Annotated in this window: 38 protein-coding genes and 2 pseudogenes (1 of these 40 running past the window's edge); 13 read left to right on the top strand and 27 right to left on the bottom strand. The window is 69.5% G+C overall.

All coding sequences use genetic code 11. The annotated features are described in order from the left end of the window. Both NRB56_RS35520 and NRB56_RS35515 read right to left on the bottom strand, forming a co-directional pair. Positions 1 to 899 carry the 5' portion of an aspartate-semialdehyde dehydrogenase gene (locus NRB56_RS35520; protein WP_153348751.1) on the bottom strand. The gene continues 136 nt to the left of window position 1, outside the view, so 899 of the gene's 1,035 nt are visible here — the first part of the coding sequence; it begins with the start codon at positions 897 to 899; its stop codon lies off the left edge, out of view. A 92-nt stretch (positions 900 to 991) separates the two neighbouring features. Then, positions 992 to 2,257 (bottom strand): aspartate kinase, encoded by a 1,266-nt coding sequence (locus NRB56_RS35515; RefSeq protein WP_319944004.1) that lies wholly within the window; start codon positions 2,255 to 2,257, stop codon positions 992 to 994. Between the two features lie 186 nt (positions 2,258 to 2,443). On the opposite strand from NRB56_RS35515, the gene NRB56_RS35510 reads away from it, so the two are divergent. The 3 genes from NRB56_RS35510 to NRB56_RS35500 all read left to right on the top strand — a co-directional run bounded on the left by NRB56_RS35510 (position 2,444) and on the right by NRB56_RS35500 (position 4,544). Continuing rightward, positions 2,444 to 2,629 (top strand): DUF1918 domain-containing protein, encoded by a 186-nt coding sequence (locus NRB56_RS35510; protein ID WP_153348750.1) that lies wholly within the window; start codon positions 2,444 to 2,446, stop codon positions 2,627 to 2,629. Between the two features lie 208 nt (positions 2,630 to 2,837). After that, positions 2,838 to 3,296 (top strand): SRPBCC family protein, encoded by a 459-nt coding sequence (locus NRB56_RS35505; RefSeq protein ID WP_153348749.1) that lies wholly within the window; start codon positions 2,838 to 2,840, stop codon positions 3,294 to 3,296. Positions 3,297 to 3,338: 42 nt separating this feature from the next. Then, positions 3,339 to 4,544, top strand: coding sequence for a low temperature requirement protein A (locus NRB56_RS35500; RefSeq protein WP_153348748.1), 1,206 nt, complete (start codon positions 3,339 to 3,341; stop codon positions 4,542 to 4,544). Positions 4,545 to 4,554: 10 nt separating this feature from the next. On the opposite strand, the gene NRB56_RS35495 is transcribed toward NRB56_RS35500, so the two are convergent. The 7 genes from NRB56_RS35495 to NRB56_RS35465 all read right to left on the bottom strand — a co-directional run bounded on the left by NRB56_RS35495 (position 4,555) and on the right by NRB56_RS35465 (position 13,215). Then, positions 4,555 to 5,361, bottom strand: a complete 807-nt coding sequence (locus NRB56_RS35495; protein WP_153348747.1) for an ion transporter — start codon at positions 5,359 to 5,361, stop codon at positions 4,555 to 4,557. A gap of 124 nt (positions 5,362 to 5,485) precedes the next feature. After that, on the bottom strand, positions 5,486 to 6,967 hold the full coding sequence (locus tag NRB56_RS35490) for a GMC oxidoreductase (protein WP_456320184.1): 1,482 nt from the start codon (positions 6,965 to 6,967) through the stop codon (positions 5,486 to 5,488). 684 nt (positions 6,968 to 7,651) lie between these two features. Further along, on the bottom strand, positions 7,652 to 8,362 hold the full coding sequence (locus tag NRB56_RS35485) for a type 1 glutamine amidotransferase (protein ID WP_153348745.1): 711 nt from the start codon (positions 8,360 to 8,362) through the stop codon (positions 7,652 to 7,654). Continuing rightward, a complete protein-coding gene (locus tag NRB56_RS35480; RefSeq protein ID WP_319944003.1) occupies positions 8,359 to 9,600 on the bottom strand; it encodes a Mur ligase family protein in 1,242 nt (413 codons plus the stop codon). Before NRB56_RS35480 ends, NRB56_RS35485 begins: the two co-directional genes overlap by 4 nt. Before the next feature lie 136 nt (positions 9,601 to 9,736). Then, positions 9,737 to 10,360, bottom strand: coding sequence for a pyridoxamine 5'-phosphate oxidase family protein (locus NRB56_RS35475; RefSeq protein WP_153348744.1), 624 nt, complete (start codon positions 10,358 to 10,360; stop codon positions 9,737 to 9,739). A gap of 60 nt (positions 10,361 to 10,420) precedes the next feature. Then, entirely contained in the window at positions 10,421 to 12,049 is a 1,629-nt protein-coding gene (locus NRB56_RS35470; RefSeq protein WP_319944002.1) for a hydroxysqualene dehydroxylase, read from the bottom strand. Between the two features lie 215 nt (positions 12,050 to 12,264). Beyond that, complete coding sequence (locus NRB56_RS35465; RefSeq protein ID WP_319944001.1) at positions 12,265 to 13,215, bottom strand: EamA family transporter; 951 nt, start codon at positions 13,213 to 13,215, stop codon at positions 12,265 to 12,267. A gap of 74 nt (positions 13,216 to 13,289) precedes the next feature. Here NRB56_RS35465 and NRB56_RS35460 point away from each other — a divergent pair, with 74 nt between their 5' ends. Next, positions 13,290 to 14,234: a LysR family transcriptional regulator gene (locus NRB56_RS35460; protein ID WP_153348742.1), complete on the top strand. Its 945-nt coding sequence runs from the start codon at positions 13,290 to 13,292 to the stop codon at positions 14,232 to 14,234. Positions 14,235 to 14,446: 212 nt separating this feature from the next. On the opposite strand, the gene NRB56_RS35455 is transcribed toward NRB56_RS35460, so the two are convergent. Both NRB56_RS35455 and leuA read right to left on the bottom strand, forming a co-directional pair. After that, positions 14,447 to 16,297 carry a MinD/ParA family ATP-binding protein gene (locus tag NRB56_RS35455; protein ID WP_319944000.1) on the bottom strand — a complete coding sequence of 617 codons (1,851 nt, stop codon included), beginning with the start codon at positions 16,295 to 16,297 and terminating at the stop codon, positions 14,447 to 14,449. A gap of 175 nt (positions 16,298 to 16,472) precedes the next feature. Continuing rightward, the gene (gene leuA, locus NRB56_RS35450; RefSeq protein ID WP_153348741.1) at positions 16,473 to 18,275 is read right to left on the bottom strand and encodes a 2-isopropylmalate synthase; all 1,803 of its coding nucleotides are present in this window, start codon (positions 18,273 to 18,275) and stop codon (positions 16,473 to 16,475) included. Between the two features lie 178 nt (positions 18,276 to 18,453). On the opposite strand from leuA, the gene NRB56_RS35445 reads away from it, so the two are divergent. Together NRB56_RS35445 and NRB56_RS35440 are read left to right on the top strand one after the other, a co-directional pair. Continuing rightward, the gene (locus NRB56_RS35445) at positions 18,454 to 19,224 is read left to right on the top strand and encodes a sulfite exporter TauE/SafE family protein (RefSeq protein WP_153348740.1); all 771 of its coding nucleotides are present in this window, start codon (positions 18,454 to 18,456) and stop codon (positions 19,222 to 19,224) included. A 73-nt stretch (positions 19,225 to 19,297) separates the two neighbouring features. After that, positions 19,298 to 20,416, top strand: coding sequence for a DUF5685 family protein (locus tag NRB56_RS35440; protein ID WP_153348739.1), 1,119 nt, complete (start codon positions 19,298 to 19,300; stop codon positions 20,414 to 20,416). Between the two features lie 36 nt (positions 20,417 to 20,452). Here the strand turns inward: NRB56_RS35440 and NRB56_RS35435 are convergent, their stop codons facing one another. The 5 genes and pseudogenes from NRB56_RS35435 to NRB56_RS35420 form a co-directional block, all read right to left on the bottom strand. Further along, on the bottom strand, positions 20,453 to 21,586 hold the full coding sequence (locus tag NRB56_RS35435) for a zinc-binding metallopeptidase family protein (RefSeq protein WP_153348738.1): 1,134 nt from the start codon (positions 21,584 to 21,586) through the stop codon (positions 20,453 to 20,455). A gap of 7 nt (positions 21,587 to 21,593) precedes the next feature. Further along, positions 21,594 to 22,499 (bottom strand): transglutaminase family protein, encoded by a 906-nt coding sequence (locus NRB56_RS35430; protein WP_153348737.1) that lies wholly within the window; start codon positions 22,497 to 22,499, stop codon positions 21,594 to 21,596. A 1-nt stretch (position 22,500) separates the two neighbouring features. Further along, positions 22,501 to 23,736 carry an alpha-E domain-containing protein gene (locus NRB56_RS40600; protein WP_456320185.1) on the bottom strand — a complete coding sequence of 412 codons (1,236 nt, stop codon included), beginning with the start codon at positions 23,734 to 23,736 and terminating at the stop codon, positions 22,501 to 22,503. 336 nt (positions 23,737 to 24,072) lie between these two features. Further along, positions 24,073 to 25,929, bottom strand: a pseudogene (locus NRB56_RS39525) (circularly permuted type 2 ATP-grasp protein); the annotation flags it as partial. A 78-nt stretch (positions 25,930 to 26,007) separates the two neighbouring features. Then, positions 26,008 to 29,505: a transglutaminase family protein gene (locus tag NRB56_RS35420; protein WP_153348735.1), complete on the bottom strand. Its 3,498-nt coding sequence runs from the start codon at positions 29,503 to 29,505 to the stop codon at positions 26,008 to 26,010. Positions 29,506 to 29,565: 60 nt separating this feature from the next. Here NRB56_RS35420 and NRB56_RS35415 point away from each other — a divergent pair, with 60 nt between their 5' ends. Next, complete coding sequence (locus tag NRB56_RS35415; RefSeq protein ID WP_319943999.1) at positions 29,566 to 30,210, top strand: hypothetical protein; 645 nt, start codon at positions 29,566 to 29,568, stop codon at positions 30,208 to 30,210. Here the strand turns inward: NRB56_RS35415 and recR are convergent, their stop codons facing one another. From recR to NRB56_RS35390, 5 genes are all read right to left on the bottom strand, one after another. Further along, positions 30,211 to 30,819 carry a recombination mediator RecR gene (gene recR / locus NRB56_RS35410; protein WP_030516496.1) on the bottom strand — a complete coding sequence of 203 codons (609 nt, stop codon included), beginning with the start codon at positions 30,817 to 30,819 and terminating at the stop codon, positions 30,211 to 30,213. A gap of 13 nt (positions 30,820 to 30,832) precedes the next feature. Then, positions 30,833 to 31,186 carry a YbaB/EbfC family nucleoid-associated protein gene (locus NRB56_RS35405; protein ID WP_319943998.1) on the bottom strand — a complete coding sequence of 118 codons (354 nt, stop codon included), beginning with the start codon at positions 31,184 to 31,186 and terminating at the stop codon, positions 30,833 to 30,835. Between the two features lie 113 nt (positions 31,187 to 31,299). Beyond that, positions 31,300 to 32,439, bottom strand: a complete 1,140-nt coding sequence (locus tag NRB56_RS35400) for an acyl-CoA dehydrogenase family protein (protein WP_153348734.1) — start codon at positions 32,437 to 32,439, stop codon at positions 31,300 to 31,302. Then, a complete protein-coding gene (locus NRB56_RS35395) occupies positions 32,436 to 33,626 on the bottom strand; it encodes an acyl-CoA dehydrogenase family protein (protein WP_153348733.1) in 1,191 nt (396 codons plus the stop codon). Before NRB56_RS35395 ends, NRB56_RS35400 begins: the two co-directional genes overlap by 4 nt. 169 nt (positions 33,627 to 33,795) lie before the next feature. Further along, positions 33,796 to 34,233, bottom strand: a complete 438-nt coding sequence (locus NRB56_RS35390) for an SRPBCC family protein (RefSeq protein ID WP_319943997.1) — start codon at positions 34,231 to 34,233, stop codon at positions 33,796 to 33,798. A gap of 321 nt (positions 34,234 to 34,554) precedes the next feature. Between NRB56_RS35390 and NRB56_RS35385 the strand changes: the two genes are divergently transcribed. Then, entirely contained in the window at positions 34,555 to 36,012 is a 1,458-nt protein-coding gene (locus NRB56_RS35385) for an FAD-binding oxidoreductase (RefSeq protein ID WP_319944015.1), read from the top strand. Beyond that, complete coding sequence (locus tag NRB56_RS35380; RefSeq protein ID WP_319943996.1) at positions 36,009 to 37,325, top strand: class I SAM-dependent methyltransferase; 1,317 nt, start codon at positions 36,009 to 36,011, stop codon at positions 37,323 to 37,325. The genes NRB56_RS35385 and NRB56_RS35380 overlap by 4 nt, the downstream gene beginning before the upstream one ends. Before the next feature lie 467 nt (positions 37,326 to 37,792). On the opposite strand, the gene NRB56_RS35375 is transcribed toward NRB56_RS35380, so the two are convergent. The 4 genes and pseudogenes from NRB56_RS35375 to NRB56_RS35360 form a co-directional block, all read right to left on the bottom strand. Further along, complete coding sequence (locus NRB56_RS35375; RefSeq protein ID WP_153348732.1) at positions 37,793 to 41,353, bottom strand: serine/threonine-protein kinase; 3,561 nt, start codon at positions 41,351 to 41,353, stop codon at positions 37,793 to 37,795. 130 nt (positions 41,354 to 41,483) lie between these two features. Further along, positions 41,484 to 43,628 (bottom strand): 3-hydroxyacyl-CoA dehydrogenase NAD-binding domain-containing protein, encoded by a 2,145-nt coding sequence (locus tag NRB56_RS35370; RefSeq protein WP_153348731.1) that lies wholly within the window; start codon positions 43,626 to 43,628, stop codon positions 41,484 to 41,486. Positions 43,629 to 43,673: 45 nt separating this feature from the next. After that, positions 43,674 to 44,885, bottom strand: a complete 1,212-nt coding sequence (locus tag NRB56_RS35365) for an acetyl-CoA C-acetyltransferase (protein WP_153348730.1) — start codon at positions 44,883 to 44,885, stop codon at positions 43,674 to 43,676. Between the two features lie 2,042 nt (positions 44,886 to 46,927). Further along, positions 46,928 to 48,514 (bottom strand): annotated as a pseudogene (locus tag NRB56_RS35360) (DNA polymerase III subunit gamma and tau); the annotation flags it as partial. A gap of 495 nt (positions 48,515 to 49,009) precedes the next feature. Between NRB56_RS35360 and NRB56_RS35355 the strand changes: the two are divergent. From NRB56_RS35355 to NRB56_RS35345, 3 genes are all read left to right on the top strand, one after another. Beyond that, positions 49,010 to 49,834, top strand: coding sequence for a hypothetical protein (locus tag NRB56_RS35355; protein WP_227838607.1), 825 nt, complete (start codon positions 49,010 to 49,012; stop codon positions 49,832 to 49,834). A gap of 82 nt (positions 49,835 to 49,916) precedes the next feature. Next, the gene (locus NRB56_RS35350; protein WP_319943995.1) at positions 49,917 to 51,233 is read left to right on the top strand and encodes an ammonium transporter; all 1,317 of its coding nucleotides are present in this window, start codon (positions 49,917 to 49,919) and stop codon (positions 51,231 to 51,233) included. Between the two features lie 72 nt (positions 51,234 to 51,305). Continuing rightward, positions 51,306 to 53,579, top strand: coding sequence for an MMPL family transporter (locus tag NRB56_RS35345; protein ID WP_153348728.1), 2,274 nt, complete (start codon positions 51,306 to 51,308; stop codon positions 53,577 to 53,579). A 4-nt stretch (positions 53,580 to 53,583) separates the two neighbouring features. Here NRB56_RS35345 and NRB56_RS35340 read toward each other — a convergent pair whose 3' ends face one another. Beyond that, positions 53,584 to 54,732, bottom strand: a complete 1,149-nt coding sequence (locus NRB56_RS35340) for a neutral zinc metallopeptidase (protein ID WP_227838606.1) — start codon at positions 54,730 to 54,732, stop codon at positions 53,584 to 53,586. Between the two features lie 7 nt (positions 54,733 to 54,739). Next, on the bottom strand, positions 54,740 to 55,690 hold the full coding sequence (locus NRB56_RS35335; RefSeq protein ID WP_194291114.1) for a neutral zinc metallopeptidase: 951 nt from the start codon (positions 55,688 to 55,690) through the stop codon (positions 54,740 to 54,742). A 344-nt stretch (positions 55,691 to 56,034) separates the two neighbouring features. Here NRB56_RS35335 and NRB56_RS35330 point away from each other — a divergent pair, with 344 nt between their 5' ends. After that, positions 56,035 to 57,585 (top strand): DUF2207 family protein, encoded by a 1,551-nt coding sequence (locus NRB56_RS35330; protein ID WP_153348727.1) that lies wholly within the window; start codon positions 56,035 to 56,037, stop codon positions 57,583 to 57,585. Positions 57,586 to 57,671: the final 86 nt, after the last annotated feature.

Below are 57,671 nucleotides of genomic sequence, written 5' to 3'. Positions count from 1 at the left end.
AGGGACTCATCGATGCCGGCGGCGGCCAGGGGGGTCGGCACATCGGTGAGCCGGACGCCGGCGGCGCCGGCCAGGATCTCCCGCGCGCGCTCGACCGACAGCGGCTCGGCGAATTCGGCGTTGATCGACAGCGAGTGGCCGGTGAAGACCGGTACGCGCACACAGGTGCCGCTCACCAGCAAGTCGGGGAGGCCGAGGATCTTGCGACTCTCGTGGCGCAGCTTCTGGTCCTCGTCGGTCTCGCCGGAGCCGTCGTCCACCAGCGAACCGGCCAGCGGCAGCACGTTGAAGGCGATCGGAGCGACGTACTTCTTCGGCGCCGGGAACACGGCGGCGGACCCGTCGTGGGTCAGCTTCTCCATATCGGGGGCCACCGCGCGGATCTGGCCGGCCAACTCCTCGACGCCGGCCAGCCCGCTGCCCGAGACCGCCTGGTAGCTGGAGACGATCAGGCGGCGCAGGCCCGCGGCGTCGTGCAGCGGCTTCAGCACCGGCATGGCGGCCATGGTGGTGCAGTTGGGGTTCGCGATGATGCCCTTGGGCAGGTTGCGCGCCTGCTCCGGATTCACCTCGGAGACGATCAACGGGACCTCGGGGTCCTTGCGCCAGGCCGAGGAGTTGTCGATGACGGTCACCCCGGCGGCGGCGAACCGCGGCGCCTGCACCCGCGACATGGTGGCGCCGGCCGAGAACAGCGCGACGTCCAGTCCGCTCGGGTCGGCGGTCGCGGCGTCCTCCACCACGATCTCGCCGTCGCGCCACGGCAGCGTCGAGCCGGCCGAGCGCGCGGACGCGAAGAACCGCACCTCGTCGGCGGGAAAATCGCGCTCCTGCAACAACTTCCGCATGACGGCGCCGACCTGCCCGGTCGCGCCGACCACACCCACCCGTACGCCCATGTCAGCGTCCTTTCGACATGCTCGGGAGCGCTCCGTGGTTACGCTCCGCCGCCGCCTCCGCGCTTGACCCGATCATGCTTGACCCGATCATGTCAGCGCCCCGTCCCGGCGTGAATGACCGCCACCTCGTCGCCGCCCAGATCGAAGGCCCGGTGCAGCACCTGCACGGCCTCGTCCAGATCGGTGTCCCTGACCAGTACCGAGATCCGGATCTCCGAGGTGGAGATCAGGTCGATGTTGACGCCGGCGGTGGCCAGCGCCTCGCAGAAGGTCGCGGTGACACCGGGATGGCTCTTCATCCCCGCGCCGACCAGTGACACCTTGCCGATGTGATCGTCGTAGAGCACCTGGGTGAAGCCGATCTCGCCCTGCTGCTTGGTGAGCATCTCCACCGCGCGCGGGCCCTCGGTCTTCGGCAGCGTGAAGGTGATGTCGGTCTTGCCCGTCTCCACCTTGGAGATGTTCTGCAGCACCATGTCGATGTTGATCTCGGCGTCGGCGATGGCCCGGAACACCTTGGCGGCGTAGCCCGGCTCGTCCGGCAGCGCCACGACGGTCACCTTGGCCTCGCTGCGGTCGTGCGCGACGCCGGTGAGGATTGCTTTCTCCAAGGGGATGTCCTCCATCGATCCGTAAACGTAGGTGCCGCTCTTGTCGGTGTACGAGGACCGCACGTGCACGGGCACGTTGTAGCGGCGGGCGTACTCCACGCAGCGCAGCATGAGCACCTTCGAACCGCAGGCGGCCATCTCCAGCATCTCCTCGAAGGAGACCTGGTCGAGCTTCTGCGCGTCGGGGACGATGCGCGGGTCGGCGGTGAAGACGCCGTCGACATCGGTGTAGATCTCGCACACGTCGGCCTCCAGGGCCGCCGCCAGCGCCACCGCCGTGGTGTCGGAACCGCCGCGACCGAGCGTGGTCACGTCCTTGCTGTCCTGGGAGACGCCCTGGAAGCCCGCGACCAGCACGACCTGACCCTCATCGAGGGCCTGCCGCAGCCGCGACGGGGTGACGTCGATGATCCGCGCGTTACCGTGCGCGCCGGTGGTGATGACGCCGGCTTGCGACCCGGTGAACGAGCGGGCCTCCGCGCCGAGCGAGTGGATCGCCATGGCCACCAGGGCGTTCGAGATGCGCTCCCCGGAGGTGAGCAGCATGTCCAGCTCCCGGGCGGGCGGTGCGGGGGAGACCTGCTGGGCGAGATCGAGCAGTTCGTCGGTGGTGTCGCCCATCGCGGAGCACACCACGACCACCTCGTGACCCTGCTTCTTCGTCTCCACGATCCGCTCAGCGACACGACGGATGCGCTCGGCGGACTCGAGCGAGGATCCTCCGTACTTCTGAACGACGAGAGCCACGGCCGGTCCTCCAAGATCGAGATCGTACTGCTGCCAGCAACCAAGAGTACCGGCCGCTGTCCAGCGTTTATCCGGCAACCTCTGTGGCCTGGAGCACTGCCCCGGTCCGAATGGCACTCCGCGGACCGGGCTGCCAGCACTCGCACCCCCTTGTGACGCACATCACCATCGGCCGATAATACGACCATGCAGGCACGCGTGGGTGACAGGTTGCTCGTCCACGGACGAGCGGTGGGCATGCCGGATCATGCCGGGCGGATCGTCGAGGTCCGCGGTACCGACGGCGCTCCCCCGTACATCGTGCGGTTCGACGACGGGCACGAGAGCTTGGTGTTCCCCGGACCGGACTCGGTGGTCCGGCACAGCGGCTGAGCGCCGCTCCTCGTCCTGGGCACGAATTCGGCGGCGGCGCCCCGGATTTGCCGTGCCGTCGTGATGTCCCCGTGATGACCTCGTGATTGGCCGTGTTTCACACGCATCGGACCGTTCGGCGTTGTGCCATAACAGACCACATGGTTGACGCGAAGTCCGGCGGTGGAGACAATCGGGTCCTGAGCAGTCCGGGGGCTGGAGGGTACGCATGCGCACGAAGACCAACCACCGATTCGTGATCGACGTCGATCCCGCAGTGGTGACGGAGGCATTGCTCGCGGTCGAACGCAGCCCGGAATGGTCACCGATGCACCGGGACGTCCGGGTGGCCACGCACGACGAATACGAACGTCCCCACCGCGTCTATGCGACGGTCAGTCCGACCGGTACGTCCGATCGCCAGGTTCTGGAATACACCTACGACGGCGACCGTATCTGCTGGCGGGTGATCGAAAGTGGCGCCGGCGGTGGCGGACTCGGCTGGTTCGATGTGACGGAAACCGAGGAGGGTACCGAGATCTGGTATCACTCCGAGGTATACCTGCCAATTCCGGTACCCGGAATTCTGATGAAACGCAGCATATCTCGCCTCCACGAGGAGGCGGTGCACAATCTCGCGGAGTTCATCGAGAAATTCCGCTTCGAACAGAGCTACGACGTGCGCTGAGTCCGGCGCGGAGCGGTGGCCGCGCCGTGCCACGATGTCCCCATGACCGATGCCCTGCCGACGCGGTTGCGGCCCACCGCCGAGGACGCCTCGGTGACCCAGCTCGAACTGTTCTTCGATCTGGTGATGGTGTTCGCGTTCACGCAGGTGACCGACCTCGCCGCACACGAGTCCAGCGTGCTGAACCTGTTGCGCGCCTTCCTGGTTCTGGCCGTGATGTGGTGGGTGTGGATCAGCTACGCCTGGCTCGGCAACGTGGTGCAGGCCGACGAGGGCCTGGCCCGGGTGGCCATGTTCGCGGCCACGGGCGCCGGGCTGATCATCGCGCTCACCATCCCCGAGGCGTTCCACAGCCAGCCCGGCGGCTGGCACGGACCGCTGGTGTTCGCGGTGGGTTACCTCGTCGTCCGGCTGATCCATCTCGGCATGTTCTGGCTGGCGAGCAGCCACGACCGCCAGTTGCGCGCGCAGGTGGTGCGCTGGGCGGCCGGGTCGATCACGATCGGCACCAGCCTGCTGATCGTCGCGGGAACCACCACGGGGACGGCGCAGGTCTGGTTGTGGATCGTGGCCGTCGCCGGTGACATGTTGTGGACGTTGTTCGCGGGCAACGGCTGGCGACTGAACTCCGCCGGGCACTTCGCCGAACGGCACGGGCTGGTGGTGATCATCGCCCTCGGTGAGTCGATCGTCTCGATCGGCGTGGGCGTCGCGGGACTGTCGATCTCCGGCCCGATCGTGGTGGGCGCCCTGCTCGGGCTGGCCGTCTCCGGCCTGCTGTGGTGGGCGTACTTCGATGTGGCCGCGAAGGTCGTCGAGCGCGTACTGAAACGGGAGCGCGGCGAGCGGCGGGCGCAGATCGCGCGGAACTGCTACACCTACTGGCACTTTCCGATGGTGGCCGGGATCGCCGGGCTGGCGCTGGGCCTGAAGAAGTTGCTGCACCAACTGGGCGGCACCGAGGGGCACACCATCCACGAGGCGCTGCCGGCCGTCCCGCTGTACGCGCTGTACGGCGGGGTGGCGGTCTACCTGCTCGGGCTGGTCGGGTTCCGGCACTACGCCACCCGGGTGGTGCTGTGGCCGCGGGTGCTGGCGGCCGGGGTGCTGATCGCGCTGCTGCCGGCGGCGGTCGGTATGCCCGCGATCGCCGCGCTCGGACTGCTGTGCGCGGTGCTGGCGGGTCTGATCGCCTGGGAGACCGTGCGTTACGCGCAGCCGCGCGACGCCGTCCGGCACGCGGAGTGAACCGCGCCGGTCACGGCCGCCGGGCGGCCCGGTGATCCTCGGACTCCTCGACCCGCACCCCGTCCATTACGGACCGCCGCATCTGCTGCACGTTCTCCCGCAGCACGTCGCCGATCAACTCGTCGACGCGGGGATCCGCGAGGGCCTGCATCAGGATTCGGAAGCTGGTGTCGGTGATCGCGCGGATGATGTCCTCGTGGAAGGGCAGGTACTTCACCCGGCCGACCTGTGGATCGTTGCGAATCAATTCGAGGACCAGGCCGTCGAGTTCGGCGCGGTTCTCCTCCAGCGCGGAGGCGAGGTTGCGGGTGTACTGACCGGTGCGCATCACCTCGGCGACCTCCTCCAGCACCGCGATGGTGACCGGCCGCTTGACCGTGTCGACGATGGCGCCGAAGAACCGATTCAGCACCACCATCGCGACCCGGTCGCCGAACACCTGCTCGGCGGCGCGGGCCAGGCGCAGGCCGAGCGCGAACAGTCGCAGCAGCCGGAACGCGCGGACGTAGACGTTCGTCACCGGCACCATGCCGACCACGTCGTACCAGTGCCCCAGCAGGTACGCCAGGGTCCAGCCCGCGAATCGCCACCGCCACAGGAACTCCAGGGCGAAGACGCCGCACAGCGCGTAGTCGGCGTCGGTCACCAGGCGGGCGGTCCGCGGCGCGACCGGCTGGAAGTGGATCCACCCGAGCCCCGTCACGGCGGCCGCGGCGAGCAGCACCATCACCAGATCCACCCAGAACTCCGGGTCCAGCCGCACCTGGCGGACCGCCATCGCTGCCGGTGTTCCGGTGGGCGCGCTCAACTGCGACACGACGATGCCTTCCTCGAACTGTTGCGCCGACAGTAGTGCCCGGCGACGCGCCTGGACAGGGCCCGCGGCCGGTCGGGCCCTGTGACCTGCGGCCGGACTCAGTGACCTGCGGTCACGACAGGACTCAGTGACCTGCGGCCACGATGGCCGCGATATTGCGTTCGGCCAGCGCGGTGATCGTCAGCGACGGGTTCACGGTGCCGGTGCTGCCCGGGATCGCCGCGCCGTCCATCACGTACAGCCCCGGATGTCCGAGGACCCGGCCGTTGCCGTCGGTGACCTGCCCCAGCACGGCGCCGCCGAGCGGATGCGCGGTGAACACGGCGTTGGCGTCGTAGCCCAGCGGCTGGTAGTCCAGTACGGCGCCCGCGCGCTCGGCGATGTGATGGTCGACGTGACGGCAGGCGTCGGCGACCGCGGCCTGCGCACTCTTGGGCCAGTTCAGCGTCGCCGCGTTGCGGGCGCGGTCGAAGGTGAAGCGCGCCCGGGTCGAGTCGAGCACCATGCCGAGTGAGGCCAGCGCGCCCGTCTCCACCGGAATGCCGGGGATGTACCAGCTTTCGAGGCTCAAGGGTGGACCGGATTCGTCGGCGATCCGGCTCGCGCTGGGCACCCCCTGCCCGAGCCCGGACAGCGTGCTCTCGCCACGCGCCAGCACGACGTCACCGTTGGTGCCCCAGCCGTCGCCCACGTGCTCGTTGAGATTCGGCAGGGTTCCGGTGGCCTGCGCCCGCACCAGCAACTCGGAGGTGCCGAGGGAGCCCGCGCCGAGGAACAACCGGTCACAGGTGAGCGTGCGAGTGCCGAGCACGGCGCCGGTCGGGTCGAGTTTGGTGACGGTGACGACGAAACGGCCGCCCGGTTCCTGCGCGATGGTGTCGACCCGGTGACCCGGGTACACCGCCGAGCGTCCGGTGTCCTGCGCGTACCGCAGATAATTCTGGTTGAGGTCGAATTTGGCGCCGTTGGAATTACCCAGATTACTCCGCGCCACCGTCGCGGAAGTCCTTGTGGTGCCACCTAATTCGGCGCGCAGGACATCCCAGTCGAAAATGGAGTCGTTGGGCACGGAACGATATCCGGCCTTGCGCACCTGATCGTCCCAGACCCGCGAGTGGGTGAACGGACCCGAGGCGTAGATATCCGCCGGCATCGGACTCAATCGCAACATCTGCCGCACCCGCGGATACCAGACGCTGTCCATTTCACCGTAATCGACTGTGCCCCGGAATATCTCGTCGAAGAATCGCCGCTCGGGCGCGATCATCGCGCCGGTGAAAACGACCGATCCACCGCCGACCGCGGCGCCGCGCCACACGTCGACACCCGGCAATTCCGTGATATCCAGCACGCCGCCGAAATCGGCGAATTGCATGGGCACCTTGGTAACTCCGGTGAACGAGGTGCGATGCCAGAAGCCGCGACCGTCGGGCAGATCGTCACCGGTGAAGATCTCCCGCCAGGGATCGTTGGGCCACCGCGAACCCCGCTCCAGCACCGTGTTGGTCACCCCCGCCTCGGCCAGCCGCAGCGCCGTGACGGCCGCCCCGAAGCCGGAGCCGACCACGATCGCCTCCGAATGCTCCGGCGGATCCGCCAAAGGCACAAAGATTTCCGGGACCCACGTGCGAAACAGGCTGACCCAGTTGGGATCCGCGCTCGCGACACCGGCGCCACCCCACCCCGCGGCGGCACCGGAGAACGCCGCAGCGGCGGCTGCTCGCAGAAAATCACGTCTGCGCAATCGGCCCCTCCCTCATCGCGTGGCCGCGCGCGAGACTACCGGGTCCGGCCGCCGGTCTCAACAGAATCGGCGATCACCTCCGGCGGCCACGGTGCTGTCATCGACCCAGGTAGGGGCTTCGAGCAGGGCCGACCTCGCCGATATGTGTCATCTCACAATCCGCCTGTGAGTGCCCGCGCCGCGGGTTGCGCCACAGCGCGAGCCCCGTACGGACGGCCACGCACCGCGATCGCCCACCGCCGGCGGACGTGCTGCCCATCCGCCCACCGGAACAGGCCGTCCGCCGCGCGGTACGAGCTTCCGCTGCCCACCGGACGCCGGTCACGCCGATGCCGACGGGGGATGCCGGAGCGTCCGGCAGCAGCGGCAACGCCGCTTTCGCGGCCACCACGAGCGCAATGCCCGTGCGCCAGAGGAACTTCGGGTAGCGACCCGAATCGTGAAAGGTACCCGGCTCGACCGCGCGGGTTCGACCACGCGGGCCGGTCGCACCCGTGCCCCGGGCGTCGCCGACGGCCACTGTCGCGGCCGGGGCTTCGCCAGGACTCAGGCGCGCAGGCGCTCGCGGCGGAGCCGGTCGACCTCGGGCAGGTCCAGGGCCGGCAGGGTGTCGACGCCGAGGGCGCGGGCCAGGAGGTGGTCCGCCAGTTCGGGATTGCGGGCCAGCACGGGGCCGTGCATGTAGGTGCCGTACACCGAGCCCTGTACGACGCCCTCGAGGCCGTCGCCCACGCCGTTGCCGACGCCGCGGGTCACCCTGGCCAGGCCACGGGCGTCGCCGCCGAGTTTCGTTCCGCCACGGTGGTTCTCGAAGCCGGTGAGCGGCTGCGAGAGTCCGGGCAGCAGCGGGGTGGTGGCGACCTCGCCGATCGCCCGGACCTTCTGCGGGGAGGTGGTGACGTCGAACAGGCCCACGCCGTCGACCCGCTCGCCGCCGGAGGTCTCGTACCAGTGGCCGAGCACCTGGATGGCGGCGCAGATCGCCAGTACCGGAACACCTTTCGCGGCGGCCTCCTGCAGACCGGGGTAACGCTGCAGATGGCGGGTGGCCAGCCGCTGGGCCGAATCCTCGGCTCCCCCCAGGGTGTACAGGTCCAGCGACGCGGGAACCGGGTCGTTCAGCGAGATCTCGACGATCTCGGCGTCGTGGCCGCGCATCCGCAGTCGCTGCCGCAGCACCAGGGCGTTGCCGCCGTCGCCGTAGGTACCCATCACATCGGGCAGGACCAGCCCGATCCGGACCGTGGACTCGCTCATGCGGTCACGACCCCTTCCAGATCGCGGTTCAGATCCCGGAACGCCGTGTAGTTGGCCAGCACCTCGACCCGGCCGGGGGGACAGGAGGCTATGGCGTGCAACGGATCCGGCACCGTGGTGTGTTCCACCCCGGCATAGGTGAGGCGCACCGCCAGATCGGTGGCGCGTTCCCCGGCGGCCACCACCTGGGTGCCCTCGAAATGTTCGAACCGCACGTCCCACAACCAGGACAGATCCTCGCCGTCGGGCACCTGGCCGTTCACCGCGATCACCAGTCCCGTTGCGGCCGAGTCGATCATCGACAGCGCCTCCTGCCAACCGGCCGGATTCTTGGCCAGCAACAGGCGGGCGTTGTGCACACCGACCTGCACGGTGCGGTAACGGCCGGCGATCTCGCGCACGGTGGCCGCGGCGTCCACCGCGGTGGCCGCCGGCACGCCGAGCGCCACCGCGGCGGCCACCGCCTGGGCGGCGTTGCCGCGGTTGGCGCGGCCCGGAAGGGCAAGGTGCAGCGGCAGTTTCACGCCGTCCGGCCCGTACAGATGTTCCTCGTCGACCCACCAGTCCGGCTCGGGCCGATGGAAATCCGCGCCGGTGCTGCGCCAGTGCTCGCCCTCCCAGACGATCGGCTCACCGGAACGCGGGCAACTGGTGGCGTCCACCGACCAGCCGCTGCCGGCCGACACCCAGACCACGTTCGGATGGTCGTAGGCGATGGAGGTGACCAGCACGTCGTCACAGTTGGCGATCAGCACGGCGTCGGGATGCCGGGCCATGCCGGCGCGCAGTTTCCGCTCGATCATGTTGATCTCGCCGACCCGGTCCAGCTGGTCGCGGCTCAGGTTCAGCAGCACCACGGCCGCGGGGTTCAGCGCGTCGGCGACGTGCGGCAGGTGCAGTTCGTCGACCTCGATGGCGGCCAGCGGCGCGGCGCGGCGGGCGTCGAGGGCGGCGACGATCCCGGCGTCCATGTTGGCGCCGTCGGCCTGGGAGGCGACGGGGCCGAGCGTGCCGAGCGCGGCGGCGGTCATCCGGGTGGTGGTCGACTTGCCGTTGGTGCCCGTGATCAGCACCGTGCGCCGGCCGCGGCCGAGCTGCGTCATGATCGACGGATCGATCAGCAGCGCGATCAGGCCGCCGATCATCGAACCCTTGCCCCGGCCCGCGCGTTGCGAGGCCCAGGACGCGGTCGCCGCCGCCTGCAGCGCCAGCCGTCCGCGTACCGAGATGTCTGCCACCACGCGAGTGTATTGGCAGCCGCGGCCGCACGCCGTACTCAGGGGCCGCCGGTGTGGCACGGGCCGGGCCCGCCGGGTACGGGCGATCACGAGCCGGCGGCGGCCGGATGATCGGCTGCCGCGTCGCCGGCGGCGATCACCCTCGGTAGAGCAATTTCTCGTAATTCTCCGGCGCGTAGTGCCGTTCGAGTTCCGCCAGCGATTCGGTGATTCCGGCCTGCACCTCCTTGGCCAGGCCCGCGGGGCCGGGCAGGGTGTCCTCCGGCCAGCGCGACGGCTGCCACAGGCTGCTGCGCAGGAACGCCTTGGCGCAGTGGAAGAAGATGGTCTCGATCTCGACCTCGACGGCCAGGATCGGCCGGTGGCCCTTGACCACCATGTCGTCGAAGTAGGGCGCGTCCCGCAGCAGCCGGGCGCGGCCGTTGATCCGCAGGGTCTCGTTGCGGCCCGGGATGAGGAAGATCACACCCACGTGCGGGTTCGACAGAATGTTCAGATAGCCGTCGGCGCGCCGGTTACCGGGTCGTTCCGGGATGGCGATCGTGTGGTCGTCGAGCACGTGCACGAAGCCGGCCGGATCGCCCTTCGGCGAGGCGTCGCAGTTGCCCTCGGCGTCGCTCGTGGCCAGCACGATGAACGGCGACGTGGCGATCCACTGCCGGTCGCGTGGATGCAGCGCGGGTCGTTCCTTGGCGGCGGCTCGCGGCATCACCGGCCCGAGCAGTTCGCGTAGTTCCGCCGGGCCGGTGATTTCGCTCATGTATCGATTGAACTGCCGATCCGGCGCCGATACCAGCGATTTGTGGGGGATCCCACCGGTCTACACCGGAACGTCGAACATGTTCGGCTGCCCGGCGGCGTAGCGCGCGGTGTCCAGCTGCCGCATCGGTTCCAGTTCCACGGCCCGGTACAGCGAGAACACCCGGCAGCGTTCGGCATTCGAGCCGGCCACGTCCAGCAGTGCATTCACTGCGGTGCGGGCCGCTTCGCAGGCGCCCTCCATGGTCGCCAGATCGACCCCGGTGCGCACGTAATCGCCTGCCAGGAAGAGGTTTTCCAGCGCACCGTGGGTCACCGGCCGGGCCGCCCAGGATCCGACGGTATTGATCAGCAGCGGATCGGCATTGGCGCTGTTGCCCGCCGCGTCCCAGGAGATACCCGAATCCAGGAACCACGAGTGCAGATCGTCGTCGCGCAGTTCGGCGTGACCCTTCAGATGGGCCTGCAACTGGGCCCATACCTCCCGCGAGATCTCTTGTGCCGTGCACTGTTTCGCCGTTTTTCCGGACAGGATGCCGGGCGTGTTCCAGTTCGAGATGTCCACCGACAGACAGTCCAGCACGCTGCCGTCACCGCGGCCGGGCAGCGGTGTCCGCGGCCAGAACTGGTTCTGCGCAATGGAAGTGAGCGACCACGGCGAGTCGATGTAGGCGGTGTGGCCCCGCGCGATCGCGGCCGGACGGCGCAGATAGAACTGGATGCCGGTCATCCAGTCCACGGTCAGCCGGTCCATGGCCGCCAGTTCCGGCCGCACCGCCAGGATTTCCGGCGTCCACAGGTGGCGCGCGACCTCCACCGGCACGGCCAGCACGTAATGATCGGCGTCGACGGACCGGCCGTCGGCGAGCCGGGCCCCGCTGATCCGGTGGCCGTCGACATCGAGCCCGCGCACCTCGGCGGTCTCGAAACGCACGCCGAGATCGCGCAATCGCGCCACCCAAGGGTCGATCCAGGCCTCCGAGGTCGGACCGTTCAGGACCCGGTCCAGCGGGCCGTCGTTGCCGATCTCCAGCGGATTGCCGAGGAACTGTTCCCCCATCGCGCCGATGGTGCGGGTGCTCGCCAGGTCGTCCTTGGCCGCCACCAGCAGCGTGGTCAGCGTGCGCGACAACAACACTCGGAATTCGGTCGAGCGGCCGCGGGCGCCGACGAAGTCGCGCCAGGCCAGGTTCTCCCACTCACCGAACCGGCGGGCGTCGCAGCTGGTGTTGAAGACCAGCAGGCGGTTGGCGAAATAGGCCGCGTCGGACATCGGTATCCGCATCGAGGTCGAGATGACCGAGCCGACGGTCTGCCGGAAATCGTCGACGGTGGCCCACGGCTTTCCGGCCCGGCCCATCGGGACGATGGTGTCCTCGCTGCCCGTCCGCGCGAACCGCGCCTCCGGGGCGGCGACCAGATTGTCCCAGACCCCGTTGGCGTTGCCGGGGAACGGGATTCGCCGCATGGTGTCCGGAATGTGCCGATAGAAACCGGGAAAGAACCGGAAGCCGTGCTCTCCCGGTAGATCCGGGCGGCCGTCGCGGCCGCTGCCGGGCACCGCGATGCTGCGCGCCTTGCCGCCGAGGGCCCGCCGCTCGTAGAGCGTGACCTCGAAACCGCGCTCCGCCAATTCGTGCGCGGCGGTCAGACCGGCGACACCACCACCGAAGACCGCGACCCGCTGCACCGGATCCGCCGCCGCCCGTATCGGACGAGCCGCGACCGCACCCGTTGTCGAAATTCCTGCCGCTACCGCCCCGCGCAATAACGCCCGCCGCGAGACGGTCCCAAGCTGTCGTGCCATACCGGGACCTCCCACAATCGCGCCTACTTTATGCGCACGATCCCGACTCGGAGTCAATTGGGGGTGTTACTTCCGGGCCGCCACACCGAAATTGCTCCTTATTTGCTGATGAGAAGGTCGGGATTATCCGATGCTTCCGGGATGACCAGTCGGTTCCGACCGATTTCCGGCCGCCGCCGCGCGACCGTCACGGTGAAGGCGCCGCCGATCACGATCACCCCTCCGACCAGCGACAACACGGTCGGCCGCTCGCCCAGCGCCGCCCACGCGGCAGCGATGCCGACCACCGGCACCAGCAGGGACAACGGCGCCACCGCGGCCGCCGGATATCGGCTCATCAGATCCGTCCACAGGCCCGATCCGACCGCGGTCGCCAGCACGGCGGTGAAGCCGAGCGCCGCCAGACCCGGCCACCCGGAGGCGTCGAACGAACCCGTCAGCGCGTGCCACCCGGTGGCCGGCCCCTCGGCCACCATCGACAGCGCGAACATCGGCAGCGGCGGCACCACCGACATCCACAGGGTCAGATGCAGCGGGTCGACCCGCTCGGACCCCGACACCGCGAGGCGGGAGCCGATATTGCCGAATGCCCAGCCCAATCCGCCTGCGAGGGTGAGCAATACCGGAATCACGCTGGTGTGCTGTGCACGGTCCCAGCCGATCACGACCATCCCCAGCACCGCCACGAGCAATCCGAGCACCTGACCGCCGCGCAACCGCTCGCCGAGGAACAGTGCGCCGAGCACCACCGTGAACGGCGCCGAGGACTGCAACACCAGCGAAGCCAGCCCGGTCGGCATGCCCGCCCGCATCGCGGTGAACAGGAATCCGAACTGCGCGACCCCGAATCCCGTGCCGTACAACAACAGCCAGCGCAAGGGCACCCGCGGCCGCGGCACCAGCAACACGACCGGAACCGCCAGCACCGCGAATCGCAGGCCGGCGAAGAAGTAGGGCGGGAAGTGTTCGAGCCCGACATGCAGGGACAGGAAATTCAGGCCCCAGAGCAGGACGACGGTCAGGCCGAGCAGACGATCGCGGTTGGTCACGTTCCGAGCATCCCCGGGGCAACAGCTAAGAACAATCGAATATAAATGTATGATTCATGTAGTAAAACTGATGAATGACCGCGCCCGATGCCGCCTTCCTCTCCGTCGAACGCCTGCGCGTCCTACGCGAACTGGCCGACCGCGGCACCGTGGCCGCGGTCGCGGAGGCCCTGTCGATGACCCCGTCCGCGGTCTCGCAACAGCTGAAGGTGCTCGCCCGGGAAGCCGGGGTGGCGCTTCTCGAACCCGACGGCCGCCGGGTCCGGCTCACCGACGCGGGCCACGCCCTGGTACTCCGCGCCGACGAGGTGCTGGCGGCGATGGACCGGGCGGCCGCCGAGATGGCGCTGTATCGCGGCTCGGCCCGCGGCCGGGTGCGGGTCGCCCTGTTCTCGTCGGGCGCATCGTTGCTCCTGCCCGCGGTCTTGGCCGAACTCGCCGGCAGCGGGGTCGAGATGATCGCCAGCGACGAGGATCTACCGCCGACTGCCGTACCCCAGCTGCTCGCCGACTACGACGTGGTCCTGACCCACCGCGACGAACGCGCCGCCCCGCAGGCGGGCCCACGGGTGAGTTCCCGGGTGCTGATGCGCGAACCGATCGATGTGGTCATGTCCCGCACCCACCGGCTGGCCCGCCAGGGCGCGGTGGTCCCCGCCGAACTCGCCGACGAGACCTGGCTGAGCGTCCGCGGCGGCTTCCCGGTCGACGACGTACTCCGCTCGATCGCCACCGTGACCGGCGTGCAACCTCGAATCGCCCAGCGACTCAACGATTTCGGCGTCATCGAAGCTCTGGTCGCGACCGGCTACGGAGTCGCCCTCATGCCCCGCTTCGCGGTCCGCCACCCCGATCTGGCGGTCCTGCGCCTGGCCGGTGTCCGCGCCGCCCGTCTCTACGACCTGGCGACCCGGCCGCATGCCGAGCGCAGGCCCGCGATCGCGACGGTCCTGACGGCCTTCCAGCGCGCCGCCGCCACAGCGGCGGACACCGGCCGACCGATCCGGCCCGGTCCGTAGCGAGCGACGGGCGATCACCGGCATACCGGGCCCGCAACGCACGGCCGGGCCAGGACTTCGCCTTGCCTGCTTCGCCGGGCAGCGTGCCACAGGGCTGGTCCGCCTCGGCTCAGCCACTCGACACCGCTACTCACCCAATGGGCCGCGTGCGCCGCAATGCTGTTCGGAGCCGGATCGGTCCGGCCCCGGACAAGGCGGGGCCGGACGGCGCCTCATTGACCGTACTGGCCCGGATATCCGTTGCCGGGGCCGGAATACGAGTTCGACGAGCCCGGGTAGCCGCTGCCGTACTGCGGGCCCGGGTTGCCGGAGAACGGCGGTGGGGGCAGCTGGAAGCCGAATTCGTCGGCGACCATGGCCGCCAGCTCCAGCAGGGCGCGGCGGGTGGGCTTGCCGACCAGTTCGAGGTCGATCTCCGAACCCTCCGCCAGGTGGTCGTCGAAGGGCACCACCTGCACCGCGCGGGTGCGATCGAGGAACAGCTTGCGCAGCTGGTCCAGGTCGACGGTGGAGGCGCCGCGCCGAGAAGCGTTGACCACCACCACGGTTCGCTCGACGAGCTTGCCGTACCCGTGATGCTCCAGCCAGTCCAGCGTCGCCGAGGCGCTGCGCGCGCCGTCGATGGCCGGCGAGGTGACCAGGACCAGCGAACTGGCCAGATCCAGTACACCCTTCATCGCCGAATGCATGAGGCCGGTACCGCAATCGGTGAGGATGATGTTGTAGAACTGCTGCAGGATCGCGATGGCGCGGCGGTAGTCCTCCTCGCTGAACGCCTCCGAGACTGCCGGATCCTGTTCGCTGGCAAGCACTTCCAGGCGGCTCGGCGACTGCGAGGTGTGCGCCCGCACATCCGAGTAGCGGCCGATGTGCTTGTCTTCCAACAGGTTTCGCACAGTGGACCGGGTCTGCCGGGGCACCCGGTGCGCCAGCGTGCCCAGGTCGGGGTTGGCGTCGATGGCGATCACCCGGTCACCGCGCAGCGAGGCGAAGGTGGAACCGAGACCCACGGTGGTGGTGGTCTTCCCGACGCCGCCTTTGAGCGACAGGATCGCGATCCGATAGTCGCCGCGCACCGGCTGGTTCACCCGGTCGACCAGTTCGCGCTGCGCCAGTTCCGCGGTGGAGTCACCGGGATTGATGGTGCCGCCGGACATCCGGTGCACGGCTCGTCGCCAGCCACCGCGCGGAGCACGGCGGCTGCGCTTGAGCAGGTTCAGATCGTTGACCGATTGCCCGGAGCCGGAGTGCGGGAACTGCTGCTGGGGCGGCAGCCCCTGGTGCTGCGGCACCGGCGGCTGACCGGGCGCGCCCGCCCAGCCCGGCGGGGGCTGCGGCGGTTGATAGATCGGCTGCGGCGGCAACGGTGGCGGCGCCCAGCTGGTGATCGCTTCGCCGGGCTGCTCGTGACCACCGGTGATGTGCTCGGGCCCGCGGGCGGGCTCCTCCGGAAAGACCCGGCGCACCAACCCGTCCGGGCCGATCTCCTGACGCACCTCGCCGTACGGGGTCTCCTGCCGGACCTCGCCGTAACCCGCCATCGGCACCTCGCCGTTGGGCGGCGGGCCGGGATAATTTCCCGGCGGTGGGAAGTTCGGATCGTACGGCGCCATGCCCGGCGGGCCGGGTTGCGGTGCCTGGGGCCAGCTCTCGGGCCCCGGCGGGGGCCAGGCGCCCTCGGGAGCGTAGGCGCCGGGCGGCAGGAAACCCCCGTACCCCGGCGGCGGTCCCATCGGCGGCGGCGCGAATCCGGGCGGACCCGGCGGCGGGTAACCGGGCTGCCCCGGCGGGACGAACGGCGGGACCTGCTCGTAACCCGGCGGCGGACCCGGCTGAAAAGCGTTCTGCTCGAACGGATCCGGCACCGGCGGGAAGAGCCCGGCGGCAACCTGTTCGGATTCGCCGACCTCCTCGGACCCCGGGACGCCTTCGTGGTCGGCGCCCGATTCGTCGGCGGGATCGGCGACGTGGGCCGATGTAGGCGAATCATCGCCGCCCGCTGCGCTTTCCGCGGGATGGTTGTGGAGCCAGGGCGGTGCGGTCGAGTTGTCGTCAGTCGTCACGTTTCCCCCATCTGCCCGGGTTCATCTTCGAGCAGAGAGCTCGGCGCTGTTGCTGTCTCACGCTAGCACGGTGCCCGGAGGGCGGCGGCTCGGCCGATCGGGCCGACCAGGCCCGAGCCCGGAGTTGTCCACAGGTGGAAAACTCCGGCCTCGGGAACCGAATCGAACCAGGTGATCAGCGGTCGCGGGCAGCCCGGTTGACGGCCGAGACCACCGCGCGCAGCGAGGCGGTCGTGATGGAGGTGGCGATGCCCACACCCCAGGTGACCTTCTCGCCGATGGCGCATTCCACGTAGGCGGCGGCCTGGGCGTCGTCGCCCGAGGACATCGCGTGCTCCGAATAGTCCAGCACCCGTACGTCGTAACCGATGGTGCCCAGCGCGTCCACGAAGGCCGCGAGCGGGCCGTTGCCCTCACCCGCGATCTCCTGTTCGACCCCGTCGACCTTCACCACGGCGTCGATATGGTCGGTGCCGCCGTCGGTTTCGGACGCGGTCATCCGCTGGCGCATCCGCTCCAGCGGCAGCAGCGGGTTCAGGTACTCGTCGGCGAAGACGTCCCACATCTCCTTGGGAGTGACCTCGCCGCCCTCCCCGTCGGTGATCTGCTGGATCGCCTGGGAGAACTCGATCTGCAGCCGCCGCGGCAGGGCCAGGCCGTGGTCCGTCTTCATGATGTAGGCGACGCCGCCCTTGCCGGACTGCGAGTTGACCCGGATCACGGCCTCGTAGGTGCGGCCCACATCCTTCGGATCGATCGGCAGGTAGGGCACCTCCCACACGATGTCGTCGACGTCGGCGCCGGCATCGTCGGCGGCCGTCTTCATCGCGTCCAGGCCCTTGTTGATGGCGTCCTGATGGCTGCCGGAGAAGGCGGTGTACACCAGGTCGCCGCCGTACGGGTGACGCTCGTGCACGGGCAGCTGGTTGCAGTACTCCACCGTGCGCCGGATCTCGTCGATATTGGAGAAGTCGATCTGCGGATCCACCCCCCGCGAGAACAGGTTCATCCCCAGGGTGACCAGGCACACGTTGCCGGTGCGCTCACCGTTGCCGAACAGGCAGCCCTCGATGCGGTCGGCGCCGGCCATGTAGCCCAGCTCGGCGGCGGCGACGGCGGTGCCACGGTCGTTGTGCGGATGCAGCGACAGCACGATCGAATCGCGGCGGGCCAGGTTGCGGTGCATCCACTCGATCGAGTCGGCGTACACGTTCGGGGTCGCCATCTCGACCGTGGCCGGCAGGTTGATGATCATCGGCCGGTCCGGGGTCGGCGCGATGATCTCCGTCACCGCGTCGCACACGTCCTTGGCGTACTCCAGTTCGGTGCCGGTGTAGGACTCCGGGCTGTACTCGTAGCGCCAGTCGGTGTCGGGATAGTTCTTCTCGACCGCCAGGCACAACGTCGCCGCGTCGGTGGCGATCTTCTTCACGGCCTCGCGGTCCGCGCGGAACACCACCTTGCGCTGCAGGATCGAGGTCGAGTTGTAGAAGTGCACGATCACGTTCGGCGCGCCCGCGCAGGCCTCGAAGGTCCGCTCGATCAGCTCCTGGCGGCACTGGGTCAGCACCTGGATGGTGACGTCGGCGGGCACGGCGCCGTCCTCGATGATCTCGCGGACGAAGTCGAAATCGGTCTGGCTGGCGGACGGGAAACCGACCTCGATCTCCTTGTAGCCCATCCGCACCAGCAGGTCGAACATGCGGCGCTTGCGGGCGGGGCTCATCGGATCGATCAGGGCCTGGTTACCGTCGCGCAGATCGACCGCGCACCAACCGGGCGCTCGGTCGATGACCCGGTCCGGCCAGGTGCGATCGGGCAGGATGACGGGGGCTACTTCCTCGGCGAACGGCCGGTACCGGAACACCGGCATCGACGAGTTCTTCTGCTGGTTCCAGGCGGGCTGGTCGCCCGGGGCGGGCTTGGCCGGAGTGGAGATCGACCGCGTTCCGGAAACGAAGGCATCAGCGGGTGACATGCGAATTTCTCCGTGGTGTGGGTGATGTGTCCCAGAAGGATGTGGGTAGACCGGCACAGCTGAACCCCGCGACGGGAGCCGGTCCGTATCAGAACCCGTCGCGGCGGCCGAGGAGGAGTGCCCGCTGCATGATGATCGGTAGTTTACAGCCCCGCAATCTCGCAGCGGAAGGGAGCCCATGTCTCCGCTGGACCAACTCGCCGTCCTCGCCGCCGGTGTCGCCGCGGGCGGCATCAACGCCGTCGTAGGGTCCGGAACCCTCATCACCTTCCCGGTGTTGCTGGCCCTCGGCTATCCCCCGGTCACCGCCAACGTGTCGAACACTGTCGGACTGGTGCCCGGCAACCTCTCGGGGGTGCTCGGCTATCGGCGCGAGCTCGCCGGGCAACGCGCCCGGGTGCTGCGGCTGGGGACCGGCACCGTCCTCGGCGCGCTGATCGGCGCGATCCTGCTGCTGAAGCTGCCGCCGGGCGCGTTCAAGGCGATCGTGCCGGCGCTGATCATCCTGGCGCTGGTCCTGGTGGTCGTGCAGCCGCGGCTGTCGCGCTGGGTCAAGGACCGCCGCGCGGCGAACGGCCGGGAAGCGGAGACCGGCGGGCACGGCGTGTTGCTGTGGCTCGCCGTGGTGGGCACCGGCGTGTACGGCGGCTATTTCGGCGCGGCCCAAGGAGTGCTGCTGATGGGCCTGCTCGGCGTGGTCGTGCACGAGGATCTGCAGCGGCTCAACGCGGTGAAGAATGTGCTGGCACTGCTCGCGAACACGGTGTCCGCGGCGATCTTCATCGTGGTCGCCGACGTGTCCTGGGCGGCCGCGGGCCTGATCGCGGTCGGCTCGGTCATCGGCGGGCAACTCGGCGCTCGCCTGGGCAGGCGACTGCCGCCGGCCGTGCTGCGCGCGGTGATCGTCGTGGTCGGCATCGTGGCAGTCACCCGGCTGCTGATCACCTGACCATCATCGGCACTCAGCCGATTCCCAGCGGGATTCGCACCACGGGAGGGTGTTTCGCGGCTACCGTCGAATCATGTTCGGCATCATCCGACCCTGCCGCCATCGGCTGGGCGAGGAGTTGAGCGCGGCCTGGATGGCCCAACTGTGCGGGCTGTGCCTCGCACTGCGGGACGATCACGGGCACGCCGCGCGGATCGCGACCAATTACGACGGATTACTGATTTCGGCACTGGTGGAGGCGCAATCGGCCGGCGGCGCCGCCCGTCGAGCCGCGGGTCCGTGCCCCCTACGCGGAATGCGCGGCGCCGATGTCGCGGTCGGCGACAGCGTCCGGCTCGCCGCGACCGTCTCGCTGGTGCTGGCCGCCGCCAAGGTCCGCGACCACGCCGACGACGGCGACGGTCTCGCCGGCACCGCCGGTATCCGGCCCGCGGCCCGGCGGATCGCGCGGCGCTGGGCCCGGCAGGGCGCCGGGACCGGCGCCGACCTGGGCTTCGACACCGGCGTGCTGCTGACCGCCGTCGAACGGCAGACCGAGATCGAGGCCGCGGCCGGACCGGGCACCCCGCTGCTGACGGTCACCGAGCCGACCGAGACGGCCACCGCCGCGGCCTTCGGCCACGCCGCGATCCTGGCCGGCCGGCCCGCCAATGCCGAACCGCTGGCCGAGGTGGGCCGGATGTTCGGGCGGATCGCGCATCTGGTCGACGCGGTCGAGGACCTCGGCGACGACCTCGCGCACGGCAAGTGGAATCCCTTGCCCGCCACCGCGACAAGCGTCGACGAGGCCCGCCGGTTGTGCGACGATGCCCTGCTCGGCATCGAATTGGCCTTGGCCGACGCGGAATTCACCGACGACCGGCTGGTGCGGACCATGCTCACCCGTGAGCTGAAGCGCTCGGTGCGCCGCACCTTCGGCCACGGCCACAACGGCAGCTGCCGCACCGAGAACCGGATCGAAAGTCGTTGGCGGCGAAGGGGTTATCCGCCGCCACCGGGCTACGGATACGAGCCCGGCTACCCGCCGCAGGGTTACTACGGCAGGCCGCCCCGGCGCCGCAGCTCCTGTATCCCGTTCTGCGAGGGCATGATCTGCTGCGAATGCTGCAACTGCGGCGAGGACTGCTGCTGCGCCTGCGAGGGCTGCGCCTGCGGCGAGGCCTGCTGTGGCGAAAGCTGCTGCGACTGCTGACGTTTCATGCAGCGATCCCGGACTATCGCCGGAACCTCATGCGGTAGTCCGGCGACGCCACCGCAACCGGCGCGAGCGCGGGGACACCGGAACCGGTGCGTCGACCGGTGCGTCGACCGGCAGGATGTCGGGTTCGGCGGGTCGCTGCGCACACAGGTCGTGGATGAAGCGCATCTTCTCCAGCACCGGTTCGGCGAGGACGAACGGGTACAGGTCGTGGTGGCCCATCGAGCGGTTGATCATGTTCAGCGACCAGGACAGTGGCAGCCACAGCTCGATGATCCGGTCGAAACCGGCCCGGCCCAGTTGCGGGCGATCCAGTGCCGCGCCGGCGGGGGCGAAACCGTAGGCCGCCGCCGTGTCGAGCGTGTCCCGGATGTGCAGGTAGTGCGCGAAGGTCTCGGCCCAGTCCTCGGCGGCGTGCATGGTGGCGTAGGACGAGACGTAGTTGTGGGTCCAGCCCGCCGGGGCGCCCTCGCTGTAGTGCCGGTCCAGGGCTTGCTGATAGTCGGCGGACGGGTCGCCGAACAGTTCCCGGAACCGGTCCGTCGCCGCGTCGTCCACGAGCACGGAGAAGTAGTAGTGGCCGATCTCGTGCCGGAAATGGCCCAGCAGGGTGCGATACGGCTCGGCCATCTCGACGCGCAGCCGCTCCCGGTGCACATCGTGCGCCTCGGCCAGATCGACGGTGATGACCCCGTTCATGTGCCCGGTGACCACCGGGTCCGCCGCGCTGGACAGCAGATCGAAGGCGAGCCCGCGCTCCGGATCGGCCTGCCGGTCCGTGATCGGCAGGCCCAGTTCGGCCAGTTCGAGCACCAGTCGGCGCTTGGCGGCCTCGGCGTCGGCATACGCGGCCAGTCCGTCGCTGTCCTTGTCGGCCGGGCGGGTGCGAGTGAGGCGGCACGATTCACACAGCACCCCGTCGTCGCCGGGGGCGGCCGCGACCAGCCAGTTGCAGTTGGCCTTGTGCAGGTTGGCGCACAGCCGGTACTTGTCGGCGGGCACCACGCCACCGCTCGCGGCCTCGGCGGCGACCACGTCCGGCCCGCCGATCACCACCAGCGCCCGCTCGCCGAGGCTGAATCCGAGGGGGCTGTGGCAGCCCAGGCACAACGAGTTCTCGAAGGTGAGTTTCCAGCCGCAATGGGGGCAGGTGAAGGCGCGCATGCCGGGGCTATACCCCGAGCGGGGCCACATCCACACCGACGGCGATTGTGCTCTCGCGCGCGTCGGTGTAGATGATGCCGCGCAACGGCGGCACGTCGGCGTAGTCACGGCCCCAGGACAGCGTCACGTAGCGATCGTCCGCGAAAGTGTCGTTGGTCGGGTCGAATCCGATCCATTGCCCCTCGCCGTCCGGCGTCTGCGGGTCCGGGGCCCACACCGCCGCCCACGCGTGGGTCGCGTCGGCGCCGACCAGACGTTCCTGGCCCGGCGGTGGATCGGTGGCCAGATAACCGGAGACATAACGCGCGGCCAGGCCGTGCGAGCGCAGGCAGGCCGCGGCGATCCGCGCGAAGTCCTGGCAGACCCCGCGCCGCGCCGCGAACACATCGGCCACCCGGGTGCTGACGGTCGTGGAACCCGATCGGTAGGCGAAATCCCGATGGATGCGCGAGGTCAGTTCCGCGACCGCCGCCAGCAGCGGCCGGCCCGGGGTGAACGATTCGGCGGCATACGCGGTCACCTCGGCGGTGATCTCCGGCGGTTGCAGATCCAGCGCGAACTCGACCGCCAGCGGCGCGGCGCCGCCACCGGGACGGGCGCGCTCCCAAGGCAATTCGGCCACCGGAAGCACCGGCCGCCGCACCTCGACCACCGACTCCCCGACCACCTCGAGCCGCCGATGCGCCGCGGTGACATGGAAATACAGCGTGACGTTGCCGTACACGTCCGCGCCGACCGAGCGATCCGAGGGGACCGGGTCGATGTCGACGTCGTGCGACAGCACCCGCTGGCCCGCGAATTCGCGCGGTTGCAGATAGGCCCGGCCGTAGGAACTGGTGACGTCGTCGGAATAGGTGTACGTGGTGCGATGCCACACTCGGTAACATCGGCCGCCGGAGTCGTTGCCGCTCATCTCATTCCACCACTCGTGTATTGCCCCACAGCGGCTGGATGTCGCCGGGCCCGGCCAGCCGACTGGTCTCGAAGGCCTCCGACAGCGTACGCAGCCGCAGATGGACACCCTCGATCAATTCGGCGAACACCGTGCGCCGGCCCGCCGCGTCGGCGACCTCCAGATCGGCGGGGTCCAGCCGACTCAGCATCCGCTGCGCCTCGGCGAGCAACCGCTGCGGCCGGGAGGATCCGGACGCGCCCGGCAACGCCTGGAGGTCCGCCTCCAGCCGCTCCAGTTGATGCGCCAGCGAGCGCGGATTGGCGGCATCGAACAGCAGCAGGCTCGCCACCGCCGCGACCCGGATCGAATCCCGGTGCCGGCGACGGTAACTCACCACCGACTCGGTCGCCCGCAGCACCGCCTCGGTGACGATCCGCTGCACCGCGTCCGGATAGGTCTGGGTGAACGCCGCCGCCAGCAGAGCGGTCAGCGCGATGCCGCGTTCGATCCGCTTCCCGATATCGGCCACGTACCAACCGGTGTCGCGCACCATGGACTCCGCGTCCATACCGGACAGCGCCAGCAGCGCCGCGAGCACCGCCGCGTGCAACTCCGCCAGCGCCGCCTCCTGGTCGCGGGCGCCGGCGCGGTACTGCGCCATCGCCCGATCCATGGCGCTCGACACCATCCAGGTATCGGCCGACAACTGATCACGCACCGCCCGCGCATCGGCTCCGAAATGCTCGATCGCGTAGGCCAGCGAACCAGGCAACTCCCGGTCCGCGCTCACCCGGACCAGGTAGCCGTGGCCCGTCGGAGACGCGCCGACCACCGGCGGCAGCCATGCCGGAACATCCTTGGCCACAATGGGATTCGACCGATCACGGTCGCTCGGTGAGTCGTTGCCGGACGATCGGCGCGACTCCTCGCCGCGTTCCGGCGCACCGGCGGGTCCACCCGTACCGCGACGGCCGAGCCCCCCGGAGCCGGCCGCCGACGTGTCACCGGGCACCACCGACTCGTCCGGAAAGCCGGAGGCTTCCGGTCGCTCGGGGGCTTGCGCGTTCGGCGGCGAGGCGTTCGGGAGCGGCGGACCGTCGAGGGACGGAGCGGTGGGCTCCTGCGGTCCGACGGGCTCCCGGTATCCGCCGGGAAGCGAATCATGCTGTACCGCAGCGGGCTCGGATGCCCGGGGTGGGCGGGGCGGGGTGGGCGGGGTCGGATCCGGGCCGGGCGGCGCGTCCGCGCCTTGCAGGCCGGCCTGCTCGGCGGTGACGGGGTGCGCCGGCGCGATCCGATCCGACCAGGCGATCGGGTCGGCCGTGACCGCGTCCGCGCCGACCGGACCGACGGGAACGTCGGACTCCGGCGAATGCCGCTGTGCGGCAGGCGCTTCCGGCGAGCGCCGGGCGGGGCGGCCGAACGTCTCCGGCCCGGCGGCGGTGCGCCAGTGCTCCGCGGCGCGGGACTGTTGTTGTGGTGGTGGGAGTTCTAGTTGTTCCGCGGAGCGCAGGAGGGGTTCGTCCGCCGTGGGGCGCCGCGAGCCGGGACCGGACGCGGGGCCGGTGGGAGCCGGATCCGGTTGTGGCAGTGCGGCGATCGCGAGGGGCGCCGGGGTGCCGGTGACCCGGGACAACGCCGCCATCAGCACGGGTACCGCGTCGGCGCCGTCCAGCCAGGGGCGGTAGCGGAAGTCCTGGTATTGCCGGTGGATCGCGATCAGCAGGCGGACCGTGGCCTGAGCGCGCTCCGCGTAACGACCCATCCAGAACAGGTTCTCCAGTACGCGCGGCGAGCTGATCGCCTCCAACACCGGTGCGGCCGAATGCACTCGCTCCTCGTGCACCGGCTCGGCGGCAACGGCCGCGGTGGCCGCGACCGGGGCCGCGCGCACCCACACGTCCTTGGCCGCCACCTCGAGCACCGATCGCCGGGGCTGCGTGCGCTGATGCAACTGCCCCAGACCGCCGGGCATGACGCGATATCCGCTGCGGCCGGCCATCGAGAACAACCGCACGCCGACCGGGGCCGCGGTGAGGCCACCGTCGGCGATCGCGGGGGCGACCGAGAACTCCGGCGGCTCCTGCCCCACCCACTGCCAGCCCTGCGCCTCGATCCGGGCCGCCAGCTCCGCGCGCTGCGCCGCCGACAATGCCGGACCGACATGCGTGGCGCCGTCGACGGCGGAACGAATGATCAAGCGGCCCACATGCTTCAGCAGATGGTCGCGTTCGGCGTCGACGCCGCCCCAGTAGGCCGGCGCCCCGGGCAACAGCAGTTCCTCCCCGAACAGTTCCCGCGCAAGCCGCGGCAGCAACACCGCCAGCGCGGGACTCTCCAGCAGCCCGCTACCCAGCGTGTTGACGATCGTCACCGCGCCGCGGCGCAGCACCTCCACCAGTCCGACCACGCCGAGCCGCGAATCCGGCCGCAGATCCAGCGGATCCGCGAATTCGGCGTCCACGCGGCGCAACACCACGTCGACCCGATGCAGCGTGCCCAGCGACCGCATCCACAACATGCCGTCGCGAACCACCAGGTCCTCGCTCTCCACCAGCGGAAAGCCGAGCACCGAGGCCAGATACGCTTGGTCGAAAGCGGTTTCGGAGTGCGCGCCGGGACTCAGCACCACCACCGTGGGATCGTCGGCGGCGGCCGGCGCGGCCTCGATGAGGAGCAACCGCATCGCCCGTGCGAACGGTGTGAGCGGCCGCGGGCTCGAATGCTCGAACGCCTCGGGCACGGCCGCGGACACCACCCGCCGGTCGGCCAGCACATACCCGGCCCCGGACGGCGCCTGTGCCCAATCGGTCAGCACCCGGAACTCGCCGTCACCCCAGCGGCTGATGTCGCTCGCGTGCAGGAACAACTGATGCCGGCCGGGCAGCGTGATCCCGTGTGCCGCACGGAGATAACCGGTGCTGCCGAAAACGATCTCCGGCGGCAGCACACCGTCGGTCAGCAGCCGCCGCGGCCCGTACACATCGGCCAGCACCGCGTCCAGCACCCGCGACCGCTGCGCCAGACCGGCTTCCAGCCCGGCCCAGTCGTCGGCGGACACCAGCAGCGGAATCGGATCCAGCCGCCACGGCACCGGCGCCGCCGGGCCGAGCGCACCCGTCCCGGACGCGGCGGTCGCAGCCGACTCGCGCCCGAACGTCGCATCCGGCGCGACATCCGAGGCCGGTCCGGACCACTGTTCACCGGCGCCGACCTCGGTGTAGGTGATCCCGTCGTCCTCGACGAGCCGGCGCACCCGCCGGTCCAGCCGGGCCAGACCCTCGGGGCCCTGATCGATGAAGTCGGCGGACAGTTCCGACCAGATCGGCCGGATCCGGCCGTCGGCGTCGACGAGTTCGTCGTAGTAGCGGTCGACCGGTTCGCCGCAGGCGTCGTAGGAGGCGGTCTCGACGGCGGCCGCCCGGTAACGGGCGAATTCGGCTACCACCGCGCGCGTCGCGTCACGACTCCGGATGTCCGGCTCCTGCCCTGCCATCGCGGCGGCCCTCACTTCTCGCAGGCATGTCTATCGGCCGCCGGTCACGCCCCACACGGTTCGTGCACGGCGCAGATCGAGAATGCCCGGCGCCCCGACATCGACCGACTGTACCGCTATTTTCGCACGCAGATCGGCCGGGTCGCGACGTCCCGGCGTATGTCCGATCGGTTCGAACCGCCGATTGCGCCGCGATTGCGCCGTGACGGCGTTCACCGGCGGGGTCTCGTAGGAGAGACCGCCCGGATGCGCGACGTGGTAGGTGCAGCCGCCCAGCGATACACCGGTTTCCGCCTCGACCAGATCGAAGACCAGCGGGACGTCGACGGTGATCGACGGGTGCAGCGCGTTGGGTGGCTGCCACGCGCGGTACCGGATGCCGGCCACCTGCACGTCGGCCTTGTCCGTGGAGAGCAGCGGCACGGGAAATCCGTTGCAGGTCAACAGGTATCGATCACGATCGGCGCCGGCGAGCCGGACCTGCAACCGTTCCACCGAGGAGTCCACGTAGCGCGCGGTGCCGGTGGCGACGGTCTGCTCGCCGAGGGTGTGCCACGGCTCGATGGCCGAACGCAGTTCCAGTTCGGCGTTCCCGAGCGCCACCGTGCCGATCCGCGGAAACCGGAACTCCGCGAACGGGTCCAGCCAGCTGAGCTCGAATTCGATGCCGTGCGAACGTAGATCGGCCACCACCTCGGCGATGTCGGCCAGCACGAAGTGCGGCAGCAAATAGCGGCCGTGCAGGTTGGCGCCGTGCCGCACCAGCGGCGCGGTGTACGGTTCGGACCAGCACCGCAGCACCAAGGCCCGGACCAGCAGCGACTGCACCATCGCCATCCGGTCGTGCGGGGGCATCTCGAAGCCGCGCAGTTCCAGCAGGCCCAGGCGGCCGCGCGCGGAGTCGGGACTGTACAGCTTGTCGATGCAGAATTCCGCGCGGTGGGTGTTGCCGGTCAGATCGGTGAGCAGGTGCCGCAGTGCGCGATCCACTTCCCACGGAGCGGAAGACACTGTGTCCGAATTGGTTCCGTTGTCCGGCTGCTTGCGGGCGGCGAGCCGGGCGATCTCGGCGAAGGCGATCTCCAGTTCGTAGAGCGCCTCCGGGCGGCCCTCGTCCACCCGTGGGGCCTGCGAGGTGGGCCCGATGAAACGGCCGGAGAACAGGTACGACATCGACGGATGCCGTTGCCAGAGGCGCAACATCGAGACCAGCAGGTCGGGGCGGCGCAGCAGCGGCGAACGATCCGGGGTGGCCCCGCCGAGCGTGAGGTGATTGCCGCCGCCGGTACCGGAATGGGTGCCGTCGATATCGAAACTCTCGGTGCTCAGCCGCGCCAGCCGGGCCTGCTCGTAGAGCGTCTCCAGTAGCCGGGCCTGCTCGGCGAAGGAGGCGGTGGGCTGCACGTTCACCTCGATCACGCCCGGATCCGGAGTGACCGAGAAGGTGCGCAAGCGCGGATCCGGTGGCGGCGCATAGCCTTCCAGCACCACCGGCTGCCTCAGCGCGACGGCCGCGGCCTCGATCCGGCCGACCAGATCGAGGAAGTCCTCGAAACTCGTCATCGGGGGCAGGAATACGAACAGCCGGCCGTCGCGCACCTCGGCGACCAGCGCGGTCGTCGGTACCCAGTCGGCGGCCTCGACGACGGCCTCCGGTTCGGTGCGCGGCAATCCGAGCGGGCCCGGCACGATCGGATCCCGCTCCCACTGCGGCGGCGGCGGATACCAGGAAACCGCGTCCAGCGGCAGGCGCAGGCCCGCCGGGGAATCGCCGTCCGCCAGCACGATCCGGCCGCGCCGGAACTGCCAGTCGGCACTGGCCCAGCCGGCGCCGTCGGCGCGGCGGTGCAACGGCAGCACGTACGAGGTGGCCGCGGTGACCGTCTCGTCCAGCCGTGCCAGCAACTCGCGCCGGGCCTCCGGCGAATCCTGTTCCGGGGCGAGATCTTCCGTGGGTTCGCCGACCGGCGCCCGCAGTACCGCCGACAGCCGCGACAGCGGATCCTCGTAGGCGGGCCGGACCTGTGCTTCCGGCAGTCCGAGCGCCGCGGCGACCTCGGCGATCAGCCGGCGTGCGGCCTCCGGCTTCGCCTGCCACACATGCCCGTTCGTTTCGGCACCGCGCGCCGCCGATCCCCCGGCGCCGTTCGAGCCCGCCGGCGGGCCGGTGGTCGGCTCCACCGCGGAATTCGCCTGCGGGGCAACCGCGGCGCCCGTCTCGTGATCGACGCGCCGCAGGTCCGGAGTCGTCCACGGATCCGCGAGCAGATCCTGGCGGGTCCAGACCGGCTCGCCGTCGGAGCGCCAGGCGACCGCGATCTCCCAGCGCGGCAACGGTTCTCCCGGATACCACTTGCCCTGCCGATACTGCACGAGCCCGGTCGGCGCGTAGATCCGGCGCATCCGGCTTGCCAGATCGACCGCCCGCAGCCGCTTCTCGGGCCCGTCGGCCGCGGTGGTCCACTGTTCGCTGGTCTGGTCGTCGACCGAGACGAAGGTCGGCTCGCCACCGATGGTCAGGCCGATACCGGCGGACCGCTCGTCCACCGACGCGCCCAACTCGGTGATACGCCGCCACTCGGTGTCGGTGTACGGCAACGTGACTCGCGGGTCCTCGTGGATCCGCCGGACCGTGTTGGTGAATTCGAGGGTGGCCTCGCAGCGGTCCGTGGCGCCGGTGATCGGCGCCGACGAACTGGGTTGCGGGGTGGCCGCCAGCGGGATGTGGCCCTCGCCGGCGAACAGGCCGGAGGTGGGGTCCATACCGACCCAGCCCGCGCCGGGCAGGAACACCTCGGTCCAGGCGTGCAGATCGGTGAAGTCCGCCGGCGGGCCCGAGGGTCCGTCCAGTGAGGGCGCGTCCTGGGACAGCTGCACGAGATAACCGGACACGAACCGCGCCGCCAGCCCCAGCTCGCGCAGAATCGACACCAGCAGCCAGGCCGAGTCGCGGCAGGACCCCAGCGCCGCCCGCAGCGTGAAATCCGGGGTCTGCACACCGGGTTCCATCCGGACGGTGTAGTCGACGTCGTCGCGCAAAGCCCGGTTCAGTTCGACCAGGAAGTCGATCGAGCGCGGCCGGTCCGCGGCCAGTGGCAGCGCGTGCCGGCGCACCCACTCGCGCACCAGCGGTCCGGGGCCGGACGCCGCGTCCGGATCCTCGTCGACCGGCCGGAGATACGCCTCCAGGTCGGCGGCCTGGTCCGGCGAATAGGTGAACGGGAAGTGTTCGGCGTCCTCTTCTACGAAGAAGTCGAACGGATTGATCACATCCAGGTCGGCGACCAAGCCGACGGTGATCTCCAGCTCCCGCGCGGGCTCCGGAAAGACAAGGCGCGCAAGGAAATTCCCGAACGCGTCCTGCTGCCAGTTGACGAAATGCCCCGCCGGGGCGACTCGCAGCGAATATGCCTCGATGGTCGTCCGGGTATGCGGCGCGGGCCGCAGCCGGACGACGTGCGGATGTATCCGCACGAGACGGTCGAAGGAATAGCGGGTGCTGTGCTCGAGGGAAACCTTGATCCCCATACCCAAGTTCACCACACCTGGCACGAACGTGCCGGACTAGCGACCGCGTAGCCTGACCGGGTGAGCTACGACCACGTCCTGCTGCCCTCCGGCGCCGCCGTGACACCCGCCGAGGTCGACGCGTACCTGTCCGCTCAGCAGGGGCGGCCCGAGGCCGAGCCGATCGCCGCGATCGCGGCCGAGCTGAACCGCCGCAACGCGGAACTGCCCGAGGCGGACGCCTTCCTCGCCGACGCCCCCGCCGGTGGCGCGGACACCGGCACGACGCTGTTCGTGTCGAGCGGATACGACGCCATCGGATATCTGCGCGCGCTGCTGTTCGAGCTGGCCACGCCGCGCGACTACGCCGTCTACGATCCGCAGCTGACCTGGCTGATCGACCCGGCCGGACACGTCCCGGTGACGGTCACCCACGGCGGCGCGGGCGATTTCCCGTACCTGACCCGCGCGCTGATCGATCTGTGGGTTCCGACCCTCTCGGATCCGAATCCCTACCTGATCGTCGAACGCGAACCGCAGCACTACATCCAGACGTTGCGCGAGGAATCCGGGCGCTACACCCTGGAACTCCGCGACGGCTCACCCGAACGGCACTTCGGCACCCAGCTCGACGATGCGCAGCAGGTCGCGGATCTCATCTGGGAGTGGACGACCGGCGACCGCTCCGGGCTCGACGCGCTGGAGTGGCGGCCGGTCGACCTCTGATCAGAGGGTGCGGCGGCCGGACAGCGCCCGGCCGAGGGTGAGCTCGTCGGCGAACTCCAGATCGCCGCCCATCGGCAGCCCGGAAGCCAGGCGCGTGACCGACAGACCCGGGAAGTCGCGCAACATGCGCACCAGATAGGTGGCCGTCGCCTCGCCCTCGGTATTGGGATCGGTGGCGATGATCACCTCGGTGACATCGACCCCGTCCTCCTGATTCCCGATGCGCGCCAGCAGTTCCCGGATCCGCAATTGATCCGGCCCCACCCCGGACAGCGGATCGAGCGCACCGCCGAGCACGTGATAACGGCCACGGAACTCGCGAGTGCGCTCGATGGCCTGCACATCCTTGGGCTCCTCGACCACACAGATCATGGTGCGGTCGCGGCGCGGGTCGGCACAGATGCGGCACAGTTCGCCGTCGGACACCGTGCCGCACACCGCGCAGAACCGCACGCCGTCGCGCACCTTCTGCAGGGCGGACTGCAGCCGGTCGATCTCCGGCGGCTCGACCGACAGCAGATGAAAAGCGATGCGCTGCGCGCTCTTCGGACCGACGCCGGGCAGTTTGCCCAACTCGTCGATCAGATCCTGAACCGGCCCCTCGTACACCCCGCGCCCTGGCTCAGCCCGGGAAGCCGGGCAGCTGGCCACCGCCGGGGAAGCCGGGCAGCTGGCCGCCGCCCGGGTTGCCGGCCAGCGGGCCCAGCTTCGCCACGGCCATCTCGTGCGCGTTGGCCATCGCGTTGTTGATCGCGCCGGCCACGAGGTCCTGCAGCGTCTCCACGTCCTCCGGATCGACGACCTTCGGATCGATCAGCAACTGCTGTACCTCACCGGTCGCCTTGACGCGGACCTTGACCAGGCCGTTGCCGGCCTCGCCCTCCACCTCGGTGGCCGCGATCTCGGCCTGTGCGGTCATCACCGCCTGTGCCTGTGCCAGCAATGCCTGCATATCGATCTGTCCACCGGGCTGCACCGAACCATGTCCTCTCTGGCGGGAATCGGGTGCCCCCAGCCTAGTCACGGCCGGGAGCGGCCGTGCAGCCAGCCGGTATCCGGGACCTGCTCGGCCGTAAGCGCCTCCAGCGCTCAACCCGGGAGTGCCTCCGGCACTGTGGTCAGGCCGGCCGTGCGCAGCGCGCGGCGCCGGGCGGCGGGGACGCCGCCGTAGCTCTCCCGGATCGCGGTCAGCCGGGCCGCGAGGTGGGCGACATCCGTCTCGAAGGTCATGCCGATGCCGCCGTGCAACTGGATCATCTCCTCCGCGGCGGTGCGGGCCATGGTGCCGGCGTAGACGAACGCGTCATCGGCGGCCGCCGGATCGACCGCCCCGGTGGTGGCGACGGTGAAGGCCCACAGCACGAACGAACGAGCGAGCTCCACCTCGGCGTACAGGTCGGCGCAGCGGAAATCCAACGCCTGGAAGGTGTCCAGGCTCACCCCGAACTGCCTGCGGTTGGTTAGATAGCCGACCACCTGCGCCAGCCCGGCCTCGGCCAGGCCGATCGCCTCGGCCGCCACGGCCAGCCGCGCCCGCGAATAGGCCGCGCGCAGCGCGGTGACCGACTCCTCGCCGGTGCTGCCCAGCCGCCGCGCGGGCGTACCGGTGAACCGCACCTCGCTCGCGTGCGTCCAATCCGGGCCGCGCCCGTCGATGCGGACGATGCCGGGCGCGTCGGTGTCGACCGCGTACACGCCGGTCCGGCCGTCGGCATCGACCGCGGTGACCAGCAGCAGGGCAGCCTGCGCGGCCCGGGGCACCGGCGATTTCACGCCCGCCAGGACGATGGCGCCGTCGGCGTTCTCGGCGGCGGTCACCGACGGGGTGGCGTGCCAGACCCGGCGCGGCTCGGCGTGCGCGACGGCGAAGATCTCCTGCCCACCGGCCAGCCGCCGGAGCAGCCCGGCGCGCGAGTCGCCGGTGTCGAGGTCGGCGATCAGCCAGGACGGCAGGTACACACCATCGAGCAGCGGCTCCACGGCGGCGTGCTTGCCCAGCGCTTCCATCGCCACGTAGACCTCGCCGAGACCCGCGCCCATGCCGTCGAACTCCTCGGGGATGGTCAGGCCGGTGAGTCCCATCTCGGTCAGCGCGGACCACACCTCGTCGCTGTAGCCGCGGTCCGATCGCACCGACTTGCCCCGGAAGCCCGGCTGATAGGAGCGGGCCAGCAGGCCGTCGACGGCCTCGAACAACATCCGCTGGTCGTCGTCGGGCTCGATGTTCATCGCGTCCCCTTCAGTCCGAGGATGTTCAGGGCGATCACGCGGCGCTGAATCTCGTTGGTACCACCGAAAATCGAGACCTTGCGCAGGTTCAGATATTGCAGCGCGGCCAGATTCGCGAAATCGGTGGTGCTCAGGTCGGGGCCGTCGTGCTCGCCGACCAGGCCCGCGTCCGAACCCGCGACCTCCATCCGCAGCGAGCTGAGTTCCTGCAGCACCCGGGTGCCCTCGAGTTTCAGCAGCGACGACACCAGCGACGGCTGCCCGTTCGCCGAGGCGCCGGTGACCCGCATCTGGGTGGCCTCCAGCGCCAGCAGGCGCAATTTGATGTCGTACAGCCGGGCCCGGAATTCCGGATCCTGGGACAACGGCTCGCCGCCGATGTCCACCTGATCGGCCATTTCGGCGACGGCCTCGAAATAGGTCTGACTGGTGCCGATGCGGGCGATACTGTTCCGCTCGTTACCCAGCAGGAATTTCGCGTAGGTCCAGCCCTGATTCTCCTCGCCGACCAGATTCTCCGCGGGTATCCGGACACCGTCGAAGAAGAATTCGTTGACCTCCGGTTCGCCGTCGATCAGGACGATCGGCCGCCGTTCCAGGCCGGCGGTGTTCATATCCAGCAGGAAGAAGGAGATGCCCATCTGCCGTTTCGGCGCCTGCGGATCGGTGCGGGCCAGCAGGAACATCCAGTCGCCGTACTGGCCCAGCGTCGTCCAGGTCTTGCTGCCGTCGATGATCCATTCGTCGCCCTCACGGCGCGCGGTGGTCTTCAGCGAGGCCAGGTCGGACCCGGCCTCCGGCTCGGAGAAGCCCTGCGACCACCAGATGTCCAGATTGGCGGTGGGCGCCAGGAAGCGTTCCTGCTGTTCGGGGCTGCCGAATTCGCACAGCACCGGCCCGACCATGCTGGCGTTGAAGGCCAGCGGCTGGGGGACGGAGGCCCGTTGCAGTTCCGAGGCGTAGAGGAACCGCTGGACCTCGGACCAGTCCTGCCCGCCGAATCGCACCGGCCATTCCGGCACCGCCAACCCGTGGCTGTTGAGGATCCGCATCGAGGTGACCAGGTCGTCCCGGGTGGTCCGCCCGTCGAGCGAGCGCTGCCGGACATCGGCGGGCACCTCGTTGCGGAAGACGTCTCGTAATCCGTCGCGGAACTTCTTCTCGTCGGCAGTGAGTTCGAGGTCCATCGGTCCTCCGTACCGAATACGCACAGACGAAGACTGAATATCGGAGCATCGGGCCCCGACGTCTCGACTGTACGCTGAAGCAGCCCGCGCAAGCCTTTCCGGTTATCGGACGGCAACTCGTCGCCGCCGACGATTCGGAATCAGTGCGGGTTCGTCACGGAAAGGAAATCTAGCCCGCCAGTTCCCGCTTCAAATTCTCCAGGACCTCCGCCTGGATCTTCTTCAGGCCCAGCGGCGCGAAGATGCCCTCGAAGAATCCGGGCACCCCGTCGGCGCCCTTCCAACTGGTACGCACGGTCACCAGCGAACCGGCGCCGGACGGCGTCACGGTCCAGGTGGTGACCATCGTGGAATTCGAATCGCGTTCGGTGACCATCGAATCCGACACCGACACCACGGCATGCACGTTGCGGGAACGCTTCTGCGTGGCCTGCAGGGTCCATTCCGCCACGGTGCCCGCGCCGATACCGCCCTCCAGCACCTTGTAGTCCCGGTAGTGCGCGGAGAGGATGCGGGGCCGCACGGTCTCGTAGTCGGCGATCACCTCCAGCGCGCGCTGCGGATCTGCCGGAACGACGATCGAACTGGAGGCGCTGACCTGTCCCACGAAGTGCTCCTTGATCGAGTTGGCGGTGCGGGGGGCGCACCATGCCTGCCGCCGGGCTATGCTACGCCGCCGTACCGGTGGACAAGGGCACCGGCGTCACCGGAATCACCATGCGGGCAACCTCCGTGCACCGCTGCCCGCGCGGATGTCGGTGCACTGTCGTATTGTGCCGGGAAACAGGTCGCCACCAGGTGGTTCGCCGGTTCGGGTCAATAGCGCCGAAATCTCAACACAATGCAACATGTGCGTGAAGAATTCCACTTCGAGGGACCCTCGCGGTGGCCGGTCACAGGGGTGCGAGATAGCGTCAGGAGCGTGGCAGTGAGTCTGTTGGGCAAGGCCGGACGCGCGTCGGCCGAGTTGGAAAGCGGTTTCGCCGCACACCGGGCCGGAGTCGATCGCCTGTTGGCGAGCTACGCCGCGATCCCGCGCGACGCCAATGTGCGACTGGCGAAGAAGACCTCCAACCTGTTCCGCGCCCGGGCCCGCAGCAACGCTCCCGGGCTGGACGTCTCCGGGCTGAACCGGGTGATCGAGGTCGATCCGGTCGCCAAGACCGCCGACGTGGCCGGCATGACCACCTACGAGGATCTGGTCGCCGCCACGTTGCCGTACGGGCTGAGCCCGCTGGTCGTGCCGCAACTGAAGACCATCACGCTCGGCGGCGCGGTCACCGGGCTGGGCATCGAGTCCACCTCGTTCCGCAACGGCCTGCCGCACGAGTCCGTGCTGGAGATGGACGTGCTGACCGGCTCCGGCGAGATCGTCACCACCTCGCCCACCGAGAACGCGGACCTGTTCCGCGGCTTCCCCAATTCCTACGGCACGCTCGGCTACTCCACCCGGCTGAAGATCGAACTGGAATCGGTGCAGCCCTATGTGGCGCTGCGGCACGTGCGGTTCCACGATCTCGGCGAGCTGGAGACGGTGATGGCGCAGATCATCGCCGACCGCGCGTACGCCGGGGAGCGAGTGGACTACCTCGACGGCGCCGTGTTCACCGCCGACGAGAGCTATCTGATCCTCGGCCGGCAGACCGACGAGCCCGGCCCGGTCAGCGACTACACGGGGATGGACATCTACTACCAGTCCATCCAGCACGATTCGGCGCAGCCCAAGCGCGACCGGCTCACCATCCACGACTACCTGTGGCGCTGGGACACCGACTGGTTCTGGTGTTCGCGGGCCTTCGGCACCCAGAATCCGTCGATCCGCCGGTTCTGGCCGAAGCAGTACCGGCGCTCCAGCTTCTACTGGAAGCTGATCGCGCTGGACCACAAGTACGACATCGGCGACCGGCTCGAGGCCCGCAAGGGCAACCCGCCGCGGGAGCGTGTGGTGCAGGACATCGAGGTGCCCATCGAGCGCACCGCCGAATTCCTGCGGTGGTTCCTCGCCGAAATCCCGATCGAACCAATTTGGTTGTGCCCCTTGCGATTGCGGGACGACACAGTGATTTCGGACGAGCGCCTGCAACAATCGGGCGCTTCGCGCCAGTGGCCGCTGTACCCGCTGGAACCCGGCCGCACCTACGTCAACATCGGCTTCTGGTCGGCGGTCCCGACCACGCCGGGACAGGGCGAGGGCGCGGCCAACCGCGCGATCGAGCGCAAAGTCACCGAGCTGGACGGGCACAAGTCCCTGTACTCGGATTCCTTCTACGAACGGGACGAGTTCGCCCAGCTGTACGGCGGTGACGTCTACACCCGGCTGAAGAAGGACTACGACCCCGATCAACGATTGCTGGATTTGTATTCGAAGGCGGTGCAACGCAAGTGACAACGTTCAGGGAACGTTCGGACGTATTCGCGGAGCTGGGAACGAAACTCAGCATCGCCGAGATCTTCGAGACCCTGCTCGAAGGCGAGGTGCCGATCCGCTTCACCGCGTACGACGGCTCCAGCACGGGCGCCACGGACTCGGAGTTCGGGCTCGAGATCAAGAACGCGCGCGGGATGAACTACATCGCCACCGCGCCGGGCGATCTCGGCATGGCCCGCGCCTACATCGCGGGTGATCTGGCCTCCGAGGGGGTGCACCCCGGCGACCCGTATCCGATCCTGAAGGCCATGGGCGACATGAAGTTCCGGCGGCCCTCGCCGCTGGCGCTGGTCACCATCGCGCGCTCGCTGGGCTGGGACGCGCTCAAGCCGATCGCCCCGCCGCCGCAGGAGACCCTGCCGCGGTGGCGCCGGATCGCACTGGAGGGCCTGCGGCACTCCAAGACTCGCGACGCCGAGGCGATCCACCACCACTACGACGTCTCGAACACCTTCTACGAGTACGTACTCGGACCGTCGATGACGTACACCTGCGCGGTGTACCAGGACGAGAGCCAGACCCTGGAGCAGGCGCAGGAGAACAAGTACCGCCTGGTGTTCGAGAAGCTGAACCTGAAGCCGGGCGACCGGTTGCTCGACATCGGCTGCGGCTGGGGCGGCATGGTGCGCTACGCGGCCAAGCGCGGCGTGAAGGTCATCGGCGCGACGCTGTCGCGCGAGCAGGCCGAGTGGGCGCAGGCGCGCATCGCCGAGGAGGGTCTGCAGGACCTGGCCGAGGTGCGGCACTCGGACTACCGGGACATCCAGGAGAGCGGCTTCGACGCGGTGTCGTCGATCGGCCTCACCGAGCACATCGGGGTGCAGAACTACCCGTCGTACTTCGGCTTCATCCAGTCGAAGCTGCGTGACGGCGGCCTGTTCCTGAACCACTGCATCACCCGGCCCGACAACACCCGCACCACCAAGGCGGGCGACTTCATCGACCGGTACGTCTTCCCGGACGGCGAGCTGATCGGCTCGGGGCGGATCATCTCGGAGATCCAGAACCTGGGGCTCGAGGTCGTGCACGAGGAGAATCTGCGTCCGCATTACGCGCTGACCCTGCACGAATGGTGCAAGAATCTGGTCGCGAATTGGGATGCGTGCGTCGAAGAGGTCGGCGAGGGCACCGCGAAGGTGTGGGGTCTGTACATGGCCGGCTGCCGGCTGGGATTCCAGCGGAATGTGGTGCAGCTGCACCAGGTGCTGGGAATGAAGCTGGGCGAGAACGAGGAATGGACCGTGCCGCTGCGGCCCTGGTGGAATGCGTGAGCACGAATAGTGGCTCGCGCCGCTGATCTGTGTGTAGAATTCTTCTCGTCACTCAGGTGATGCCGGGGGGTGGAGCGTCCGGCTAGACGCTCCACCCGGGTGAGTCGCTTAGTCCACCAACCGGCGGACCATGCGGAAGAAGACCTCGGCCATGCTGGCCATGCCGATTACGAGCACTGCTGTGTACAGTGCTTCGGCTGCCCGGCTGGCCGGGGTCACCCTCTTACGGTGCTTTCCCATAAACCCACCCACCTCCTTCCTGGGCGCGATGTACGGACCATATGTCCATCGCCCCTCGGAAGGAGGTATCTCGATCATATAACAGATCCGAGCATAAATTTACCGTCGCCGCATTGCCGCACCCTTTCTCCGAAATCGAATAGAGAATTTTCGAATATTCGATTTTTCGCTGTTCTCTCCGGGTCGGTTCGAAATAGATTCCGATAGCGAACCGCGAATATTCCAAATCAGAAGACTTCGTCCAGGAATCGGTGCACGATCTCCGGGTCGTCGCCGTCCTCCGCACCGAACAGGACCTGGCTGCGCAGGGTGGGTAGCAACGAGAGCACACCCGGGCCGGCATCGAGCAACGGACGGGTCCAGCCCAGGTCGGCACAGCGCCGCACCGCGGGTGTGAGGACCGCGATCGCCTCACCGGTCCAGCCCGCGGCTGCCAGGCATTCGGCCAGCAGCAACCCGGAATCCAGTTCGGCTCGGGGACGCCGGTGCTCGCCGATGCGGCCGTGCAGGGCCCGGGCCCGCTTCACCGCGGTGTCGTCGGTGCCGAGCGGGGCGGCCGCACCGGAGGTCTCCAGGCCGCGATAGTGGCGGGCCAGCAGGGCGCGGATGGTGGCGATCTCCTCCGCCTCGGCCAGCAGCACGGCCGCACCGGTGGCGTGCCGCCACGGACGCATCCCCGATTGCAGGATCGCACTGTCGGTGAGCGCGTCGCCGCCGATGCCCAGGCGCAACCGCTCGGCGCGCAGGTGGGCCGCCAGCCGCGGGAGGCGACGCTCGGCCGCGGTGCGCAGGCCCTCGTCCAGCCGCGCGGCCGCGGCCGCGGTATCGCCGCGCACCGCCTGCACCCGCGCCCCGATGACGAAGGCCGTGATGGCGAAATCCACCGGGCCCACCCGGGCCACCGGCTCGTCACCGCAATCGAGCAGTCGCTCGGCGGTGTCCAGATCGCCACGCCGATAGAACGATTCGCCGAGCAGGGCGGCCGCGATCCACATCGCCTGCGAGCGCGGACCCGACCGTTCCCGCGCGATCTCGCAGGCTTGTTCGAAACACGCTGTGGCGGTGTCGATCTCGAGTTGCTCGTAGGCGGCGGTACCGGCGATCAGGAGGCCGAACACCTGACCCAGCGGCGCCTTCGACCGAGCGTGATACGGCTCGGCCCACTCCTGCAGCCGACGGGCGCCGTCGAAATCGAATTCGCACCGGCGCACGTACGAGGCCACATTCGCGGCGGCCGAGACCGTCCAGGCGGGCAGGTCGTCGGCGTGCGCCAGGCAGTCCGAAACTCGTTCCAGCACACCGGCGGTCCGGTCCCGGGCGATCTCGTCGGCCGCGGTGAGCACGCTGGTCTGGCTGCGCCACCGCAGCGTGTCGGCGGCACCGGCGGGCGGGCCCAGCAGGGTGGACAGCCGGCCCAGCGCGGTACGAGCCGTCCCGGACTGTTGCAGCCCGATGTTGGCCCGGGCCAGCACCAGCAACAGCTCGGTGCGCGAGGCCACCTGGTGCATCGGCAGTTTCGCCACCGAACCCAGCAGCGTCGCCAGTTGCGACCTCTCGATCAGATCCATGCCGTGCTGTTCCAGCAGATCCAAAGCCAGTGCCGAATCCGACGCCGCCAGTGCGTGATCCACCGACCGGCGTAACTGCCGGTGGTCTGCGTACCATCGAGCGGCCTTGCGGTGCAACGATTTCAGTTGCTCCGGCTGGTCGCGCTCCAGCCGTTCCCGCAGCTGCTCGGCCCACAGCGGCTGGACCCGGAACCAGCCGGGTGCGCGCTCGATTCGGCCGACGAACAGTTCGCGCCGCTCCGCCTCCTCGAGCAGCCGCTCGGCGTCCGGCTCGCCGCTCAACGCCGTCGCCAGCGACCCGCACACCCGCTCCGCCACCGCGACCGCGGCCAGGAAGTCCAGCATGTGCGGCTCCAGGCCGTCGAGCAGGTGCTCGGCGAGATACTCGTGGATCGCTTCGCCCGGCAGGTCGTCCGGCAGCGTTCCGTCGCGCAGCGACAAGCCTACCGGCCGGATCGCCGCGGGCCAGCCGCCGGTGGTGTCCTGGATCCGCTGGATCTGATCATCGCTGAGCGCGAAACCGTTGTGCTCCCGCAGCATTCGCGCGGTCTCCGGCAGGGCGAACCGCAACAGATCCGGGCCGATCTCGGTCAGCTCGTCGCGCACCCGCAACCGGCTCGCCGGCAACCCGGACCGCTCGCGAGTGACGACGACGAACCGCAGACGCGGAGAACCGTTGTCCAGCAATGCCGCCAGTACCCGATGCGCACCCAGGTCGGTGACCCGGTGCCAGTCGTCGATCACCACGATTACCGGCCGGTCACCGGCCGATGTCTCCTCGACGAGCGCGGCGATCGCGTACGGCACGGCCTCACTCGCGCGCTCCTCCAGCATCTGTTCCAGGCCCGCGCCGACGTCCGGGCACACCTGCCGGATCGCCGCCACCAGATGAGCCAGGAACCATACTTCCTGGTCGTCGTCGCGCTCGATGCCCAGCCAGGCGACGTCGGCGCCCCGACCGGCCAGCTCCGCCGCCCACTGCGCGGCGACGGTGCTCTTACCGAAACCCGCCGGACCGTGGACAACGGTCAATCGCCGGTCGCCGGCGGCCCGCAACGCCTCGAGCAGTTCCGGCCGCGGCATCGGCGCACGCGTCGTGGTGTCGGAGACGAAGGTGCCGGGGGACGTGGGCGGTACGCTCGGCGTCCGGTCCGCGGCCGGTGGTTGCAGCGGGGCGGGACGCCGTGGCCCGGTCACCAGGGCGCCGGCATCACGAACCGAATAGCGGTGGGTGGCGGCATCTTCCGCGGTGTTCTCCGTCACCGTCGCGGATTCCGGTGCCAGCAGAGCCATTTCGTCGGGGACCTGCCCGTGCCGGCGTTGCACCGACCGCAACAGCTCACCCAGTTCGAACGCCGACGGTGGTCGCCGCGCCGGATCGTGGGCCATGGCCTGCTCGACGATGTCCGCCACATCGGCGGGGATGTCGAGCCGGCGCAGATCCGGCAGCGGATCGGACGCGATGCGCAGGAATTGCGCGATCACCCGCTCCCCCGACTGCCGCTCGTAGGCGGCGTGGCCGGTGATCAGCGCGAACAGCGTCGAGCCCAGGCCGTACACGTCGGAGCGCTCGGTCGGTTCCTCCCCGGCGAGGATCTCGGGGGCGGTGAACGCGGGCGATCCGGTGATCAGTTCGGCGGAGGTCCGGAAACCGCCGGGGATGCGCGCGATACCGAAATCCGTCAGCTGAGGTTCGCCGTAGCGGGACAGCAGCACGTTCGCGGGTTTCACGTCGCGGTGCAGGACCTGAACACGATGGGCGCTCTCGATCGCACCCGCCAGCCGTACCCCCACCCGGACGGAATCGGCCCAGTCCAGCGGGCCGTTCTCCCGGACCAGCCGCTCCAGCGACCCGTGCACCGCGTACGGCATCACGATGAAGGGCAGCCCGCCGGGGGTGACTCCCACCTGCAGGATGTCGACGATGTTGGGATGGCCGGACAGCCGGCCCATGGCCTGTTCCTCGCGGACGAACCGCTCCCGGGCGTCGTCGTCTATCTCGGTGGACAGCACCTTGACCGCCACGACCCGGTCCAAGGCGCGCTGGACGCAGCGATACACCACGCCGAAACCGCCGCGGCCGATCTCCTCGGGATCGTGCAAACCCATCTCCGCCAGGTCCTCGGCCGCCGCGAAGGGCCGATAGCGCCGGGTTCGCGCAGCGAAGGAACGCCGCGATCCGGGTATGTCATCGCCGGACTTGCTCGTCTGCGGGTCCATATGTCACCACCTCGAGCCGACGGCACTCACTTCCAACGTAGCGCGGCAGACAGCGCGACGGCCCGGATCGCGGAGAATTTCCGCCATCCGGGCCGTCGGAGTTCCCGTCACCTCGGGAATTCGGTGTCCGTTACTTGCGCAACGAGGCCGGCGCCTGGAAACGCTCGCCGTACTTGGCCGCCAGGTCGTCGGCGCGGGCCACGAAGGCTTCCTGCCCACCCGGGTAACCGACGATGAACTGGTGCACACCACCGGTCCAGGCCGGGTAGCCGATGCCGAAGATCGAGCCGATGTTGGCGTCGGCCGTCGAGGTCAGCACGCCCTCATCGAAGCACTTCTGCGTCTCGATGGCCTCGGCGAACAGCATCCGATCGATCAGATCCTGGAACGGCGCGACCTCTTCGGTGGTGGTCTTGAAGTGATCGCGCAGGCCCGGCCACAGGCCCTGACGCTTGCCGCTCTCGTCGTACTCGTAGAAGCCGGCCTTCTCGAGCCGGCCCGGACGGCCCTCGGCGACCAGGTAGTCGATGACGTCCTGGGCCGGGTGCCGCGCCGGCAGGGTGATCTCGCCGCGCTCGGCCGCCTCGGCGGTCTCCTTGGCGATCTTCTGCATGAGCTTCAGGTTCAGCTCGTCCGACAGCTGCAGCGGCGCCGCGGGGTAGCCCGCCTGCAGACCGGCCTGCTCGATGGTCTGCGGCTCGATGCCCTCCTTCAGCATGGCGATCGCCTCGTTGACGAAGGTGCCGATCACGCGCGAGGTGAAGAAGCCGCGGCTGTCGTTGACGACGATCGGGGTCTTCTTGATGGCGAGGGTGTAGTCGTACACCCGGGCCAGCGCCTCGTCGGAGGTCTTCTCGCCCTTGATGATCTCCACCAGCGGCATCTTGTCGACCGGCGAGAAGAAATGGATGCCGATGAAGTCCTCGGTCCGCTTCACGCCGCCGGCGAGCTCGGTGATCGGCAGGGTCGAGGTGTTGGAGCCCAGCAGCGCGTCCGGGGTCACGATGTCCTCGATCTCCTGGAACACCTTGTGCTTGAGCTCGGTGTTCTCGAAGACCGCCTCGATCACGAAGTCGACGCCCGCCAGATCCGCCGGATCGGCGGTCGGGTGGATGCGGTCCAGGACCGCCTTCGACTTCTCCTCGGTGCTGCGGCCCTTGGCGACCGCCTTCTCCTCGAGCTTCACCGAGTAGTTCTTGCCGCGGTCGGCGGCCTCCTGGCTGACGTCCTTCAGCACGACCTCGTAGCCGGCCTTGGCGCTGACGTACGCGATGCCCGCGCCCATCATGCCCGCGCCGAGCACGCCGACCTTCTTGATCTCACGCTTCGGCACATCCTTCGGGCGGGAGCCGCCGTTCTTGATGTGCTGCAGGTCGAAGAAGAACGCCTGGATCATGTTCTTCGCGACCGGGCCGGTGAGCAGGTGCACGAAGTAGCGCGACTCGATGGTCGACGCGTTGTCGAAGTCGACCTGGGCGCCCTCGATCGCGGCGGCCATGATCGCCTTCGGCGCCGGCATGTTGGTGCCCTTGAGCTGCTTGCGCAGGTTGGCCGGGAAGGCCGGCAGGTTGGCGGCCAGCGCGGGCGAGGACGGGGAGCCGCCGGGGATCTTGAAGCCCTTCTTGTCCCAGGGCTGCACGGACGCCTCGGGGTTGGCCTTGATCCACGCCTTCGCGGCGGGGACCAATTCGTCTACGCTGCCGACCAATTCGTCGACCAGGCCCAGTTCCTTGGCCTTGGCCGGCTTGTTCTGCGGACCCTGCAGCAGGACCTGCAGGAGCGCGGGCTGGATGCCGAGCAGGCGCACGGTGCGGGTCACCCCGCCGCCGGCGGGCAGCAGGCCCAGCGTCGCCTCGGGCAGGCCGATGACCGAACCCGGCACGTCGGCCGCGATGCGGTGATGGGTGGCCAGCGCGATCTCCAGGCCGCCGCCGAGCGCCGCGCCGTTGATCGCCGCGACGACCGGCTTGCCCAGGGTCTCCAGCTTGCGCAGATCGCTCTTGATGCCCTCGACCTCGGCGAAGATCGCCGCGGCGTCCGCCGGGGTGGTCTGCATCATGTTCTTCAGGTCACCGCCGGCGAAGAAGGTCTTCTTCGCGGAGGTGATGACGACGCCGGTGATGTCGTCCTTCTCGGCCACCAGCCGCGCCACCGTGGCCGCCATCGAGCTCTTGTAGAGCTCGTTCATCGTGTTGGCGCCCTGGTTCGGGTCGTCGAGCGTGAGCACGACGATGCCGTCGGCGTCCTTCTCCCACGCGATCATGTTGTCGGTCATAAGGTGTTGTCTCCCAGGAAGTTCGAAGGCAGCTACGGAAGGTCGTCAGACCCGCTCGATGATCGTGGCCACACCCATGCCGCCACCGATGCACAGCGTCACGAGGGCGTAGCGGCCGTTGCGGCGCTCCAGCTCGTCGATCATGGTGCCGGTGATCATGGCGCCGGTGGCGCCGAGCGGGTGGCCCATGGCGATGGCGCCGCCGTTGACGTTCAGCTTCTCGTTCGGGATGTGCAGATCGCGCTGGAACTTCAGCACCACGGAGGCGAAGGCCTCGTTGATCTCGAACAGGTCGATGTCGTCGACGGTCAGACCCGCCTTGGCGAGCACCTTCTGGCTGGCCGGCGTCGGGCCGGTGAGCATGATCGTCGGGTCGGCGCCGCTGGTGGCGGTCGCGACGACGCGGGCGCGCGCGGTCAGGCCCGAGGCCTGCCCGGCCTCTTCGCTGCCGACCAGCACCAACGCGGCACCGTCGACGATGCCGGAGCTGTTGCCGCCGGTGTGCACGTGGTCGATCTTCTCCACGTAGTGGTAGCGCTGCAGCGCGACGGCGTCGAACCCGCCGAAGTCACCCACGACGCTGAACGCCGGGTTCAGCTTGCCCAGGTCGGCCGCGGTGGTGCCGGGACGCATGTGCTCGTCGTTGTCCAGCACGGTCAGGCCGTTGAGATCGGTGACCGGGACGACCGACTTCGCGAAGTAGCCGCCGCTCCAGGCCGCCGCCGCGCGATCCTGGGACTGCACCGCGTACGCGTCGACGTCATCGCGGGAGAAGCCCTCGATGGTCGCGATCAGGTCGGCGGAGATGCCCTGGGGGACGATGTAGTTCTCGTAGCTGGTCCACGGGTCGGCGAACATCGCGCCGCCGTCGGAGCCCATCGGCACCCGGGACATCGACTCGACGCCACCGGCGAGCACCAGATCGTCGAAACCGGAACGCACCTTCTGCGCGGCCAGGTTGATCGCCTCGAGGCCGGAGGCACAGAAGCGGTTGATCTGCACCCCGCCGACCGTGTCGGGCAGGCCCGCGGTCAGCACGGTGGTGCGGGCGATGTCCGCGCCCTGATCGCCGATCGGGGAGACGACGCCGAGGATGATGTCGGAGATCCGCTCCTCGTCCAGGTTCGGGAACCGGCGGCGCAGTTCCTGCACCAGGCCGGTGGTCAGATCGATCGGCTTGATCGAGTGCAGCGAACCCTTCTTGTTACGGCCACGCGGGGTTCGAATGGCCTCGTAGATGTAGGCCTCTGTGGTCATATCGGAGACTTTCCTTCCTCGAGGATGCGCCCGGTCGGCCGGTGCGCAGGTAGACCTCGCCGACCGGCCATGCGACCGACCGTCTTGACGCTGTAAGAACATCGGCACACGGCAGTTGACGTGGTTCGGAGCGCCCGGTCACCCGAGCATCTCCGAGCCGCGCTGCACCACTGCTGACGACCACCCGTTCATAGTACCGCCAGTTGCGAACTCCGGTTAACTTAACGGTGTAGCGCCGGTTGCTGTCAACCCTCCAGGCGGGTTGCCCCCAGCTCTGCGCGCAACAGCTCCAATGCCACCTCATCGGGGTCACGACGATCTTCCGGGGGTACCGGCCGAGCCGATTCGGCGAGCATCTCGCGCTCCTCCTCGGGTGTCGACGCGGGCGGGAGACTGTCATAACCTACCGACGGGTAGTCAGAATAACCTACCGACGAGTAGTCAGCCGGACCGGGATCATCCGGGAGGTCGGGGGCTTCCGGCGGCGGAATGTCGTCGTCCGGCGGGGTGTTCCGAGGGCCTTTGCCGGACTCGCCCGACCGGGCCGTCGGCGTGCTCGCGCCGGACTCACTCGCCCGCGACTGACTGGGCCGGGAGAACCTCGGCGGCTCCGCCGACTTGGCCGGGCTCGCCGCCGCCCGCCCGTTCTGGGGGCGAGCGGGTGTGCCGTTCGTCGCACCACCCTGTGGCCGGCCGTTCGCGCTGTCGGCGGCTCGCGCTCCCGCACCACCGGCCGAGGATCGTGCCCCGGCGGCCGGCTGCCCGGGCCCGCCGACCTCCCATCGCACGCCGTACCCCCGTCCGAGCACCGCGCGGACGGCCGACTCCACCGCCTCGACGTTCTTCGGGTTCGACAACCGTTGCGCCAGCGCCGCGTGCTGATGCGTGAAGACGATGGTCTCGCCCTCGACCCGGGACACCGCGGCCCCGGACAACAAGGCGTGCACCGCCGCCCCGAACTCACGCACCTTCGACCGGATATCACCCCAGGCCGCCTCGATCTCCCGGGTCGCGTCCGCACCGCCTGCCGGAACGGCGGAATCCGCGTCGGCAGGGAAGCCGGTTCGCTCGTCCGATGCCGCAGCGGACGGCTGCGGACGATCCGCCACATCCGAGGGCCCGGCCGCCGCCATGTCGCCAGAGGGCCCGGCCGCCGCCGCGCCGCCAGAGGGCCCGGCCGCCGCGCCGCCAGAGGGCCCGGCGGCCGCCGCGCCGCTATCGGACCCCGCTGATGCGGACCGGTCGCTCACACCGTCGTCGAGTCGCCGCACCGCATCGGTGGATGGTCGCCCGGCATCTTCCTCGTCGCGGAACTGCGGCACCGCGTCCGTGGATCCGGGTCGGGCATCCACATTGTCGTAGGATCGCGACGTCGCGTCCACGGATCGAAGCCGGCCGTTCGCGTCACCGTGGAGCTGCGAAGTCGCATCCCCGGAGCCGGGCCGGACATCCGCGACATGGCCGGACTGCGGCGCTGCGTCCCGGGACCGAGCGCGGGCATCCGCGTCGTCATGGGATCGCTGTGCCGTATCCCTGGAGCCGGGCCGGGCATCCGCATCATCGTGAGACTGCGGCGTCGCATTCCCAGTTCGAAACCGGGCATCCGAGTTGTCGTCGAACTGCGCTGCCGCATCGCCGAACCCGGGTCGGTTGTTCGCGCTACCGTCGGATTGCCTTGCCGCGTCGGCGTTTTCGAGGCCGATACCCGCGCTGCTGTCGAGTCGCCCTGCCGGGTGGCCGCTTTCGGGCCGAGTACTCGTCATGCCGTCGGATTGCCGGTCCGCGTCCGGGGATACGTGTCGCGCATCCGCATCGCCACGAAATTGCCGTGTCACATCGGCAGATTCGGGCCGGACATCCGAGTCGCCGTCGAGTCGAAGGGGGGCGTCCGAACTCGGGGATCCGGTGGACCCATCCGCGCCGACGGCGATGTTCTCGGACCCCGGAGTGGAGTCCGCGGGGTCGCGGATCGTCTCCGCCGCGGCCGGATTCGGGCGGTGCGTGCGGCTCGCCGCACCGGACTCGGCGATATCTGCCGGTTCGGCGCCGGGGCGCTGAGGGCTGCCTCCGGCTTCGGGCCGGGAGGCGCGGCTCGGCTCACCGCCGCCCGCGGGAGCCGGGCCGGACGGATCCGCGAGCACCGGTTCGTCGGCGGGCCCGCCGGGCACGGGTGCGGGCGGGATCGGCTCGGCCGGGCCGTTCGGCGATTGCGCGCGGTGGGCCGGGTGCGGGCGTGGTTCCGGCTGCGAGGTTCGCGGCGTCTCCGGCTGTGGAGCTCCCGGCGCCTCCGGCTCGGCCGGGTTCTTGCTCGCTCGCAGCGCGGCGAGCGCTTCCGCGCCGCGGCGCCGTGACGACCCGGAGGCCGGTGCGGTGGGGGTCGGGGATGCGCCGGCCGGAGCGGTGGCCTCGCCGGTGACGGCGGCCGGGGAATCCACGGGCCGGCCGGCCGATGCCGCGGTGGGGGCGATCGCACCGCTCGCGACGCCGCGTTCGAGCCGTTCCAGGCGTTGCAGCGTGGCGGATTCCGCGTCCGAGACCGAGGGCAGCAGCATGCGGGCGCACACCACTTCGAGGAGCAGCCGGGGGGCGGTGGCGCCGCGCATCTCGCCGAGGCCGGCGTGCAGCAGTTCGGCGTAGCGGGTCAGGGTGGCGGGGCCGATGCGGCGGGCCTGGTCGCGCATCCGGTCGAGCACGTCGCCGGGGCCGGAGACCAGCGCGCGCTCGACGGCGTCGGGGACCGCGCGCAGGAGGATCAGGTCGCGGATCCGCTCCAGCAGGTCGCCCGCGAAGCGGCGGGGGTCGTGGCCCGCCTCGACCACTCGGTCGACGGTGCCGAACAGCGCGGCGCCGTCGTCGGTGGCCAGCGCCTCGACAGCCTCATCGATCAGGGCGATGTCGGTGACGCCGAGCAGGGCCAGCGCGCGGTTGTAGGCGACGCCCTCGGGGCCCGCGCCGGCCAGCAGCTGGTCGAGCACGCTGAGGCTGTCGCGCGGCGAACCGCCGCCGGCCCGGATCACCAGCGGATAGACGGCCTCCTCGACTCGCACGCCCTCCTGCTCGCAGATCCGGCCGAGCAGCCCGCGCATCGTGGCCGGGGGCAGCAGCCGGAAGGGGTAGTGGTGGGTGCGCGAGCGGATGGTCGGCAGCACCTTGTCGGGCTCGGTGGTGGCGAAGATGAAGATCAGATGGGCGGGCGGTTCCTCGACGATCTTCAGCAACGCGTTGAAACCGGCCGTGGTGACCATGTGCGCCTCGTCGACGATGAACACCCGGTAGCGCGATTCGGCCGGCGCGTAGAAGGCGCGGTCGCGCAGCTCACGCGTGTCGTCGACGCCACCGTGGCTGGCCGCGTCGAGCTCGATGACGTCGAGATTGCCGGGGCCACCGGGGCCGAGCGCCACGCAGGAAGCGCACACCCCGCACGGCCGGGAGGTCGGGCCCTGCTCACAGTTCAGCGAGCGCGCGAGGATCCGCGCCGACGAGGTCTTGCCGCAGCCTCGCGGGCCGGAGAACAGATAGGCGTGACTGATCCGCCCGGTGTCGAGCGCGGTGCTGAGCGGATCGGTGACGTGCTCCTGCCCCACCACCTCTGCGAAGGTTGCCGGTCGGTACTTCCGGTACAGAGCCACGGGGTGAGGGTACCGGCGTCCACCGACACCGTCTCGGTCATGGCGGCAGACGCGCCCCGCGGACCCCCGCAAACCCCCGAAGCGACTGAAACGTGATCCATGTCACAACAATTCCATGGGTCCGTTCCGAGCAACAGAACAGACCGAGCGTTTCCGATTCCCGCGAGAGCCCAGCCCGTGCACTACCGATTTTCGGCAGGCTACAAAATTCGAATTCCAGAACGAGCCTGCCGGGCAAACCATTTCCCCGTTTGCACTCCACGCCACCGACATAACGATCATGTCAAGCAATTAGCCTTCTCGCAATTGGCTGGCTAACGTGATCGTCGGCAACTTCGGTAGCCAAACCTTCATCAGGTTGGTGGTCCCGGTCGGTCCCTCATCCCGACCGGGGCACAACCTGGCAACTCACCGCAATCAGCGCGGGAGTTCTTCGGAGTTCTCCGAAGGGACGTCAACCCGAACTCCTGCCGGATCCCGGAGGAAAAACCGACCGTGCCGCCGTGTGACGACATCGCCGCCGCCTGGCTCTCACGTACCGAGTTCGCGGACGACCGGACTGCCGTCGGTCTGCTGAGCAGAGCGATCAGCCCGCGCGAGTACGCCCTCAAACGAGATTCGCTACCGGTGACGGCCGCCGCCGATCCGCGTACCGCCGCCGCCATCCTCGAACTGCTGGAGCGCGGCCAGGTCCCGACCATGCCCGCGATCCGCACCCTCATCGTGCAGAACGAAATGCGCGGAGAGGCCGAGCGCATCGAACGGCTGGGCCGGCGCGCGCAGCGCAGCATCGACGACTTCGGCCGGCTGCTGGCTCAGCTCACCCACGAGTACTGGGTCATGAACGACGTCGGCCCGACCCGCCGCGACATCCTGCACACCGATCCGATGCTGGAGCTGATCCGGGAGCGCGTCGGTGACATCACGCCGAACGCGGTCAAGCACCTCTGGCTGATCGAGCGCGCCCAGCGGGCCGGCTGGATCGCCTACAACGCCGAACCCCGTTCGCTGTGCGCGGGCCGGCGTTTCCATTCGGCGAAGTACGGCAACCGCGTCTCGCTGCGTCCGGTGAACACCATCGGCTCGCTGGTCGCGAGCTTCCTCGACCGGCATCACACCGAACAGGGGCGCCCGCCGCGCTGGTCGGTGCTCGCCCACGACCTGCGCGACGACCGGGGCCGCCGAGTGTTCAACGACACCGCCGACGTCCGGGCCCAGCAGCAGTGGCTCACGACCGCCGAATGGCTCGCACTGGCGGACGATCTGCCGGTGCCGGGCCCGCGCGGGCGGCGCGCCCTGACCCGGAAACCGCGGCGATAAGGGCACGTCACCCGCGCGATCCGTATTCGTGTGAGCATTCGGTAACTTTCTTGCAACGCTGCCCGCGTCCGAAGGAGTTACCGTGCCCTCGTCGATCGATCCCGCCGCCACGGTCTGGCTACTGATCAGCACCGCTCTGGTGCTGCTCATGACGCCGGGCCTGGCGATCTTCTACGGCGGCATGGTCCGCTCCACCGGCGTCCTGAACATGCTGATGATGAGTTTCGTCTCCATACCGCTGGTGACGATCACATGGCTACTCTTCGGCTATTCATTGGCGTTCGGGCCGGATTCGGGCGGTGGAATCATCGGCGATCTCGGGCATTTCGCGTTGTCGGGCATCACTCCAGGCACCGTGCGCGTCGGGGTGCCGGAACTGCTCTACGTCACGTTCGAGCTCACGTTCGCGATCCTGACCGTGGCGTTGATCAGCGGCGCCATCGCGGACCGGGCGAAGTTCTCGGCCTGGGTGGTGTTCGTACCGTTGTGGACGCTGCTGGTGTACGTGCCGGTCGCCCATTGGGTGTGGGGACCGAACGGCTGGCTGGCCTCGTTCGGCGCGCTGGATTTCGCCGGTGGCCTGGTGGTCGAGATCGCCTCCGGCGCCTCGGCGCTGGCGCTGGCCCTGGTGCTGGGACCGCGGATCGGCTTCAAGGTGGACGCGATGCGCCCGCACAACCTGCCGTTCGTCCTGCTCGGTGCGGGTCTGCTGTGGTTCGGCTGGTTCGGGTTCAACGCCGGTTCGGCGCTGAAGGCCGACGGGATCGCCGCCGCGGTCTTCCTCAACACCCTGGTCGCGGGCTGCCTCGGCATGCTCGGCTGGCTCGTGGTGGAGCGGGTGCGCGACGGGCATCCGACGACGTTCGGCGCCGCCTCCGGCGCGGTGGCGGGCCTGGTCGCCATCACCCCGTCGTGCGGTTCGGTCGACACGCTCGGCGCGGTGGTGGTCGGACTGGTGGCCGGCGTGGCGTGCTCGTTCGCCGTGGGCTGGAAGTTCAAGGGCGGCTACGACGATTCGCTGGACGTGGTCGGTGTGCATTTCGTCGGCGGGATCGTCGGCACCCTGCTGATCGGCCTGCTGGCCAGCCGGGTGATGACCGGCGGCGCCCGCGGCCTGTTCCACGGTGGCGGGCTCGCCCAGCTGGGCAAGCAGATCGTGGCCGTGCTGGCGGTGGCCTTGTGGGCGTTCGTGATCTCGTTCGTGCTCGGCACGGTGATCGATCGGGTGCTGGGCTTCCGAATCAGCAAGGAGGACGAGGTCGCGGGCATCGACTTCGCCCTGCACGCCGAGACCGCGTACGCCGAGGGCGTGCACGGCCACGCGCCACGCGGCCTGTTCGGCGGCACCGGGCGCCCGCACGGCGACCGCGATCGTCCGCACGGTGACGGAGATCACTGACCGGCCGTCCGCGCTCTGTCACGTCCCCGATAGGCTGGCACCGTCGCCGTACGGCTGTCTCAGGGGGAAGCCATGTTGACTCGCCTCGCCCGACTCACCACCGGGCATCCGCGCACCACGTTGTTCCTCGCCCTCGCGGTGGCGCTGGTGTGCGGATTGTTCGGGTCGTCGGTCGCCGGCGAACTCAAGGGCGGCGGTTTCGTGCCCGGCGACGCGGAGTCCGCGCGTTCCGCCCGGATGCTGGCCGATCATTTCGACGGGGCCGATCCAAATCTGGTGCTGCTGGTCGGGGCGGATCAGGGGGTCGACAGCCCGGCGGCGCAGAACGCCGCGCACGCGGTGCTCGACCGGCTGCAGGCGCGACCGGACGTCATCGGCTTGCGCTCGTACTGGACCAGCCCCCCGGCGGTCCGGGCCACCCTGCGCAGCACCGATGCGAAGCAGGGCCTGATCCTGGCCTATCTGACCGGAGGCGACGAGGCCTCCGAGCGGGCGAGCGGGAAGGTCGCCGACGAGCTGGCGGACCTGCCGGAGACGCACGTCCCGGGCGTACACGTGCTCCAGGGCGGGTCGGCCACCATGTTCCACGAGGCGAACAGCCAGGTCACCAAGGATCTGGCGGTCGCGGAGACGATCGCCGTGCCGCTGACCCTGCTGGTCCTGGTGCTGGTGTTCGGCAGTCTGGTCGCCGCCTCGCTGCCGATCGCGGTGGGCGTGTTCGCGATCCTGGTCACGCTCGCGATCCTGCGGGTCTGCGCGCTGCTCGCCGACGTGTCGGTGTTCGCGCTCAACATGACCACCGCGATGGGTCTGGCCCTGGCGATCGACTACAGCCTGTTCATCGTCAGCAGATACCGGGAGGAACTGCACAGTGGCCGCGCCCCGCGCGACGCCGCCGTCCGGGCGGTGGCGACCGCGGGCCGCACGGTGTTGTTCTCGGCCCTCACGGTGGCGCTGGCGCTCGCCGTGCTCGCGGTGTTCAATCTGTTCTTCCTGCAGTCGTTCGCCTACGCCGGGGTGGCCGTGGTGGCGGCCGCGGCCGCCGCATCGATCGTGATCCTGCCCGCGGCGCTGGTGCTGCTCGGTGAGCGGATCGACGCGTGGGACCTGCGGGAGCCGGTGCGGCGGCTGTTCCGGCGGCCCGCGCCGGCGCCGCGGCCGCTCGAGCAGACCTTCTGGTATCGCACGGTGATCGTGGTCATGCACCGTGCGGTGCCGGTGGCGGTGGTGCTGGTGGCGCTGCTGCTGACCCTGGGCGCACCGTTCCTGGGTGTGAAATTCGGCTATCCGGACGACCGGGTGCTGCCGCCCGGCACCAGCAGCCGGGCCGTCGGTGACGTGCTGCGGCACGACTTCCCCGCGGTCGACACCGGTGGTGGCACCACCGTGCTGCTCGACGGATACACCGGCGACGCGGCCGGGTACGCGGCTGCGCTGTCGGCCGTGCCCCAGGTGTCCGCGGTGCTGTCGGACTCGGGTGTGTACATCCGCGGGCACCGCATGGCCGACGCACCGGCCCGGATGGCCAACGCCACCGGTCAATATCTGGTGGCGGCGAGCAACGTCGATCCGTACGCCGCCGCGGGGAAACAGCAGTTGCGGAATCTGCGGGCGGTACCCACGCCGGCGCCCACGATGTTCGGCGGCGCCGCGGCGATCAACTCCGATTCGCTGCGCTCGCTGGGCGCCCGGCTGCCGCTGGCGCTGGCGTTGATCGTGCTGGCCACCATGGTGGTGCTGTTCCTGTTCACCGGCAGTGTGGTGCTGCCGGTGAAGGCGGTGGTGCTCAACACCCTGTCGCTGTCGGCGATGTTCGGGATGATGGTCTGGATCTTCCAGGAGGGCCATCTGTCGCGGCTGATCGGCTTCACACCCACCGGCACGATCGTGCCGACCATGCCGATCCTGATGTTCTGCGTGGCCTTCGGCATGTCGATGGACTACGAGGTTTTCCTGTTGTCGCGTATCCGGGAGGCATGGCTGGCCTCGGCGCGCACCCGGGAGGACAACGTGCGTTCGGTGGCGATCGGGGTGGCCCGGACCGGGCGGATCGTCACCGCCGCGGCCCTGTTGATGGCGATCGTGCTGGGCGCGCTGGTGTCGTCGAAGGTGTCGTTCATGCAGATGTTCGGGCTCGGCCTGACGCTGACGGTCCTCTCCGACGCCACCCTCATCCGCGGACTGCTGGTACCGGCGCTGATGCGTTTGATGGGCACCGCGAACTGGTGGGCGCCGCGGCCGCTGGCCCGGCTGCACGAGCGGCTCGGCCTCCACGAGGAGGACGCGGCGGATCTCGAAACAGCCGGTGCCGCAACCGGTTCGGAGCTACTTCCCGGCGCGCGCTGAGCCGTCAGGAGACATCGCCGGAATCGGCGTTCCAGGTGTTGCACTGCGGTGACCGGTTCAGCTTGTACCCCTGCCCCCACCAGGCGCCGTAATGCGTCGTGGTGCCGTGGTCGCGGGTGTCACCGGGCCGGTCGCCGCGGGTGTAACTGTCGTCGATGGTGTGCTGGCCCTGCTGCGCGGTGATCGTCCCGGCCGCCTGCGACGAACCGACGAACATCCCGCCGAAGCACTGGGCCTCGAGCTCCAGGCGGCGCGACAGCTCGGCACCGGCCGCGGAGGTCTGCCCGGCGTTGTAGCGGTCGCGGCTCTCCTTGGCCATGATCCCGGACACCGCCTGCACATGGTGGCCGTACTCGTGGGCGAAGACCGCCAGGTAGATCACCGCGTCGTTGCCGTAGAGCTCGATCTGGATCTTGTCCAGCGGCATGTAGATGGTGCTGTTCGCCGAACAGTAGAAGGCGGCGTAGTTCGGCGACCCGCCGGTGCACGGCGAGGGCTGATCGGCGGCGTGCACCGGCACCGCGATGTTCGGGGTGGCGAACGGCAGTCCGGCGGCTCGCAGCAGCGGCTGCCACATCTGGTCCAGGCAACCGCGCGCGGCCTCGAAGAAGGCCCGCGCCGAGGCCTGATCCGAACCCCAGCGCGGATAGTCGCAGTCGATGTTCTGCAGGCCGTAGTCGGGATCGGCGAAGAGGGCGTTGTCGACCGTCGCCGGTCGCGGACCGGCCGGGGTCGTGGTGGTCGCGGTCGTCGTCCGGGTGACGCGGCTCGTGCGCGCGGCCGCCGTGGGCGACGGCGCGTCGGTGGTCGCCGGCGCCGCGTCGGGGGTCGACGGGTAGCTGAAACTCGGCGGCGGGAAGGACGGGTGCGCGACGCTGCCGGTGCTGCCGTTGACGACCGCGAACAACAGGGCCGCGGCCGCGAGCACCGCCACCAGCAGGACCGCGAAGACCGCGACCAGCGCGCCGCCGCCGGAGCGGCGCGGCGGGTAGTGGTACCCGGGCGGTGGCAACGGCGGATAGCCCGGTGCGTATCCCGGATGAGCACCCGCCGGTGGATAGGGTTGCGGCGCACCGTAACCCGGCGCACCGTGGCCGTAGCCAGGCGGCGGCGGAAAGCCCTGCGGGGGTGGATATCCCGGCGGATAGCTCATCGTCGTCTCAGCTCACGTCGCCGGCCGAGGCAGTGAAGGTGTTGCACTGCGCGGTCTTGTTGTCGTCGAAACCCGCACTCCACCAGTCGCCCATGTGCTGCGAGGTGCCGTGGTCGCGCATATCGCCCGACGCGTCGCCGCGACCGTAGGCATCCTTGCGGGTGATCGTGGTCTGCGACGAGGTGAGCGAGCCGCCGCCGGAGGTCGCGGCCACGAACATGCCGTCGAAGCAGTTGGCCTGCAGTTCGATCCGGCGCGACACCTCGAGTCCGGCGGAACTGGTCACCCCCGCCTCCCGGCGCTGCTTGTTGGCCGCGGTCATGATCCCGGCCTGCGCCTGTACGTGATGGCCGTACTCGTGCGCGAAGACCGACAGGTAGACCTCCCAATGGTTCTGGAACATATCGGTCTGCAACTGGCTGATCGGCAGGTAGATGGTCTGATCGGCGCTGCAGTAGAAGGCGGCGAAGTTGCTGCTGTTACCGGTGCACGGCGTGGTGATACCGGCCGTGGTCGCCGTGACGTTCAGTTTGGGCGGGGTGAACGGCAGTTTCGCGGCGGTGAGTACCGGTCGCCAGGCCTGCTCGAGGCAGGATGCGGCACTGGTGAAGAACTTGCGGGCGACCTCGACCTGGGTGCCCCACGGCGCGTAGTCGCAACGCGCCGCGCTCAACGGTGAACCCGGTTCGGCCAGTAGCGGATTGGAGCCGGTGGCCGCGATACCCGTGGCACCGGAATCCTTTCCGTTGCCGGGGGTCGGCGTGCCGGAGGCGTAGGTGTAGCGCGCTCCCGAGTCCGGATGGGTGCTGCTGCCGGGCTTGCTTCCGCTGATCGCGCCGCGTACCACCAAGCCGGCGACGATGAGTACGAGAACCACCAGGACCGTGCCGATTCCACCGCCACCGCCGCGGCGCTGCGGCGGCCGGCCGGGGGGACCGTAGGGCTGCGGTGCGCGCATGCCGGGATGCGGTTGATAGTGCGGGGGCCCTGGGTAAGGCTGTTGCGGATGCGGCGGGCGGCCCTGCGGATATGATTGGGGCGCTGGATAACCCGGCGGCGGGCCGTACCCTTGACCTGGATAGGACGGCGGCGCCCCGTACGGCGCCGGTCGACCGGTGGGCGGTATCGAACCGTATCCGTAGGGTGGTTGACTCACTCCCCCGTGCCCCCGTTTCCAGCTGGTACTTCCCGATCCGGCGCTTCTACAGCCGATGACGAACAATACCAAGCTGTCTAAGATCTGGCTTCATGCTTATCTCTCGGGGGGGCGCCCTGGGCGCTCTATGGCTGGTCGCCGCGGGCTTGTTCGCCGCGGGCCCGGTTGCGCAGGCACAGGTTCCGGCCGACGGCGTCACGATCGCGGCGGAGATCAAACTCACCGACGACGGGTTGATGCAGGTCGCGGAGAAGGTACAGGTGCCGCCGGGCGGGCAGTTCCACATGGTGCTGCCGTTGCGGGTGGCGTTCGGCGACAGTGGGGAACGGCGGTTCACGGTCAGCGACATCGGCGCCACCGGCGCCGGCACGGCCAAGGTGGACGGTGACCTGTTCACCGTCGACGCGCGGCCGGGGGACTCCTCTTTCGACTACACCGTGCACGGCACCGTCAACGACGCACCGGGGAGTCAGGTGTTCCGGTGGACCGGGGTGCTGAACACCGACGTCGCCTCGATCACCGCCTCGGTGATCAGCCCCAGTTTCCGAATGGGCATCGCGGACTGCAAGATCGGGCCCGCCGGACAGCAACAGGCCTGTGCCGACGTGCGCGTCGAGCCCGACGGGGTGCTCACGCTGCACAAGGACGGTCTGCGCAAGGGCGACATCATCGACCTGAGCATGCAATTGCCGCCGGGCACGGTGCCGCCGAATGCCGACATCCATGACGGGGGCGGATCTACCGCCTTCTCCTTCGGTACGCCGGTCCTGGTCGCCTTCGGGGTGCTGGTGGCCGGGGTGCTGGCGGCCGCTGGATTCGTGTTGTGGTCCCGGCGGGAGGACGCTGCGGCTCTGGGGGCCCGTGAGCCGGTTGATCCGGTGCGGCAGACGGACAATCGAGCGGAGTTCGTGTCGCCGGATGGTGTGTTGCCCGGGGAGGCGGGGTTACTGTTGGACGCTTCGGCCGACGCTACCGATCTGGCCGCCACGGTCGTGGATTTGGCTGTGCGGCGGTATCTTTGGATCACTCCGATCAGCGATTCGGACTGGCGGATCAATCGGGTGAACGCCGCCGACGATCAGCTTCGTGAGTATGAGCGCGAGGTGTATCGGGCATTATTGCCGGACGGGACCGATTCGGTTCTGGTGTCACAATTGCGTGGGCGGATGGCGGCGAATTCGGCGCGGGGTGCTTTGCGGGCTGATGCGGTTGCCAATGGCACTTTGATTGCGGCTGGGCGTCGCGGGCTCGCGTTCTGGTTGGGGGTTGTGCTGGTGGCGGTGGGGGTGGTCGCTACCGTTGGGTTGGCTGTGGTGGGGCGGCATGCTTTGGTTGGGGTGGCTGTGGCGCTCGGGGGGGTGGCGGCGTTGGTGCTTCCGCGGTATCTGCCTCGGCGTACTCCGGCCGGGCGGAGGCTGGCGGGGCAGGTGCGGGCGTTGCAGCGGGGGCTGGATTCGGTTCAGGCTGGGCAGATTCCGGTGGACGATCGAGAATTGGTGTTCTCGCGGGCGTTGCCGTTCACTATTATCGGTGGGCGCGTTGACAATTGGATCCGGGTGTTTCGCGATCTGGATCCTACTGCTGATCGGGAGCCTGGGATTTACTGGTTCGGGGGGTTTGAGCGGGATCGGAATCTGCATCGGTTTGCGGGGCATTTTCCGTACTTCATTACGGCTCTCGAGGGGTTGTTCGCTTAGGTGTGTCGGGCCTGCGGATTGGTGATCGGGGCGGGGGAGCGGGAGCGTTTGGGCACGGGGATCGGTAAGTGGAACAGGGGTGGGTG

Source organism: Nocardia aurantia (genome assembly GCF_009604425.1).
GTDB lineage: Bacteria > Actinomycetota > Actinomycetes > Mycobacteriales > Mycobacteriaceae > Nocardia > Nocardia aurantia.
Note: the sequence above shows the minus strand (reverse complement) of the source record. Positions and strands in the feature narration are given on the sequence as shown.

Coding starts and splice junctions, on each gene's coding strand:
- NRB56_RS35510 (WP_153348750.1), top strand. CDS start 2,444: ATGCAGGCACGCGTGGGTGACAGGTTGCTCGTCCACGGACGAGCGGTG.
- NRB56_RS35505 (WP_153348749.1), top strand. CDS start 2,838: ATGCGCACGAAGACCAACCACCGATTCGTGATCGACGTCGATCCCGCA.
- NRB56_RS35500 (WP_153348748.1), top strand. CDS start 3,339: ATGACCGATGCCCTGCCGACGCGGTTGCGGCCCACCGCCGAGGACGCC.
- NRB56_RS35485 (WP_153348745.1), bottom strand. CDS start 8,362: ATGAGCGAGTCCACGGTCCGGATCGGGCTGGTCCTGCCCGATGTGATG.
- NRB56_RS35475 (WP_153348744.1), bottom strand. CDS start 10,360: ATGAGCGAAATCACCGGCCCGGCGGAACTACGCGAACTGCTCGGGCCG.
- NRB56_RS35460 (WP_153348742.1), top strand. CDS start 13,290: ATGACCGCGCCCGATGCCGCCTTCCTCTCCGTCGAACGCCTGCGCGTC.
- leuA (WP_153348741.1), bottom strand. CDS start 18,275: ATGTCACCCGCTGATGCCTTCGTTTCCGGAACGCGGTCGATCTCCACT.
- NRB56_RS35445 (WP_153348740.1), top strand. CDS start 18,454: ATGTCTCCGCTGGACCAACTCGCCGTCCTCGCCGCCGGTGTCGCCGCG.
- NRB56_RS35440 (WP_153348739.1), top strand. CDS start 19,298: ATGTTCGGCATCATCCGACCCTGCCGCCATCGGCTGGGCGAGGAGTTG.
- NRB56_RS35435 (WP_153348738.1), bottom strand. CDS start 21,586: ATGCGCGCCTTCACCTGCCCCCATTGCGGCTGGAAACTCACCTTCGAG.
- NRB56_RS35430 (WP_153348737.1), bottom strand. CDS start 22,499: ATGAGCGGCAACGACTCCGGCGGCCGATGTTACCGAGTGTGGCATCGC.
- NRB56_RS35420 (WP_153348735.1), bottom strand. CDS start 29,505: ATGGGGATCAAGGTTTCCCTCGAGCACAGCACCCGCTATTCCTTCGAC.
- NRB56_RS35400 (WP_153348734.1), bottom strand. CDS start 32,439: ATGAACATCGAGCCCGACGACGACCAGCGGATGTTGTTCGAGGCCGTC.
- NRB56_RS35395 (WP_153348733.1), bottom strand. CDS start 33,626: ATGGACCTCGAACTCACTGCCGACGAGAAGAAGTTCCGCGACGGATTA.
- NRB56_RS35375 (WP_153348732.1), bottom strand. CDS start 41,353: ATGGACCCGCAGACGAGCAAGTCCGGCGATGACATACCCGGATCGCGG.
- NRB56_RS35370 (WP_153348731.1), bottom strand. CDS start 43,628: ATGACCGACAACATGATCGCGTGGGAGAAGGACGCCGACGGCATCGTC.
- NRB56_RS35365 (WP_153348730.1), bottom strand. CDS start 44,885: ATGACCACAGAGGCCTACATCTACGAGGCCATTCGAACCCCGCGTGGC.
- NRB56_RS35345 (WP_153348728.1), top strand. CDS start 51,306: ATGTTGACTCGCCTCGCCCGACTCACCACCGGGCATCCGCGCACCACG.
- NRB56_RS35340 (WP_227838606.1), bottom strand. CDS start 54,732: ATGAGCTATCCGCCGGGATATCCACCCCCGCAGGGCTTTCCGCCGCCG.
- NRB56_RS35335 (WP_194291114.1), bottom strand. CDS start 55,690: ATGCGCGCACCGCAGCCCTACGGTCCCCCCGGCCGGCCGCCGCAGCGC.